Source organism: Streptomyces sp. NPDC002588 (genome assembly GCF_040295925.1).
Lineage (GTDB): Bacteria > Actinomycetota > Actinomycetes > Streptomycetales > Streptomycetaceae > Streptomyces.
Window position 1 is genome coordinate 1 of record NZ_JBEOWF010000046.1, and the last position, 56,559, is coordinate 56,559.

The following is a 56,559-nucleotide window of genomic DNA, read 5'->3' on the forward strand; positions in this document are numbered from 1 at the left end:
GCGCCCTGCTCACCGCGATCCCCACGCTGATCGTGTACTTCGCGCTCCAGCGGCAGTTCGTCAGCGGCCTGACCCTGGGCGCCAACAAGGGCTGACCCGCCCGGACTTGCCCCTCCCCTACATCTTCCGGAGCACCACCAGTGACTACCGCCCGCCGTCTTCGCATTCCCGGTATCGCCTATGGAGGTGACTACAACCCCGAGCAGTGGCCCGAGGAGGTCTGGGCCGAGGACATGCGCCTGATGCGCGAGGCAGGCGTGACCATGGTCAGCGTAGGCATCTTCTCCTGGGCGCTGCTCGAACCGTCCGAGGGCGCCTATGCCTTCTCGCGCATGGACAGGATTCTCGACCTGCTGCACGAGAACGGCATCGCCGCCGACCTCGCCACGCCCACGGCAGCACCCCCGGCCTGGTTCTTCCGCGCCCACCCGGAGGCCCTTCCCGTCGACCGCGACGGCCGTACCCTCTCCTACGGCAGCCGCCAGACGTTCTGCCCGTCCAGCCCCGCCTACCGCCGAGCGGCGCTGCGGATCGCCGAAGCCCTCGCCGAGCGCTACGCCGCCCACCCGGCCGTCGCCATGTGGCACGTGCACAACGAGTACGGCTGCCACAACGACGCCTGCTACTGCGACACCAGCGCCGCCGCCTTCCGCACCTGGCTGCGCGCCCGCTACGACAACGATCTGGACGCCCTCAACCACGCCTGGGGCACCACCTTCTGGAGCCAGTGGTACTACTCGTGGGAGCAGATCCTGCCGCCCCGCGCCACCGCGGCTCCTGCGAACCCCACCCACCAGCTCGACTGGCGCCGATTCTGCTCCGACGAACTGCTCTCCCTGTGCACCGCCGAACGCGAGATGCTGCTCAGGGCCGCCCCGGACACCCCCGCGACCACCAACTTCCTCGTCCTGCGCACCATCGACGCCCTCGACTACTGGCGCTGGGCACCGGAGTTGGACATCCTCTCCAACGACCACTACCTGATGTCCGACGACCCGGAAGCCGAGATCGACATCGCGCTCAACGGCGACCTCATGCGGTCGCTCGCGGGCGGCCCGTGGTTCCTCATGGAGCACTCGACCGGTGCCGTCAACTGGCAGCCCGTCAACCGCGCCAAGCAGCCGGGAGAAATGCGGCGCAACGCCCTGGCCCACGTGGCCCGTGGCGCCGACGGCATCGCGTTCTTCCAGTGGCGTGCGGCCAAGGCCGGCGCCGAGCAGTGGCACTCGGCGATGCTCCCGCACGCGGGCACCGACAGCCAGATCTGGCGGGACGTCGTCCGACTCGGCGCGGACCTCAGAGCGTTGGCCGAGGTGCGGAGCTCCACCGTCGCGGCGCAGGTGGCGATCGTATGGGACTGGGACGCCCGGTGGGCACTGGAACTGCCTTCCCAGCCCAGCGGCGAACTGCGCTACCAAGACCTGGTGCGCGACTGGTACACCCCCCTGTGGCGGGCGGGGGTCTCCGTCGACTTCGTACGCCCCGACGACCCTGAGCTCGACCGCTATGAACTCGTGCTGGCGCCGTCGCTGTACCTGGTGACGGAGGCAGCCGCGACAAACCTCGCCCGGTACGCCGAACGCGGGGGCACCCTGGCCGTCGGCTTCCACAGCGGCATGGTCGACCAGAACTGTCATGTGTACCTGGGCGGTTACCCTGGCGCGTTCCGCGAGCAACTCGGCGTGGTCACCGACGAGCTCTTCCCCCTGCTGCCGGGAGAGACGGTCGGCCTGACCGGCGACGTGCCTCCCGCCGCCACCGCCGACCTGTGGTCGGAACGCATACGGCTCACCGGCGCGCAGGCCGTCGCCTCCTACGCCGACGGCCCCCTGGCCGGCCACCCCGCCGTCACCCGCCGCCGGTACGGCAACGGCACCACCTGGTATCTGGGCACCCACCCCGACAAGAACACTCTCGCCGCCCTGCTCCACCGCATCCGCCAGGAGGCCGGCGTCACACCGGAGCACCAGGCCCCCGCCGGCATCGAGGTCGTCCGGCGCCGCGGCGCCGAAGCCGACTACCTGTTCCTCATCGACCACACCGGCAAGGGCGCCGAAGCGCCCGCCGAAGGCGTCGAACTCCTCACCGCCACACCGATCAGCGGCACCGTCACCGTCCCACCGGGGGGCGTCGCCGTCGTCCGCGAATCCCGCTGATCAGCGCAGCGGCATAGCGACTTGCCCAAGTCAAGCAACCCTCTATAAGATTGAGTAAGTCAAGCAATCGCCTTCTCCGTGCAGCCCGTCCGAGGCCCTGCCATGACCGACGCAACGGAGACGCCGCCGGCCTGAGCGGCACACCGCGCGGGGAAACGGCGCGGTGCCCTGCCGGGCGCGGGCATCAGGAAACCGTGCCGACGACCAAGTCCCGCACTCCATCCGGGCTTTGGGGTGGGGCGGGAGCCGGGACGCATCAGTGATGGGCATTGGTTGCGGAACGAACACGTCCCCTCGCAAAGAGGGGCACGTTCCACAGTCGGGGCGTCTGCCTCTTTTCCCTACGGAAAGGCTATCGATGCGCAACCTACTCCGCGCAGGGCTGATAACAGTCGTAGCCCTCAGCTCGTCGCTCGTCGCGGGGTCCGCCCAAGCCACTCCCCCCGGCCCGGGAGTCAAGGGCACAGTGATCTCGCAGACCACGATCGGCGACAAGGACTACATCCTCCGGGAGATCACGATCCCGCCGGGCCAGAGCACGGGATGGCACTACCACGACGGAACCTTGTACGGCTTTGTCAAGCAGGGCACCCTGAGCCACTTCGATTCAACCTGCGAATCCGACGGCGTCTACACGGCCGGCAGCACCATCACGGAGATGAGTGGTTCCGATCACGTGCATATCGGCCGCAACCTCGGGACGACTCCACTGGTCCTGGACGTCCTCTACGCGTTGCCGCACGGCGCGCCGTTTTCCGAGGACGCCCCCAATCCAGGCTGCGACTTCCAGTAGTTCAGTCCGGTCAGTCCTGACCTGAACCAATTTCGGGACGAGAAGGCCGACACCGAGCGGCACTGGTGTCGGCCTTTTCGAGAGAGGACGTACACGTTTCGGCTCGTTGCACGCTCGATGGTGACGGAGCGAGAACCAGTTACACACTCCACGAACGGCTCGGTCTCGAAAGCGGGAAGCACGTGAACTTTCTCGGGTTCCGTACTTGGGGCGCACGAGGGGCCAGGGCGATTGCAAAGTCCCGGGGATCTTGTGAGTGCGCAGATCACAGCAGCGTGACGATGGTGGATGGATGCGCGACCACACGCAACGTCCGACCTCACCGGTGAGCGCGCGATGCTGCTCGCGGGCGTCCATGGCATTGTCGAGATGCGCCCCTCGGTCGACATCTTCGTCGCACAGCCGTACGGCCCGACCGCGTGTCCCTCCCGAAGCCGTCACCGAGCGGCCCCGGGAGGCCGAACTCCTCGGCCTCTTCGTGGCCACGTCCGGCTGCACCCGCCGACAGCAGGCAGGCGTGGCGCGCGCCCGCGTTCACGCACTGTCGGGCGCGGGCAGGGCCGCCACCTTCCGGGTCGACCGGAGCCACAGCAGACCGGGCCACAGCCCGGCCACCGCCGATGCGGCTCCCATGAAGGACAGGGCGAAGACCGGGCTCTGCCACTGTGCGAGCAGTCCGGCGCCTCCGGTGCCGACGCCCTGGGCGGTGAGGTTCATGGCCGACGCCACGCCCATGCCCTGGGCACGACGGTCGTCCGGCAGCAGTTCGACCAGCGTGGAGACGGAGACCACCACCTGGATGCACCACAGCGCGTTGCTGACGGCGAAGGACACCATGGCCAGGTAGATCCCGCCGCCCTGGATCGCGACGACGACAAGCGGAAGGCCGGTGGTGAAGCACACCAGTGGTAGGTGGTCCGCGTAGCGGTGGGCCGGCACGAACCGGTGGAACGCCCACAGGCCGGCCACCGCGCCCACACCCGTGCTGGCCAGCAGGACGCCCACCCAGACCGATCCGAGGCCGAGGGCGCTGGCGTAGGGCGCGGCCACCGCCTCGGGGGTGATGTAGAAGAACCCGAGTGCTGTGCTCAGGAAGATCGCCCGTCGGCGAGGCTCGGCCCACAGGACGGTCAGACCGGCTGCGACGGATCCTGTTCCCTCCGGTGTCCCGGCAGCCGGGCGCGACTTGACGAAGCACCAGTAGAGCCCGAACGACGCGACGAAGGTGGTGGCGTCAAAAGCGAGACACGCCCGCGGTGTGAAAACCGAGGACACCACACCGCCGAAGGCGAAGCCGAAGATCTGAGCCGCCTGCATGGTGATCTGCCGGACAGACATGCCGATCGGATACTGCTCGGCGCTGAGAATCTCGCGCAGCAGGGCAAGATGGGCCGCTCTGTACGGTCCACCCAGAAACGACATGACCGACACGAGCAGGCAAAGAACACCGAGCGGAACATCTGGAATCACCATGGCCCCGGCGGCGATGGCCCGACAGATGTCCACCGTCATCAGGACACTGCGGCGGGGCCGCCGGTCCGCCAGGTGGGAAAGCGTAAGCGCCCCGACAACGCTCGGCACGTAGGTCAGCGCATAGGTGAGGCCGGTCAGGGCCGCAGAGTCCGTGCGGTCGAACACCAGGATTGCCAGCGCGACCCGGGCCAACTGGTCCCCGAAGAACGAAACCATTTCGGCCAGCCAGGTGGCACGGAACTCAGTCGAAGAGAAAAGGGACCGTGGGGTGGGTTTGCCATGCACGGCGGTACCCTCGATTCTTCAATTTGCGCCCTCAGGAGGCCTGACGGGAGGAATGCCGGAATGCACTGGTGCGTCCATCGGCCGGTCGATGGACGGGACAATGACGATGCGCAGCCAGGAAGGCGGACCGGCGCATGCCCTCGCCGATGGGTACGGGCATGCGCCGGCCTTTCTTCCTTGCTGGTTCTTCTACCAATAGGGCTTCAGCATGGCTGTTCTCCCTTCCTGACGTTCACATTGATCATTACATCAAATGAGGGCAGGAAAGTATTGAACAACCGCGCCATGCCGTGGCATACGCGCGCCACCGGTGGCGCCGCGCAGGCCAGGCCGTGTCCAGGTTGGCACGGTCGTACCATCGACGGGCATGGATGTTCTAGCACCCCAAGGTGGAAGTAGTGGATAATGCAGCATGCAACCGGTAGGGCAAATTCTCTCCTGCAAAAAAAGAGATGAGGATCCTGAACAAGATGCGAGCAGCTGTAGTGATTCCGGCAATAGCTTTGGCTCTGGCAAGTGCAGGGGTAATGGGGCCGACGGCCAGTGCCGCCACATCCTGCCCGTCAGATGAGGTTTGCCTCTACAAGGACATCAACTTCTCGGGGCCGATGTACGTGGTTCCCAAGATCACGTTGAGTAACGGCGTCAAGACGTCGTGCGTAAATGACCTGGCGGGCAAGAAGTTCTCGGACGGAACTCCGGCGGACAACCAGGCTTCCTCGGTCAAGAACAACACGGACAGCGCGTTGATTCTGAACCAGCATGCCGAAACCGCCGGAATCTATTCGGTTGTCAGCGGCGGCGGGTCGGTCGCCGACCTGCGGGTGGCACCGGCTCCGGCCACGAGCGGAACCGTCGATCTCAACGACAGGGTTTCTCGCGCCTGCTGACAGCGAAACCCGCCGCCTACGGCGACCTCCTCGACGAGGGTTGCGCCGGACCCTCGTCGAGCAGATCAGGAGTCGCCAATTCTTCTGTTCCTCTGATATGCCCCGGGGGTTGACCCGTAGTAGGCCTTAAAATGCCGAATAAAGTGACTCGAATCCGAAAAATGCCAGCGCGCAGCCAACGCGGAAATATCTTTTAGCGTTTCGGTTCCCACTAGTTCGTCGTGAGCTTGTTGGAGACGCCTCCTACGCGCGAATGTCATCATCGACTCACCTGACACCGAAAATGATCGGTGCAGTGTCCGGAGTGAGACACCAATACGCTGAGCGACCATCCGAGGTGACAGATCACGGCTGTCCAGATGGCGCTCGATGACATTTCTCGCAGCCGCAACAGTCATGCTCGCGTGAGTGTCCGACTCCATGCCCCAACAATCGGACATGATTCCCGAGATGAGCGCGGCGAAAGCATCCCGAAGGGTGATTCGTATGGATTTCGAGACGCCTAGGTGATCGACATTCTCGTCAATCATCTCAATGCATTTCAGGAGAAACGTAACTTCCGGCATACCGACATCTGCCACGTACGCGCGATCAAGCACTCCTACCGAACTGACGCGAGGGACCACCAGGTGTCTGGGAACGGATATGACGTGCGCCGAAAAGGAGGCGGAGCAAGAAAACTCCCATGACAGTTTGGTGTCGCGAATGAACATCTGGCCCGGCTTGACAGTATATTCTCCCCCTTCGCCGACAAATGAGATCCAGCCCGCCTTGACCACATCGGCCACGATCGGATCATCGGCCGTACTGCCGCAGGACACCCCATTCATCGCGCCGCAGTAAATCCGGGCATACAGCAGACCATCGATTACGTGACCTTGAGCGTCGAAACGGAACCCGTCAGGATTGGCAGATCTCGGAACAGAAACTCCCGTCAGGTGCGATAAGGGTGCCAACTCATCGCCACTCAGAGTCTGAGCACCCCTCTCGATTTCCTGAGCAGTGAGTGTTACGAAGTTTCTGAACTTGACATCGCCGGCCGGCCGATCGTCGCCGCCGGACGGGGGGAAGCCCGGCAGGCGCCCTGGGGCCTGCGAACTCCCGCCGGGAGACAGGTGGGAACGCGTCATCGTATTTCCCCTGCTGATGTTCACACGGTGGTTGGAGGCCTGGTGCTCACGGGTGCGAGGATGCGCCGCACCGTACGGAAACGGCGTGGACGCTGCCTGATCGAGGGAACCGGCCGCGTGACCATGGAACCGGGCGCGTGTGCACGGCCCGTTGACGTCCACTGCACGACCCGTTGACGTCCGCCTCGAGGCGCAGCTTGCGATACGAGCCGGAGGACACGGGCCGCGGGTCCGTGGGGCAGGGCGATTGCATGGTTCGTTGATCGTGCGTTGGCGCAGGTCAGTTGAGTCCGAGGACGGCGAGTGGCCGCTCGTAGGGGCGGAGGGCTGTCGTGCGGAGTCCGGCGGCGATGTTGGTGTGGCCGGCGGCGCGGAGCTGGTTGATGGCGAAGCTGCGGAGGATGGCCATGTTCTCCGGGCCGTGTCCGGTACGGATCTTGGAGGCGTCCTCGCGGAAGGCTGTGTCCCGGACGAAGTGGAGCCTGTTTTCGATCACCCAGTGCGCCCTCAAGATCGTTGCGATCCGTTCCGGGGATGCCTGGCGGCTGGTCAGGTCGGTGATGGCGTAGACGGTCTCGCGGCTCTGCCTGCCGGTCTTGGTGTCGGTGCGGTGGCGTACGACCTTGGCGACCTGGGTGGCGCTTTCCGCGCCGGCACCGCGGATCGGCCAGCGTGACCAGCCGCTCGGCCAGCGCACCCGTCACGCGGTGCTGACGGGTGGGCGACTTGACCAGGCAGACGGTGGCAGACTGACGGCACATCGAAGCTCCGTTGGGCGCACGCGACTTGGGAAGGTCACCTCCGCAACGGAGCTTCCTTGCGTGTGGTCGCGCCTCCATCCACCATCGTCACGCTGCTGTGACCTGCGCACTCACAAGATCCCCGGGACTTTGCAATCGCCCTGCACGAGGGGCGGAGTCAGCGCAGCAGGCGGTCGGCGGTGAGTACGCGGGGTGTTTCGGCCAGCAGGGTGCGCAGCCGGTGCGCGGGCAGCGGGGCGCCCGGATCCTTGGGCGGCACGGCCTGCACCGGGCCGCCGGAGCGGATCTCCTCGCCCAGCTCGGCCAAAAAGGTTTTGGCCGCGTCGGGGTCGGCGAAGTAGGCCGCCGTGTACGGGGCGGTCTCCGGCTCGAAGCGCCAGCTCTCGGCCAGAGAGCCGGCGTCGACGGTGTCGAAGCCCAGCCGGTCGATCAGGGCGGCGGCGCTCACCTTCGCCTCCGGGTCGTCGCCGGCGATCGGCAGGGCGGTGCGATCGGCGGCTCCCGCAGGACGGGCGAGCGCCGGGATGTGCTGATCGCCGATGTTGTTGAACGCCTTGACGAGCTTCGCGCCGACCAGATGCTCCTGGACGAGTTCGCTCGTGGTGGCCCTGCCCGAGTCGAGCACTTCGCACTTCCCGTCGCGGAACGGGTAGTAGTTGATCGTGTCGAGCACGACCTTGCCCGCCAGCGCGTCCACCAGTAGCAGTCGGTAGGCGCCGAGCGGGATGCTCACCACCACCCAGTCCCCCGCCCGCGCCGCCTCCTCGGGCGTCGCGGCCCGGGCGCGCTCACCGAGTTCCGCGACCTTCTCGGCCAGGCTCTGGGGGCCACGGGAATTGGACAGGACGACGTCGAGACCAGAGCACGAGTCTTGAACGACGAGTCGGCCGCCGGGGAATTCCTCCACTGCGGACCAACAACCCGATGCGGGTGCCAGGTCCTGGGCGACGCCGGTTCCGGTGATGACCCGGCATCCTCGGCGGCCAGGACACGCCCGAGGTCGGCCCGCTGGACACGGCGATCAACCGGCCGTCCGCCAAGAAGGGCATCCTGTTGACCGTCGCGGCGGGCAGTTCCGGTCCGGATTCGGCCGGTTCGCCGGGCAGCGCCGACACGGCAATCACTGTCGGCGCGGTCGACGACAAGGACGTGGCAGCCGAATCTCTCCCACACCTGCCCGCGCGATGGCGACGGCGCCATCAAGCCGGACGTGACCGTGCCCTGCGTGGGCATCACGAGCGTCTCCGCCGGGGCGGCCTCATCGAACAGAAGGCCGGCGAGAAAACCGGCCGAGTACCTCACCGTCTCGGGCACGTCGATGGCGGCGCATCTCGCGGGCGCGGCGGTCCTCAAGCAGAAGCACCCTGGCTGGACATACGCCGGGCGGCGGCATCACGGCGGGCCGCTTCTGTTCTCGTGAGGTCGGTGCAACCCAGGCCGTGTTCCCCCGCCCACCCGTCTCGGCCCCATCGCCAGGGTGCCTCTGCCTTCCCGAAGCCGACGGCATGTCAAGCCCCTCTGGTGATCGAGGAGGAGGCCGTTCAGGCCGAAGGAGGGGCCAGGGGGCGCAGCCCCTCTCAGGGACCCGCGCCCGCCTTCGTCGCGTCCCGACCCCAGCTGGCCAGCAGCCGCAGGCCTTCCGCCGAAGGTGACCCCGGTTCCGCGTGGAAGACGATCAGCATCTGATCGCTGTCGTCCGGGAGTCTCAACGACTCGAAGTTCAGGGTGAGTTCACCCACCAGCGGATGCCGGAACCGCTTCTCCCCGTGGTTCTTCTCCTTGACGTCGTGGGTCGCCCACAGCCGCCGGAACTCCTCGCTCTTCACCGACAGCTCACCCACCAGCGCGGACAGCTTCGGGTCCTCCGGATAGCAGCCGGCGTCCATCCGCAGATGGCAGACGATATCGATCGCCCGCTGCTCCCAGTCCATGATCAGGTCGTGCAACTCGGGCCGCAGGAACACCAGCCGCGCCCAGTTACGCTCCTGCGGCGGCAACTCGGCCCAGTCCCCGAAGAGGGAAGCGGTCATCGTGTTCCACGCCAGGATGTCCGTACGCCGCCCCACGACGTACGCCGGTACGTCGTCCAGCGTGTCGAGGAGCTTCAGCAGCTTCCCGCGCACCACCTGCGCCCGCACCGACGGCTTCTTCTTGTGCTGCTTCGGCTTGGCGAGGTGCGTGAGGTGAGCGTGCTCCGCGTCCGTCAGCCGCAGAGCGCGGGCGATGGCGTCGAGGATCTCCGCTGAGACATTCCGCCCGTTGCCCTGTTCCAACCTCGTGTAGTAGTTGACGGACACCCCTGCCAACTGGGCCAGCTCCTCACGGCGCAGCCCGGGCACCCGGCGCTGCCGCCCGAAGTCCGGCAGCCCCACGTCCTCCGGCTTGAGCCGGGCCCGCCGGGTGCGCAGGAACTCGCTGAGCTCGGCACGCCGGTCCAGGGCCCCGCCGGTGTCACCGGGGGCATCCACCGGTGACACCGATGCGGAACGTTCGTCCATACGGTCCATTATTCCCGGCCGCACAGACACCAGCCTGCCCCCGCCAGTGGTAGGCTCGGCGAGCGTACCCACAAGCGTGGTCTGGGTGACAGCGCAAAGGCTCGGCAGTCTGATCGACGCGTCCGGTCAGAAGGCGGCCGGGCGCGCATCCCCCTGAGGAGAACTCCCGGCATGACCACCACTGTCGCCGCATACGCCGCCCCCTCCGCCAAGGCTCCGCTGGAGCGGACCACGATCGAGCGTCGTGAGGTCGGCGAGTTCGACGTCCTGATCGACATCAAGTTCAGCGGTATCTGCCACTCGGACATCCACCAGGCCCGCGATGGCTGGAGCGAGGGCATCTTCCCGATGGTCCCCGGCCACGAGATCACCGGTGTCGTCGAGGCGGTCGGCTCCGGCGTCACCAAGTTCGCGGTCGGCGACCGCGTGGGCGTCGGCTGTCTGATCGACTCGTGCCGCGAGTGCGAGAACTGCGAAGCCGGCCTGGAGCAGTACTGCCACAAGGGCCCCATCGGCACCTACAACGCCCTCGACAAGAACGGTGAGCCGGCCTACGGCGGCTACTCCGAGAAGATCGTCGTCGACGAGAACTACACGTTCCGCATCCCTGACGGCCTCGCCCTCGACGTGGCCGCGCCGCTCCTCTGCGCCGGCATCACCACGTACTCCCCGCTCAAGCACTGGAACGCCGGTCCCGGCAAGAAGGTCGCCGTCGTCGGCTTGGGTGGCCTCGGCCACATGGCCGTCAAGATCGCGCACGCGCTCGGCGCCGAGGTGACCGTACTGTCGCAGTCGCTGCGCAAGAAGGAGGACGGGCTGAAGCTGGGCGCCTCGCACTACTACGCGACCAGCGACGAGGCCACCTTCACCGAATTGCGCGGCGCCTTCGACATCATCCTGTCCACGGTCTCCGCCCCGCTGAACCTGGACGTCTACCTCTCCCTCCTCAAGACGAACGGCGCGTTCCTGAACGTGGGCGGCCCCGAGGAGCCCGTCACGCTGAACCTGTTCTCGGTGATGGCCGGCCGCAAGACCCTCGCCGGCTCCGGCATCGGCGGCATCCCGGAGACCCAGGAGATGCTCGACTTCTGCGCCAAGCACGGCCTGGGCTCGGAGATCGAGCTGATCAGCGCTTCGGAGATCAACGACGCGTACGAGCGGGTCCTGGCGAGCGACGTCCGCTACCGCTTCGTGATCGACACTGCGACGATCTGACCCTGTCGCGAGCGGTGAGGGCCCCGGCGGGTGGTGAACGCCGGGGCCCTCACCACGAGTGTGGAGTTCTTCGCAAGGCTGGCGCCTCATGCCGAGAACAGCTCACTGCAGGAGGGCTGCGACGGACGCGGGGAGAAGATCCCGCAGATCGGTGATCTGAACGTGGGCGGCATGGGTCGCGGTGAACTGGGCGACGGACATGTTCGCCGTGCCGAAGACGGTGGTGAAGGTCCGCAGTGCCCCTGGGGTGCGGTCCAGGGCCCAGGCCGCGGTTGAGGTGCTGGTGGTCAGGAAGCGGCGGGGCTCGGGGCCGATCACGAACAGCTCTGCCCGGCGGCCGGAGGTGTCGGCGGCGAGCATCACGAGGTCCTTGAAGGTCTGGCGCTTGCGCATGGCGTCCGCGCCGCGCCAACGAGCGAGCTTGAACTCCGCGATGCGCTGGTCTGTCTCCAGGTCGTACGGGCGGCTCGGGTCGTTGCCGGCGCCGAGGGAGGGGCGGACGGTGATGCGTTCTTCATCCCCGAGGATGTGGGGCAGTACGAGGAGGATGCCGCAGGCGTGGATCAAGTCGTTGATCCGGCCCAGGCTCTCGCGGACCGTGAGCGCTGAGGCAAGCAGTTCCGGCACGACGTGGCCATTCTCCGCGATCCGCATGACATTCGTCCCGTCGGCGCCCTCCAATCGGTGCTCCAGCGAGGCCAGGGCCTGGGTGAGCGGCTGGCGGCTCAGGAAGTCGGCGAGGACCCCCACGGCGGTACTCAGCCGCTCTGCTTCTTCACGGTCCTGGTGGGCTGAGGAAGTGTCCATGGCGGACAGTCTGACTTTTCTTCCCGTCTGCGGTGGGCGTTGGGACGGCTCCCGCCGAGAGCCTGTGGCGGTGCACCACGGCCTCCCGATGCAGGCCGCCGGGCAGTTGCTCGGCGCCCAGGGCCTGCCGCTGCTCAGGGCTTGTCCCCGCCGGCAGTCGGCTCGACGCCACTCGTCTGTTCAGTGCCTTCGTCGGTGCCGTGCGACTGGTCGGCCGCTCGGTCGGCTTGTGTGGGAAGGCCTGTTCGCGCGACGCGGTCGATAATGATCTTTCGGTAGGTGTCGGCCAGCCGCACCAGGGGGTGCGGCATGACCTCGTCCGCAGGTGGATCGCTGCCCGCAGCCCCTGTCACACAGGTCGTTTACGAAATATCTGTGATCGGAACTGCGGCACTTCTTCCGGTGTGGTCAGTGCCCTTCGGGATGGGCCAAAAAGTGGTGGCCAAATATGGCTCGGGCGCTCTTGGACGCCTCCGCTTTCGCGCCAACTCCCCGCCACGTTCCAGGGCCGCTTTCACGGCGTCGACGCAGGTGAACAGTCGGCAGCCGGCGGCGAATCGGCGAGATGCTCTGGCGTGCATGCCAACGGATGACGACCGCATGGCATTGAGAACCTCCAGGCCAGAGGCGTGATGCTCGCTCACCTCATCCGTCGATGAGGACGATTCGATCGACCCTGACTGGATTGTGATCGATGCAGGCCGGCCCTCGTGATGATCCATCAGTTTTTGTCAGTGCCCGCTGATACACCCATATCCACAGGGGCAACGTCATCAAGTTGCCAGGTCACAGGAGGGGGAAAGGGCATGCCGCCGGAGGGATTTCACGAGGTTCGTCGCCACATCCGCAGGAATCCTCGGCCACGCGGCAAGCCAGGTACTTCTGGGCCGTGTAGTCGGCGCCTCGGAGTCGACGGCGTCCGGCCCGTGGGCGTGACGAGCGCGCGCCGCGGCCGCGGGCATGGCCACTTGTGCCATGCCGGAGCCGGGGCCGCCAGGATGGGCGGGACCGCCGACGGCGCGACGCCGGCTCCTCCACCCTGCACGCCTACAGCGAGGCGCAGGCGATCGTGTGGACGGGTTGAGGCGGGACCCTCGGGGCTACGGGATCGAGACCCGGTACACGCCGCTGGAGATGTCGGCTGCCGTGGGCGTGACGGTCACGCCGCCGAGTGACTGGGTCCGCCGAGGCGTCGCCGGGTCGTCCCAGTCGCACTTGTTGCCTTCCCAGGCGGAGATGCCGTAGGTGGTGCCCGCGGTGACCTGGTAGTCGGTGGTGATGACGGGGCGGGGCCAGGTGCCGGAGACGTCGTATTCGCTCACGCACGTGACGGAGGTGCCGTCGTCGATCCGAAGGCTGCCGAAGGACACGATGGAGGTGCCTTCCCCTCGGACCTGTGCCGGTACCTCGACGGTGAGTGAGGCCGTGGAGGCGGCGGACGCCGTGGGTGCCGCGGCGAGAGCGGTGGCACCGGTGACGGCGAACAGGGCGGTCAGGCCGACGGATCGGGCCCTGCGGCGCGTGCTGCCGTGGGGGTGCTTGAGTCGCATGTTTTCCTCCAAGTGGTGAGATAAAGTTGAAACCTCAATAACTTGTGTGACCAGTGTTGCCCGAGGGGGCGCCGGCACAGGAGAGCGGTTTTGGCCACCTTGGTCTGCCGCCGTGTCCGGGACCGGGCGCCGGATCGCTCGCTGCATCACCGTCTTCGGGCGTGCCGTACGGCATCTACTCGGCGAAGACGTACTGCTCGACGATCAGCCCCTTCTCCCGTCTCGTGAAGGTGACCGTCCGGCTGCCGAGGGCGGAGCCGTGGATGGCGCAGGTCCAGCCCGGGTACACACCGGCGGCGCGCTTGAGGTCTTCGTTGTCGGGATTGGTGAGTGTGAGCGTGGGGCGTGCGGTGGGCCGGGGCGCTTCCTCGGCGGGCAGTTCCCGCATGAAGAGGATTTCGCGGATGATCTGGCCGCCCCGCCACTGGGCGACGGTCGCCATCCGGACTCCCATGGTGGGGATGCCGCCGATGGTGGCCGTCCAGTCGCCTCGCGCCACATTGGGCTGGTGGGTGACGACTAGGGCGTTGGGGGCTTCTACTTGGAACTGGTGCATGGCCTCGATGTGCGGCTCGACGCCTTCTGTGACGACCCCGCCCCACTCCACGACGACATCGGCGGCATGGTAGTGCCGCTGCATGTCCATGTCCTTGTTGTTCCAGGCGACGAAGTCCGCGATGTGGAAGTCCTTCGTGTTCTCTATCTCCTGCTGGAACCTGCTCCCGTGCCGCAAGGAGGAGGACGAGGCCACCGCCGGTGTGGCGAATGCCGGGATCGCCACCGCCGGGGCACCGACCGCTGCGGCTCCGAGCAACCCTCTGCGGGTGAGATGTGCCATGTTTGCCTCCTGTGATTCAAAGGGACGAGGAGCCAGTTGGGCCCTCGTACGTGTTCGGGGATGCGGCCCGTAGTGCCGGGCGCTGCGAGATGGCCGTTGACGCGGGCAGGGGCGCCATCGGCGGTGTCGACGCCCGCCCACCGCACCGGTCAGGGCAGGATGACCGTCTTGCCGCGGGCGTGGCCGGAGCGGGCGCGGGTCACGGCGGCCGGGGCGTCGTCGAGGGGGATCTCGGCATCGATCGTGATGCGGAGCCTGCCCGCGGCGGTGAGCGCGGCGAGAGCTTCCAGCTCTTCCCGGCTGGGATCGTTGGCGAGATTGACACCGTGGATCTCGCGAGCGGCCAGGCCCTCGGGATCGGTGGCGTAGTTGGTGCTGATGAACGTGCCGCCGGGCCTGAGCAGACCTGCCAGGGTGTCGATGTCACCGCCGGGATGCGTGATCAGGTCGAGGACGGCGTCGATGCCGTCGGGGTGGGCGGCCAGGACCTGCTCAGCGGTGGGTGCGGAGGTGAAGTCGATGGTCCGGTCGGCGCCGAGATCGCGGAGGTGGTCGGCGATGTCGGATGTGGCGGTGGCCAGTACCCGGGCTCCCTGGAGGGCAGCGAACTGGATGGCGGACTGGCCCACGCCTCCGGAGGCGCCGTTGATGAGGATGACGTGCCCGGTGTCGAGCCGGGCGGCCTCGATGGCCTGGTAGGCGGTGGCGCCGGCGGTGGGCAGCGCCGCCGCGACGGAGAACGGCAGACCGTCGGGCATGCGGGCGACCTTGCCGTCCTCGACCGTCAGGACGTACTCGGCGTACGAGCCTCGCCCGTGCCGGACGTCCATGAACTGGCCGTACACGGTGTCGCCAGGCCGGAAGCGGGTCACGCCGGGGCCGACATCCGCGACCACGCCGGCGCCGTCCGAGCCCATGACGAGGGGGAATTCGTGCTCTGCCACGCCCTTCAGGGCCCCCTCGGCGACCTTCCAGTCGAAGGGGTTGAGCCCGGCGGCGTGCAGGCGGACCAGCAGTTCACCCGGGCCCGGCTGCGGTACGGGAATGTCGGTGAGCAGCGGTTCGGCTCCGAACTCGGTGATGATGACGGCCTTCACGGCGATGTCTCTCTTCTCTGCTGTCATCTGTGCTTGCTCGGGCGGGAGTTGACGGGCCTCAGCCGATCCGCACGGACCGTTTCGCCATGCCGAACCAGAAGCCGTCGATCACGGTGCGCTGGTCGCCGAGTTCTTCATGGCCCGCGCCGAGGGTGACGAACAAGGGGGCGAAGTGCTCGGTACGGGGGTGAGCGAACCGTGCCGCTGGCGCCTTGTGCCGAAGGTCCACGAGGGCGTCCAGATCCCCGGTTTCCAGGGCGCGTCGGCCCCAGTCGGCCTCCTCCCGATGCGCGGAGACCATCAGGATCGCCTTGGGCCGGGGCATGTCCGCGGACAAGGCCGCCAGTTGGTCGTGCCAGCTCGGGTCGTCGGCCAGAAGCGGCGCCCCGTGCGAGAGAGGGACGGCGGGCATGGCGGGGCTATCAGTCATGGCGGGACGCTTCCCATGTGACTTTCAACTCGTTGCGGCGGCCGAAACGCTCGAGATGGCTGGCCACGACGTCCTGGATGGCGGCGAGCGCGGGAACGTCGGGTGCGCTGACCTGGATCAACAGGTGGTCGTCTGCGGGCTGGAGCGCAACGATGGTTTCCTGGAAGGTGAGGCGGTGCCCGCCGTCGGGTGCCTCCTCAACCGGAATCTTCCGGCCGAAGTGCGAAGCGAGCTGCTTGGCGTAGCGCGGTGCCGCGTCGGTGGCGACGCGGGCGTGGGAGATGGGCATGGCAGGGCTCCGGGGTGGATGTTTCGCCTTGTGATCTGTGCCGTCTGCGGCGGCGGGTCAGCCAACCAGCTCGGCGAGACCGGCTGTTTCGGGCAGCTCGATGGTGTGGTGGGTGTGCCGGATCTTGGCGTTCAGGTAGTGGACATTGCTGTCGGTGGCGAAGACACCGGTGGGCCGGGTGACGCGAACGCTGACGCCCAGCTCCCTCAACTGCCGGGCCTTGTCGGGGTTGTTGGTCAGCAGGTCCAGCTCGGCGATGTCGAGGGCGGTGAGCATCTGGGCGGCTGCGGTGTAGTCGCGGCCGTCCTCGGGCAGGCCGAGCGCGGTGTTGGCCTCGTACGTGTCCAGGCCCGCGTTCTGCAGGGCGTAGGCGTCCAGCTTGTTGTACAGGCCGATGCCGCGGCCCTCCTGGCGGAGGTAGAGCAGGACGCCGCCGGTCTCGGCGATGTGCTCCACGGCTTCACGCAGTTGAGGGCCGCAGTCGCAGCGCGTCGAGCCGAACACGTCACCGGTCAGGCACTCGGAGTGCAGCCGCACAAGCGGTGCCGGCGCCGCCGCCGGGTCGCCGAGGACGAGCGCCACGTGCTCCTTGCCATCGACCAGACCACGGAACGTGACGGCCTCGACGGCGACCTCATAGCCATCGGCGAAACGCAGCGGGATGGTCACGCGGGTGCGCACCGAAGCACCGGCGAGAGGGGCCTGGCCTGAGGAATGGGCGACATCCATGACTGCTCCTGCGACGACCGAACGAACCCGCGAGGTTCAAATTTGAAATGAGATGCTTCGACCATAGCGCCAGTTTCAAATTTGAACAACCCAGGAACGGGTGGCCATGTTCGAATTTGAACGTCCGATGTACTGTGGAGGCATGGCCCAACCACGGTGGTTGAACGAGGAAGAGTCGCGAGCCTGGTACGCCTTCGTCGGCGCCGGGGCGCTCATCAACCGACGCCTGGACCAGCAGCTCAAGGAGGATGCGGGGATCACGCACCTCCAGTACGAGATCCTTGTCCGCCTCAACGCGGCACCGGACCGCGAGATGCGCATGAGCGGTCTCGCCGACGCGCTGTACAACTCCAAGAGCGGTCTGACCTACCAGATCACCCAGATGGAGAAGACCGGACTGGTGCGCCGCCGCTGCTGCCCCAACGACGTACGAGCGGTCTACGCAGTCATCACCGACGCCGGCCGGCGCATGCTGGAGCGAGCAGCGCCGGGCCATGTCGCGCTCGTCCGAAAGTTGCTCGTCGACGTACTCACCCCGCAGCAGCTCACGACCATCGCCGACGGCCTGGGCGAGGTCAACCGCCGGGTCCAGGACCAGGAACCTGCCTCCCCCACGCGGTAGGCTCGCCCCCCGTCACCAGGTGGCGCCCACCCGTCCACCGCGGCCTGAACGACCCGGCGAACCCGAGCGCTCACAGCACTAAGGGCTGTCCCGTAATCCCCGGCGGGCGCGCGACGACAGCTACGGCACCTCGCCGCGTTGTCGAAACATCCGCATACATCCTGAATGCGGACGTCCCTCCGCCTTGCGATGCACCGCATCTGACGCCGCGCGCTGATCCACCGGGGATTACGGGACAGCCCTTAGCCAGCCGAACCAACCAAGGTCTCGAAGCCTGAGCCATCGCAGTAAGACACTGCACGACCCTCAGCCCCGATGTCGCCGCCGACCGCGTTGACTGTGTCATCGAGGATGTGGGTGCCACTATGTTCCAGGCCTGCCCGGTCAAGCCTTTTCGAGGCCTCGATGACCGCATGCCCTGCCGATTCGGTGTTATCGAACCCGGGCGACTGGACACTCTGTCCGTCACCGGCATCGGCGTCTGCATCGCCGGTTGTCGTGGCGTGCGCCGCGTCCTGCCAGGACCCCAGCTTGGTGCAGTAATCCCGTTGCCACTCCTTGGCCTGCGCTGGATCGTCCGACGAACAACCGCTCATCAGGACAGCGGCAACGGCAACGGCCGCTGCTCGCTTGACTGCTCGTGTAATCCCACTGCTGTGCTGCAAGGACATGCCCTCCCCGAAGCTGCCGCCACAGAGTATGGATCACGAAGGTGTCACCTTGCGCCGATCTCCACGCATCATCAGCACCGGATCGGCGAGGAGTTGAGTACACGGCCAACCCGGCGAACCTATGCGGTCACAGCACTAGTTGCCGAATGCAACGGCGACAACGCTCCCACTAACGGCACGTACATCCTGTACATTTTTTACAGATGAGCCAGCCGCCGAAGGAGGGGTCGCCCATGACCCGACCGTCCGCCCGTCATGTCCTGCCCGAGTTCACCGAGCGCACGAGCTTCGGGACGCGGACGATGGATCCCTACTCGAAGCTCCTGGAGGAACGGATCGTCTTCCTGGGCACGCCGATCGACGACACCTCGGCGAACGACGTGATGGCCCAGTTCATGTACCTGGAGCACAAGGACCCCGACCGGGACATCGCGCTCTACATCAACTCCCCGGGCGGCTCGTTCAGCGCGATGACCGCGCTCTACGACACGATCCGGTACATCACCTGCGACGTGGAGACGACCTGCCTGGGCCAGGCCGGCTCGTCCGCGGCGGTACTGCTGGCGGCGGGCACCCCGGGCAAGCGGTTCGCGCTGCCGGGCGCCCGGATGGTGATCCAGCAGCCGGCGCTGCCCGAACCGGTCCAGGGACAGGCCAGCGACCTGGCCATCCAGGCCGGGGAGCTCGCCCGCACCCGCGACCTGCTGGAGGAGATGCTCGTACGGCACACGGGCCGCACCCCCGGGCAGGTGACCGCGGACATCGAACGGGACCTGATCCTGACGGCATCCCGGGCCGTGGAGTACGGCCTGATCGACGGGGTCGTCCCCAGCCGCCGGGACCTGTCCGGCGGACCGGGCGGGCGGTGAGCCGCGGATGCTGCCTCCCGAACTGCCGCCGCTGCCCGCGCTGACCCGCGCCGAGGGCGAGCTGATCGACCGTTACCTGGACGTGGTCGACCTGCTCGGCCGGATCAACCCCGCGCACCACGGGGACACCTACCGCGGACTGCGGGCCGCCCAGGCGCTGGTGTCCCGGGCGGCGGAGCTGCGTGACGCGCTGGCACTGATGCACCAGCGGCGCGAGACCGAGCTGCACGCGCCGACGCTCACGCGGGCGCTGCGCGTCCTCGACGGGGAGCGCCGCACGGCGCGCGTCACGGTTCCTCCGCTCTCCGACAGTTGACCCACCGTCGTCCGGTCCGGAGGGTCCGCGTCGGGAACGCGACGTCCGGACCGGACCTGAAACGGACCAAACGGGTTACCCCCGTTCGGTGTACCGACGGCTCCTGTCGCGAGCGCGCGCATGTTGCCAAAGTACCCTGTTTCCGGCCCCGGACAACGGGTAGCGACGCAGGTCCAGGGGCTTTGGCACCCTTGACACCTGATCGTCCATCAGGCTGTCCACCCGAACGGGCGAGTGGTGAGTAACCCCACAAACCGCCGGTTCCATTGGGAATTTCGGTCACGAGTGAGTCAAGATCCGTGTCTGACGACAAGCCCCCGCCACAAGCGGCGGGGCGGTCCGGGCGGACGCCGAGTCCTGCCGCCGCCCGGATGACCGGTCGACAGAAGTGCATCGGCAGGAGTGGAGGACCCAAGTACGACGGGTCGCCGGAACGGTCACGCCATGACCGGGCCGAGCAGCCCTTGGGGTGAAGCCGCACACGCGGCCGGGCAACTTCGCCAGCCCGAATCCGACAGGTCATCCTTCACAGGCGGCTGACGAAGGGTTGCGCATGACTGCGCTCAATCGTGTTCCGTCGCTCATGGTCCGGGCCGGTACGGCCTCCGCCTTCGCGATCGCCGCCGTGGGCGGCTCGGTGGTGATTCCCGGCGTCGCCTCCGACGCGGCTGCCGCCACTCCGGCGACGAAGGCACTTCAGGTCGCGGCGTCCAAGAAGGGCTCCCCGTACAAGTACGGGGCGACCGGGCCGAAGAGGTTCGACTGCTCCGGGCTCACGCTGTACTCGTACAAGAAGGCGGGCAAGAAGCTGCCTCGTACGGCGGCTCAGCAGTACAACAAGACGAAGCACATCTCGGCCTCCAGCCGTAAGGCCGGCGACCTGGTGTTCTTCCACTCTGGGTCGAGCGTGTACCACGTCGGGATCTACGCCGGGAAGGGCAAGATCTGGCACTCGCCGAAGACCGGCAGCGTGGTGAAGCTGGAGAAGATCTGGACCAAGAGCGTCTGGTACGGCCGGGTCCGCTGACCCGGACACGGGTCTTCCCGGGGCGGTGGCGGCTTCCTGACACGTCGTCACCGCCCCGGGAGCTCCTCCGCCGGCGGACTCGGCACGGCTCCCGCCACCGCCTCCGTCGCGGCGGTCCACGGCAGCTGCACCGTGACCGTCTTGCCACCCTCACTGGTGGCCCGCACTCCGAGCTTTCCGCCGCACTCGGCGGTCAGCCAGCGAATGATCACCATCCCTCGGCCGTTGTCCTGCTGGACGGCGGCCGGCAGTCGTTTCGGGAAGCGCGGATGGCTGTCGGTGACGCCGATGCGCAGCTGTTCGTCCCGGTCGAGCACGAGGTCCACCGTGAAGGTGGGTGACTGCCCACGCGTGTGCTGTACGGCGTTGGTCGCGAGTTCGGAGACGATCAGCCGGATGGTGTCCGCCGCTTCCGTGTCCGCGCCGAGCCCCCATTCGCCGAGGGTGGCGGCCACGAACCCGCGGGCCGCGCGGACCGAGGCGGGATCGCTCGGCAGAGTGATGGATGCTTCCAGATGGTCTGCCATGGCGAGGCCGTCCCTTTCTCACGGGACCGGCGTCCGACACGGTGCGGATGGTTCGAGTACGGTCCCGGACTGGTGCTTCTTCGCCAGACTGCCATTACCGCGCCGGTCACGGGTGGCGATCCACCAAGATATGCATATATCTGTCGCCCGATGCGGTGAACTCTGTCACGACAGAGCGTATTTGGACGGCCCATAGGGAGTTGGGAGCAGCCTGTGCAGCACGGTCCCGCGGTGCGCCGACGGAAGCTGGGCGCCGAACTGCGCAGTCTGCGCGCCCGGGCGGGGCTCACCAGTGGTGAGGCGGCCCGGCTCGTGGGCTGGCACCAGTCCAAGGTGAGCCGCATCGAGACCGGAACCAGTGGTACGAAACCGGCCGACGTCCGGTTACTCCTGGACGCCTATGGGGTCGACGACCCGCACCTGCGGGAGCTGATGATGGCACTGGCGGGCGCCGACGACGGCGGCGGACGGGACCACTGGTGGCACGCCTACCGCGGGGTCCTGCCGGCCGCCTACCGGGACTTCATCAGCCTGGAGTCGCAGGCCGACGCGATGCGCACGCTGGAGACGACCGTGGTCCCGGGGCTGCTCCAGACACCCGAGTACGCGCGCGCGGTGACCCGGGCGGCGGTGGAGGGGGCGGACGAGGACCAGCTCGACACCCTGGTGGAGGTGCGGATCGCCCGCCAGGACGTGCTGCGCGGCACGCCCCCGCTGCGCCTGAGCGCCGTACTGGACGAGGCGGTGCTGCGGCGGGAGGTGGGCGGCCCTGAGGTGATGGCAGGTCAGCTCGCCCGGCTGATGGCGGCGGCACGGCTGCCCCAAATACGGCTCCAGGTACTGCCGTTCTCGGCCGGCGCCCATATCGGCGTCACCGGACCTTTCGTTATCTTCTCATTTTCGAGCGCTTCCGATCTGGATGTGGTTGTTCTCGACCACTTGACGAGTAGCCTCTATCTCGAACGGAAAGAAGAACTCGAGGCCTACACCGAAGCCTTCAACGCCCTTCGGGCACATGCCCTTTCACCCGAGGAAACACTGGATTACATCGCCGCAGCAGCTGACGGCGCGTAGGGAGGCACCATGTCCGCACTGCCTCGGAACGTACCCTGCAGCACCGATCCCCACGATCTCCCCGGTGTGTGCTGGCTGCGCAGCAGCTACAGCACGGGAGCGAACAACTGCGTGGAGACGACCCGGCCGGCCTCCGGGCCATGGGCCGGGCTGCTCGCCGTACGCGACTCCAAGGACCCGGCCGGGCCCGCCCTGCTCTTCTCCCCCGAGAGCTGGTCGGGTTTCACCGCCGCGTTCCGCTGATCACCCTCGTCCGCCAGGGGCGACCCACGGCCGTGTCACGCCGACTCATGGTCGTGTCTCCCCGATCACCCGTACAGCGCGTTCCAGTTCGACCCCGGAGAGGTCGGCGCGGGCGGTCAGCCTGAGGCGGGAGATGCCGTCGGGCACGGAGGGAGGACGGAAACAGCCGACGACCAGACCCGCCGACCGGCAGTCCGCCGCCCACCGCACGGCCTCCTCCGGAGAAGGCGCACGCACGGAGACGACCGCGGCGTCCGGACGCACCGCTTCCAGACCCGCGGCCGTCAGCCGGGAGTACAGCTCCTGTGCCACCGCACGCGCGCGTGCCGCCCGCTGCGGCTCCCGGCGCAGCAGCCGGAGGGCCGCCAGCGCCGCCCCCGTCGCCGCCGGGGCCAGGCCCGTGTCGAAGATGAACGTACGGGCCGCGTTGACCAGATGGCCGATCACGCGCGCGGGCCCCAGCACCGCCCCGCCCTGACTGCCCAGCGACTTCGACAGCGTCACCGTGACGACCACCTCCTCGGCGCCCGCGAGCCCCGCCGCGTGCGGCGCGCCCCGCCCGCCGCTCCCGAGCACCCCGAGCCCGTGCGCGTCGTCCACGACCAGCCCCGCGCCGCGCTCCCGGCACACGGCCGCGAGGGCGGCCAGGGGGGCGGCGTCGCCGTCGACCGAGAAGACCGTGTCGGAGACGGCCACCGCCGGTCCGTCGTGCGTGCCGAGCGCCTTGCGCACCGCGTCCGGGTCGGCGTGGGCCACGACCTGCGTGGTGCCCCGGGCCAGCCGGCAGCCGTCGATGAGCGAGGCGTGGTTGCCCGCGTCGGAGACGATCAGCGAACCGTGCGGGGCCAGCGCGGTGACCGCGGCGAGGTTGGCGGCGTACCCGGAGGAGAAGACGAGGGCGGCCTCGAATCCGCAGAAGTCGGCCAGCTCCCGTTCCAGCACCGCGTGCAGTTCGGTGGTGCCGGTCACCAGCCGGGAGCCGGTCGCGCCGCCGCCCCAGGTCCGGGCGGCCGCCGCGGCGCCCTCCGCGACCTCCGGGTGCCGGGAGAGTCCGAGGTAGTCGTTGCTCGCGAGATCCAGCAGCGGGGAATCGGCCGGACGGGGGCGCAACGTCCGTACGAGTCCGGCCCGGCGGCGCGCCTCCGCCTGTTCGTCGATCCAGCCGAACGCCATGGGTCCTCCGGGGCTCGTGCCACTGCTTTTGTAGGTAGCGGACAGACCCTAGCGGCCCGTACCGCCACCCACGGTGTGGCAATACCCACACGTCGAACCGGGTGTGTTGTGTGATCCCTACCTTGGCCCGGAGCCGGTCCGTAGGACAGGATCGGCTCTCATGGACCTGCTGAACACGCTGGTGGACAAGGGGCTTCGGCGCGAGCTGCCGACCCGCGAGGAGGCGCTGGCCGTCCTCGCCACTTCCGACGACGACCTGCTGGACGTGGTGGCCGCGGCCGGGAAGGTGCGCCGGCACTGGTTCGGCCGACGGGTGAAGCTGAACTATCTGATCAACCTGAAGTCCGGGCTGTGCCCGGAGGACTGCTCCTACTGCTCCCAGCGGCTCGGCTCCACGGCCGGGATCCTGAAGTACACCTGGATCAAGCCCGACGAGGCGTCCAAGGTGGCGGCGGCCGGACTCGCGGGCGGGGCCAAGCGGGTCTGTCTGGTGGCGTCCGGGCGCGGCCCGACGGACCGGGACGTGGACCGGGTCTCGGACACGATCAAGGCGATCAAGGAGCAGAACGAGGGCGTCGAGGTGTGCGCCTGCCTCGGTCTGCTCTCCGACGGCCAGGCCGAGCGGCTGCGGGCGGCGGGCGCGGACGCCTACAACCACAACCTCAACACGTCCGAGGCGACGTACGAGGACATCACGACCACACACACGTACGCCGACCGGGTGGACACCGTGCAGAAGGCGCACGGGGCCGGTCTGTCCGCGTGCTCGGGCCTGATCGCGGGCATGGGCGAGAGCGACGAGGACCTCGTCGACGTGGTCTTCTCGCTGCGCGCCCTGGACCCGGACTCGGTGCCGGTCAACTTCCTCATCCCGATGGACGGCACCCCGCTCGCCAAGGAGTGGAACCTGACCCCGCAGCGCTGTCTGCGCATCCTGGCGATGGTCCGGTTCGTCTGCCCGGACATCGAGGTCCGCATCGCGGGCGGCCGCGAGGTCCATCTGCGCACGCTCCAGCCGCTGGCCCTGAACCTGGCCAACTCGATCTTCCTGGGCGACTATCTCACCAGCGAGGGCCAGGCCGGCCAGGCCGACCTGGACATGATCGCGGACGCGGGCTTCGAGGTGGAGGGCGCGGACGAGGTGACCCTGCCGGAGCACCGGGTGACGGCGGGCGGCGGCTGCGGGTCGCACGCGGAGGCGGGCTGCGGGTCCGGCTGCGGATCCCACGAGGGGGCTTCGGTCTGCGGGTCCGTTCCCGCGCCGGCCACGGAACCTGCCGCCCCGACGACCGGTGAGCCCCGTACCGACCTGGTCGCCGTACGCCGTCGCGGTGCCGGAACGGACCTCGCGCCCAATGCCTGACCTGCCCGTCTCCGAGCTGCTGGAGCTCGACCGGCGGCACGTCTGGCATCCGTACGGGCCGATGCCCGGCCAGGTGGACCCGCTCGTCGTGGAGTCGGCGAGCGGGGTGCGGCTACGGCTGGCCGACGGCTCGGGCGAGCTGGTCGACGGCATGTCGTCCTGGTGGTCGGCGATCCACGGCTACAACCACCCGGTGCTGAACGAGGCCGCGCGCGAGCAGCTCGGCCGGATGAGTCACGTGATGTTCGGCGGGCTGACCCACGAGCCCGCCGTACGCCTGGCGAAGCTCCTTGTCGACATGTCTCCTGATGGACTGGAACATGTCTTCCTCGCCGACTCCGGCTCGGTGTCGGTCGAGGTCGCGGTGAAGATGTGTCTGCAGTACTGGCGTTCGCTGGGCCGCCCGGCGAAGCAGCGGCTGCTGACCTGGCGCGGCGGCTACCACGGCGACACCTGGCAGCCGATGTCCGTGTGCGACCCCGAGGGCGGGATGCACGAGCTGTGGACCGGGGTGCTGCCCCGCCAGGTGTTCGTCGACCCGCCCCCGGCCGGCTACGAGGAGTCGTACGCCGGACTGCTGCGTGCGGCGGTCGAACGGCACGCGCACGAACTGGCCGCGGTGATCGTGGAGCCGGTGGTGCAGGGCGCGGGCGGGATGCGGTTCCACTCCCCCGCGTATCTGCGGGTCCTGCGCGAGGCGTGCGACGCGCACGACGTGCTGCTGGTGTTCGACGAGATCGCGACCGGTTTCGGGCGCACGGGCGCCCTGTTCGCCGCGGAGCACGCGGCGGTGACGCCGGATGTGATGTGCGTGGGCAAGGCGCTGACCGGCGGATACCTGACGATGGCGGCGGCCCTGTGCACGTCCCGGGTGGCCGAGGGGATCTCGCGGGGCGAGGTACCGGTGCTGGCCCACGGCCCGACGTTCATGGGCAACCCGCTGGCCGCGGCCGTGGCCTGCGCCTCGATCGAGCTGCTGCTCGGTCAGGACTGGCTCGCGGAGGTCAAGCGGATCGAGGCGGGCCTGCGGGACGGGCTGGCGGCGGCCCGGGAGATCCCCGGGGTGCGTGACGTCCGCGTCCTGGGCGCCATCGGGGTCGTACAGCTCGACCACGCCGTGAACATGAGGGCCGCCACGGCGGCGGCCGTACGCGAGGGCGTCTGGCTGCGGCCGTTCCGCGACCTCGTGTACACGATGCCGCCGTACGTCACCGGCGACGCGGACCTGGCACGGATCGCGCGCGCGGTGTGCGCGGCGGCGCGGGAGGGATGAGCATGCCGATCCTGGTGATCACGGGGACGGGCACGGAGATCGGCAAGACCGTGACCACGGCGGCCGTCGCCGCCTGCGCGCTGGCGGCGGGCCGTACGGTGGCCGTGCTGAAGGCCGCGCAGACCGGCGTGCGACCGGGTGAGCCCGGGGACGCCGAGGAGGTCGCACGGCTCGCGGGCACGGTCACGACGGCCGAATGCGCCCGCTACCCCGACCCGCTGGCGCCCGCGACGGCGGCCCGGCGGGCGGGTCTGGCACCGGTCCGGCCGTACGACGTCGTGGAGGCGGCCCGGAAGCTGGCCGCCGAACACGACCTGGTGCTCGTCGAGGGGGCGGGCGGGCTGCTCGTGCGCTTCGACGAGGCGGGCGGGACCCTGGCCGACGCGGCCCAGGCGCTGCGGGCACCGGTGCTGGTGGTGGCCTCGGCGGGCCTCGGCACGCTGAACACCACGGAACTGACGGCCCGTGAACTGCGCTCACGGGGCGTGGAGTTGCTGGGGGTGGTGATCGGGGGCTGGCCCGACTCCCCCGATCTGGCGATGCGGTGCAACGTCACCGACCTGCCGGACGTCGCCGGGGCGCCGCTGCTGGGTGCGCTGCCGATGGGCGCGGGCCGCCTCGAACCGGCCGACTTCCGTACGGCGGCGCGGGGTTGGCTGGCGCCACGACTGGAGGGGACCTGGGAGGCGGCGATGTTCCGGTGGCGCATGGCCGCCTAGAGCGCAACGCATCTACTCCGCCTCGGCCAGGAGGCGTACCAGTTCGATGCGGGAGCGGATGCCCAAGCGGGTGAAGACGCCGCGCAGATGGTGGTCGATGGTGCGCGGGCTGAGGGCGAGGCGGGAGGCGATCTCGCGGTTGGTGGCGCCCTCGGCGGCCATGCGGGCGATGAGCAATTGCTGAGCCGTCAGCCGGCCGGCCGGGGGCTCATTGCCCCGGCTCGGGGTGGCGGGTGCGCCGAGCGCACGGAGTTCGGCGTGGGCCGCCTCGGCGCAGTGCGGGGCGCCGAAGGACTCGAACGCCTCCCGGGCGCTGTGCAGCCGGTCGCGGGCCTCCGCCCGGCGGCGCAGTCGGCGCAGGGCACTGCCGAACAGCAGCTCAGTTCGGGCGCGTTCGAAGGCGCGGGTGCCGTCGGCGTGCAGGTCGAGGGCCGCGCGGTAGTGGTCGAGCGCGTCGGCGCCGGGGGTGAGCAGGGCCCGGCAGCGGGCGCTGAGGGCGAGGTCGTCGGGACTGCGGACGGCCTGGGCCCAGCGGTCGTAGTCGGCGTGGGCGGCCCGGGCGATCCGGGTGTCGCCGGCGCGTACGGCGGCCTCGACGTAGTGCGGGGTGGCCAGGTGGCGGACGGCCCGGTGGCCGTGGCCCGGGCCGAAGGCGGCGAGGGCGCGCAGCCGGGCCGCGGCGGCACCGTAGCGTCCGGTGCCGAGGTCGAGGAAGGCGAGTGCCCACTGGGCGAGCGCGGCGGGCAGGCCGAGGCCGTGGGCGAGGGCGTACGACCGGGCCGCCGCGGCGCGTTCCCGGCAGAGGTCGCCGTCGCCGGTGAGGGCGGCGAACATCGCGAGTGCGGCCTGCAGGTGGCAGGCGCCGTTGTCCTGTCCGGTGGCGTACGCCTGCCGCAGGGCGTCCAGCGCGGCGGTCTCGGCGGCGCGCGGGCGGCCGGTCCAGAAGTCGGCGTAGGCGCGGAACTCCAGGGCCTGGGAGACGGTGGCGGTGAGGCCGCGGGCCCGGGCGGCGGCCGCGGCACGGAGGGTGGCGGTGGCGGCCCGGGTGTGGTCGCCGAGCATCAGGGCGGCGACACCGGCGTGCAGGAGGAGGGTGGGGTCGCCGCCGGGACCGCACCGCCCGGCGGTGGCCTCCAGCAGATCACGGGCGTCGCGGTAGCGCCCGTCGACGGCGGCGGCGAGCCCGCCGAGCACCCCCGGCGGTGCGATGCCCAGCTGCCGCGCGACCACCACAGCCTCGCGGCATCGACGCAGGTCACCTGTATAGACGGCGGCTTCGGTGGCGCGGACGACGAGGTGTGCGGGCTCGGCGGAGACGGCTGCGCCCGCCAGCAGGGCGTCGAACGACTCCCCCGCGTGGCCCGCGCGCAGGGCGAGCACGCCGTTCAGGGCGTCGGTGTCGCTGCGGGCGGCGAGGGCGCGGGAACGGTCGGACTCGCCGGAGTGCCAGGCGTCGGCCGCGGCGCGGGCGAGGAGTCGGGAGCGTTCGCGTGAGTCGGGGCAGAGGGCGGCGGCGCGCTCGGTGAGCGCGGCGGCCAGGGCGGGGTCACCGGCGGCACGGGCCCGGGCGGCGGCCGCGGTCAGCTCCGCCGTGAGCCGTCCGCTGGGCCCCAGCGCGGCGGCGCCCCGGTGCCAGGACCGCCGGGGCAGTTCGGCGTCGTCGTGCAGGACGCGGGCCAGCAGCCGGTGGACGTCCCGCCGATCGGCCGCGGAGGCCGTCTCGTAGGCGGCGATCCGGGTCCAGGCGTCGCGGAAGCCGACCCCGCCCGCCGTGGAGTGGGCGAGCCCGGCGGCCTCGGCGGCCTCCAGCGGCCGGGTGTCGAGCCGGGCGGCGGCGACGGCTCGCAGGAAGGCGTGGCTGGCCACCGGGTACTGGTCGGCGGCGGCGAGCAGGAGCAGCAGCCGGGTGTCGTCGGGGAGGGAGCGGATCTCGCCGCGGTGCGCGCGCAGGACCTCCGGGGCGAGCTCCGAGGGGTCCGTCGGCAGCGGGTCGAGGCCGGCCGCCTGCCGGTCGGTGAGCCGCGCCACGAGTTCGGCGGCGGCGCGCTGGTCGCCGTGCACGAGACGCGCGGCGCGCACGCGGACGCCCTCGGGGAGCTCCTCGGGGAACGACGGGGCCGGGAGCGGCCACGCCTCCGCCGACGGCCGTGGCGAAGTGCGGTCGAGACGCGGGGGGTTCACCGGGGTCACCACACAACCGACGTTACTGGCGGGTTACTTGACAGTAAAGACCGGCGATTTCACCGATGCGGCGCGCGTAGACCCGATCGGACACTCCTGACAACCCCACCCGTTTCAGGAGGCATCATGCAGCGCCACAAGCGTCGCATCGCCGCGGTCCTTTCGGCCGTGGTCTCTTCGCTCCTTCTGTCACTGTCGTTCTCCGCCCCCACAGCCCACGCGGCCACCCACGACCCGGTCGTCTTCGTGCACGGTCTCAGCAGCGACTCCGGCAGCTGGGACGACTGGGTCGCCGACTTCAAGGCCGACGGCTACACGGCCGCCGAGCTGGACGCCGCGTCGTACAGCTGGACGCAGTCGAACGCCACGACCGCCTCGCAGCTGGCCACCGAGATCAAGAGCGTGCTCGCGAGAACCGGCGCGAGCAAGGTCGACGTGGTCGTCCACTCCATGGGCGCGCTGAGCGCCCGCTACTACCTGAAGAACCTCGGCGGGACCGCCTACGTGGACGACTTCGTGTCCGTCGCGGGCGTCAACCACGGTACGTCGGTGGCCTCGTGGTGCAGCTGGCTCTACACCTCCTGCGCCGAGATGGTCACCGGCAGTTCGTTCCTCACCGCGCTCAACTCCGGTGACGAGACCCCCGGCAGCGTGACCTACGCGGCCTACTGGTCGAACTGCGACGCCGCCATCGATCCGGACTCCTCGGCGCTGCTGAGCGGGGCGACCAACGTCGGTGTCGGCTGCATCTCGCACAACGACATGAACAACGACCACGGTGTGTACGAGCAGGTGCGCGACTTCATCCAGTAGGACCCGCGAGGACGGCGGGGGGTGCGACGGGTCCGCACGGGGGAGAATCCCGGTAGGCCCGTCCAGCCCGGGAGGTCCTCATGCCGATACGGTCCACCGGCTCCGGTTCCGGCAGGGTGTCCGGTGATCCCGTCCACCACCCGCTGTTCGCCCGCTGCTACGCCCGGCTCGGTACGGCCGCGGAGTCCCGCGCGGGCCTGGCCACCGTGCGTGACCAGCTGCTCGCGGGGCTCTCCGGCCGGATCATCGAGATCGGCGCGGGCCCCGGACTGAACTTCGCGCACTACCCGGATGCCGTCTCGGAGGTGGTCGCGATCGAACCGGAGCGCCACTTCCGGAAGCTGGCGCTGGAGGCGGCCCTGCGCACCGAGGTGCCCGTCGACGTCGTGCCGGCCGTGGCGGAGGCGCTGCCGGTGAAGAGCGAGGCCTTCGACGGGGCGGTCGTGTCCCTGGTGCTGTGCAGCGTACGGGGCGTGCCCCGGGCGCTCGGCGAGCTGCGGCGGGTGCTGCGGCCCGGCGGCGAGCTGCGCTTCTTCGAGCACGGTCCGGGCGGCGGCCCGGCGATGCGGTTCACCCAGCGCGCGCTGGACCGGACGGTGTGGCCGGCCCTGGCGGGCGGTTGTCACCTCACCCGGGATCCGCTCGCCGCCCTGCGCGACGCCGGGTTCGAGCTGGGCCCGTACCGAAGGCTGTCGGTGCCGGAGAGGGGGCCGAGGTTTCCCGCCTCCTACTGCGTGCTCGGTACGGCCCGCCGCCCGGCGCGGGATTCATAGGCTCCACTGGCGCAGTTCCCGGGCGATGTCGAACACCGACGCCTCGCCGTTCTTGACCAGCCGGGCCAGGTCGCGCACCTGTTCGGGCGAGGTGGTCACCTTCAGGCCGCTGGCGACGAGGTAGGCGTAGGCGACCGCGCAGGCGAAGAGGGCGTTGGAGCGCTCCAGCGCGGGGACGTGGATGAGGAGTTGGAGCAGGGCGGCGGCCCGGGCCTGCGGGTCGTCGTAGACGGGGACGTCGAATATCTCGGCCTCGTGGCGTGCCACGGCCGCGACGAGCGCTCCCCAGTCGGCGACCTGCGGGTCCCCGGGGGTCTTCTGTTCGGCGAGCATGAGGAGCCAGGCGAGATCGATCCGGAGATTGTTCAAGGGATCAGCGGCGACCTTCGCGGTCCGCGCCGAACTCCTCGGCGAACACGTTCTCGTACTGCTTCATGAAGTCGGCGGCGGCCTCCACGAAGGTGTGGCCCACCTCGCCGGCGTCCTGTCTGACCAGCTCCTCGATGTAGCGGTTGACGCTCATGCCGCGGGCCGTGGCCCGCTCGCGGGCGGCCTGGGCCGTGCCCTCGTCGACGCGTACGTTCAGCTGGGTCTTCGCCATACCTAGACGCTAGCGCCGGGATGCTAGCAGCGGCAAGGGCGCGCCGGTATCGAAAAGTGATACCGACTGTGGGCCGGCTCACATTAGTCTCGGCACGTCCACGCGAGCGAGGAGGCAGTCTTGTCCACAGCAGCCTTGTCCACACCCGATGGGACCGCTGCCCGCGCACAAGGTCTGACCAAGGCCTACGGCTCGGGCGAGACCACCGTGCTCGCCCTGGACTCGGTGGACGTGACCATCGCGCGCGGCCGCTTCACGGCCGTCATGGGCCCCTCGGGGTCCGGGAAGTCCACGCTGATGCACTGTCTGGCCGGACTCGACACCGTCTCGGCGGGTCAGGTGTGGCTCGGCGACACGGAGATCACGGGGCTGAAGGAGCGGGAGCTGACCCGCCTCAGGCGGGACCGGATCGGGTTCATGTTCCAGTCGTTCAACCTGATCCCGACGCTCAACGCCGTCGAGAACATCACGCTGCCCATGGACATCGCGGGCCGGAAACCGGATGAGAAGTGGCTGGACCAGGTCATCGACACCCTCGGTCTGCGGGAGCGGCTCAAGCACCGGCCGTCGCAGCTCTCCGGCGGTCAGCAGCAGCGGGTGGCCTGCGCCCGGGCGCTCGTCGCCCGGCCCGAGCTGATCTTCGCGGACGAGCCGACCGGCAACCTGGACTCGCGGGCCGGCCTCGAGGTCCTCGCGTTCCTGCGCCAGGCCGTGGACGACCTCGGCCAGACGGTCGTCATGGTCACCCACGACCCGGGCGCCGCGGCCCACTCCGACCTGGTGCTCTTCCTCGCGGACGGACGGATAGTGGATCAGATGGAGCGGCCTACGGCGGACGCGGTACTGGAGCGGATGAAGCAGTTCGACGTCACCCGCGCCCCCGTCGACGGCGCGGCCCCCGAGGAGGACTGACCCGGTGCTGAAGGCGACGCTCAGAAGTTTCCTCGCACACAAGGGACGGCTGCTGCTGTCGGCCCTCGCGGTCGTGCTGTCCGTCGCGTTCGTCGCGGGCAGTCTGATCTTCTCGGACACGGTGACCCGCACCTTCGACCGGCTCTTCGCGTCCACCTCGGCGGACGTCACGGTCGAGCCCCGGGACGACCTCGGCTCAGGCGTGCCGAGCGGCGCGGTCCAGACGGTCCCCGCCGCCCTCGCCGGCCGCGTCACCGACGTCGACGGCGTCGCCTCCGCCCACGCGGACGTCAGCGTCCAGAACATCACGGTCGTCGACAGCGACAACAAGTCCGTCGGCCCGACCACCGGCGCCCCCACCATCGCCACCGACTGGTACCTCACCGACCGCAGCCCGGTGAAGCTGACCTCGGGCCACGCCCCGCGCGGCGCCGGCGAGGCCATGCTCGACGCCGACACCGCCGACAAGAAGCATGTGAAGATCGGCGACACCCTCACCGTGATGGCCCAGCCGGGCTCCTTCAAGGTGGAGATCGTCGGCATCGCCACCTTCACCACCACCAACCCCGGCGCCGCCCTGGTCTTCCTCGACCCGAAGGTCGCCGCGACCGAACTGCTGGGCTCCGCCGGCAAGGCCACGAGCATCTCCGTCGACGCGACGCCGGGGGTCTCCGACGCCGTCCTCAAGCAGCGCGTCACCGCCGCGCTCGGCTCCGGGCCGTACGACGTGAAGACCGCCGACGAGCAGGCGAAGTCGTCGGCTGAGTCCCTGGGCGGATTCCTCGACGTGATCAAGTACGTGATGCTCGGCTTCGCCGGCATCGCCGTCCTGGTCGGCGTCTTCCTGATCGTCAACACGTTCTCCATGCTGATCGCCCAGCGCACCCGCGAACTGGGCCTGCTGCGCGCGCTCGGCGCCGACCGCCGTCAGGTGCGGCGCTCCGTGCTCACCGAGGCGGTGCTGCTCGGACTCGTCGGCTCCACGCTGGGCCTGGCGGCGGGCATCGGTCTCGCGGCCGGGCTGATCAAGCTGATGAGCGCGTTCGGCATGAACCTCAAGACCACCGAGATGGCCGTCGGCTGGGCGACGCCCGTGGCGGCGTACGCCGTCGGCGTCGGCGTGACCTTCGTCGCCGCCTACCTGCCGGCGCGGCGCGCGGCGACCGTGTCCCCGATGGCCGCCCTGTCCGACGCGGACATCGCCGGGGTGGGGCGCCCGCTGAGGGTACGCGCGGTGGTGGGTTCGGTCGTCGGCGTGCTCGGCGCGGCCGCGCTCGTGGGCTGCGTGACCGCCACGAAGACGGCGTCCGCGGCCTCCCTGCTGGGCCTGGGTGTCGTCCTGACGCTGATCGCCACCGTGATCGCGGGCCCGCTGCTGGTGCGCCCGGTGATCCGGGTGCTCGGCGGCGCCTTCCCGGCCCTGTTCGGCTCGATCGGCCGGATGAGCCAGCGCAACGCGCTGCGCAACCCCCGCCGTACCGGCGCCACCGCCGCCGCGCTCATGGTGGGCCTCGCGCTGGTGGGCGGCATGTCGGTGGCGAGCGCCTCGATGTCGAAGTCGTTCGACGAGCAGATCGACAAGACGCTCGGCGCCGACTTCGTGATCCAGAACCCCAACTTCACCCCGTTCTCCAAGGAGGTCACCGACGCGGTCCGCGGCACCGACGGCGTCGGTCTCGTCGTACGGCAGCGGTTCGCGCCGGTCGCCGTACGGCTGCCGGACGGCAAGCGGATCGAGACGACCGCCTCCGGATACGACGACCAGGTGGACCGGGTCGCCCATGTGACGTACGCCGAGGGCGACTCGGCGGCGGCGCTCGCGGCCGGCGCGATCGGCATGGACGTGGACTTCGCGAAGGACCACGGGGTGCGGCTCGGCAGCGTGATCCCGGTCGAGTTCCCCGGCGACCGTACGACCTCGCTGAAGGTGGGCGCCCTCAGCGACCAGGACGGCTCCGGCGGGTTCGGCATGCAGGGCGGGCTGTTCCTCGGGATCGCCACCGTCGAGAAGTACGTGCCCGGCGGCCAGGACTCCGCGCTCTACGTCAACGCCGCGGCCGGCACGACCGCCGACCTGCTGCGGCCCCGTCTGGAGAAGTCCCTCGACCCGTATCCGCAGGTGCAGGTGCGCGACCAGGCCGACTACAAGAAGCTGGTCCACGATCAGATCGCCGTCCTGCTGTACCTGGTGTACGCGCTGCTCGGGCTCGCGATCGTCATCGCCGTGCTCGGCGTGGTCAACACACTGGCGCTGTCGGTGGTGGAGCGGACCCGGGAGATCGGGCTGCTGCGGGCGATCGGTCTCGCCCGGCGGCAGCTGCGGCGGATGATCCGGCTGGAGTCGGTGGTGATCGCGGTGTTCGGGGCGGTCCTGGGGCTGGCGCTGGGGCTGGTGTGGGGCGTGTGCATCCAGCAGGTGCTGGCCCTGCAGGGCATGAAGGCACTGGCCGTCCCGTGGACCACGATCGTCGCGGTGGTCGTCGGCTCGGCGGTCGTCGGCGTGGTGGCGGCGCTGCTGCCGGCCCTGCGGGCGTCCCGGATGAACGTGCTGGCGGCCATCGCGCACGAGTGAGCCCTTCCCGGACACCCGGGAAGGGCACGGCGGGCGGTGTCCGGATCGTGGAATTCCGTGCCCGGGCAGGTCCGCCATGGTGGGATCGCCGCATGTCTGATCTGCGCATACGGGCCGCGACCGCCGAAGACCTGGACACCGTGCTGTCCTTCTGGAAGACCGCCGCCGAGGGGACGAGCATCAGTGACGACCGCACCGGCGTGGAACGGCTGGTCGCCCGTGACCCCGAGGCCCTGATCCTCGCGGAGCACCCGGGCGGGGAGCTGGTGGGCACGGTGATCGCCGGGTTCGATGGGTGGCGGTGTCATCTGTACCGGCTGGCCGTACATCCGCGGTGCCGGCGCCAGGGCATCGGGTCGGCACTGCTGGCGGCTGCCGAGGAGCGGTTCGTCCGGCTGGGCGGGCGGCGCGGGGACGCGATGGTCCTCACCCGGAACGAGACGGCGCATCATGCGTGGCGCGCCGCGGGGTATGAGCCGGAGGAGCGGTGGCGGCGCTGGGTGAAGCCGCTCGTCGGCTGAACCAGGACTCGCCACCGGACAGCTTTGCCGATCCTTTACCATTGGGGGACCGCGCGGCACCCCGTGCGGTCCCCACCCCCTCGAAAGGTGTGAGCGTCCGCCCATGGGCGAGCCTCCCAGTACCCGTGCGCGACATCGCGCGATCCTGCCTGCCCTGCCGGATCATGGGACGGAGGTGACCCGATGACGGAAGTGCTCCTGCTGCTGGTGGCGGTCCTGCTGTCGGTCGCGTGCGGCGCGTTCGTGGCCGCCGAGTTCTCGCTGACCACCGTCGAGCGCAGCGAGCTGGAGCGCGCGGTGGAGCGCGGCGAGCGTGGTGCCTCCGGCGCGCTGAAGGCCGTACGGAACCTCACCTTCCAGCTCTCCGGCGCCCAGCTCGGCATCACCGTGACCAATCTGGTGGTCGGCATGCTCGCCGAACCGTCGATCGCCAAGCTGATCGCGGGGCCGCTGGAGGCGATCGGTCTGTCGAGCACGACGTCGAGCTCGGTCGCGCTGGTGTTGGGTACGGCGCTGTCGACGGTCTTCCTGATGGTCGTGGGCGAGCTGGTGCCGAAGAACTGGGCGATCTCCTCGCCGCTGCGGGTGGCCAAGAGCGTGGGCAACGCGCAGCGCTGGTTCAGCGCCCTCTTCCGGCCGTTCATCAGCCATCTCAACAACACCGCGAACCGGATCGTGCGCCGGTTCGGCGTGGAGCCCACCGAGGAACTGGCCGCCGCGCGCGGCCCGCAGGAGCTGGCGGCCCTGGCCCGGCACTCCGCGCGGGAGGGGGCCCTGGAGGCGGACACCGCCGAGCTGTTCGTGCGCACCCTCAACCTGGCCGACCTGACCGCGGAGAACGTGATGACCCCGAGGGTCCAGGTCATCGCCCTCGACGCGCAGGCGACCTGCGAGGACGTGGCCAACGCGACCCGGGCGACCGGTCTGTCCCGCTTCCCCGTGCACCGCGGCACCCTGGACGCGGTCGTCGGCACCGCGCACATCAAGGACGCGCTGGCCGTCCCCGCCGAGCGCCGCGCGCGTGTGCCCGTCTCGGAGATCATGCGCGAGCCGCTGCTGGTCCCCGAGTCGCTGACCGTGGACCGGCTGCTCGACCGGCTGGGCGGCAAGCGGACGATGGCCGTGGTCATCGACGAGTACGGCGGCACGGCGGGCGTCGCCACCCTGGAGGACATCGTCGAAGAGGTCGTCGGCGAGGTCCGCGACGAGCACGACCCGCACGAGACGCCAGACCTGGCCCCCGCGGGCACGGACGACGACGGGCGCGCCCTGTACTCCGCCGACGGCGCCGCCCGGATGGACCAGCTCGCGCGCGTGGGCCTGCAGGCACCCGAGGGGCCGTACGAGACGCTCGCCGGGCTCGTCGCCACCGAGCTGGGCCGCATACCGGCCGTCGGGGACCGCGTCGAGGTGGCCGGCTGGCGCATGGACGTGGTCGACGCGTCCGGCCGGCGCGCCGCGCGCGTCCTGCTGCACGCGCCGCTCGACGACAACAAGGTGGAAGGGGCGGACCGATGACCGCCGTGCAGCTGCTCATCGCGCTGGCGACCCTCGTCGTCAACGCCTTCTTCGTCGGCGCGGAGTTCGCCCTGATCTCCGTGCGCCGCTCCCAGATCGAGCCGTACGCCGAGCAGGGCGACCGGCGGGGCAGGAGCGTGCTGTGGGGGCTGCAGCACGTGTCCGCGCTGATGGCGGCCGCGCAGCTCGGCATCACACTGTGCACGCTGGTCCTCGGTGTGGTCGCCGAGCCGGCGATCGCGCACCTGCTGGAGCCGGTGTTCCACGCGATCGGTGTGCCCGAGGGCGCGGGCCACGCCGTGTCCTTCGTGATCGCGCTGGCGGTGGCCACCTATCTGCACATGCTCCTGGGCGAGATGGTGCCGAAGAACATCGCGCTCGCCGAGCCGGTGCGCAGCGCCCTGATGCTCGGCCCGCCGCTGGTCGCGCTGGCGCGGGCGCTGCGCCCGGTGATCTTCGCGATCAACGCCTTCGCCAACGCCCTGCTGAAGCTGATGCGGATCGAGACGAAGGACGAGGTCGCCGCGGCCTTCTCGGACGCCCAGCTGGCCCAGATCGTCAGGGACGCCGGTGAGGCGGGCCTCATCGACGACCGCGCCCAGGAGCGGCTGCACGACGCCCTGGAGCTGGGCCGCCGCCCGGTGCGGGACGTCGTCCTGCCGCTGGAACGGGTCGTCTACGCACGGGTGGGCGTCACGCCGGAGGGGCTCGAGCAGTTGGCCGCCGAATCCGGGTTCTCGCGCTTCCCCGTGGTGGACGAGGGGCGGCGGATCGTCGGCTACCTGCATGTGAAGGACGCGCTGGACGCCTCGCCGCGGGACGTGCCGTTCCAGCCGCGGGACATGCGGGCCATCGCGCGCGTGCGGGAGGCGACGCCTCTGGACGACGTCCTGACCGCGATGCGGGGCAGCCGCACCCATGTGGCGGCCGTGCTCGGCTCCGACGGGCGGCTGTCCGGGCTGGTGACGATGGAGGACGTGCTGCGGGAGCTGTTCGGCCAGCCCGCGTGAGACCACGGGGAACGGGCCCCGCACGGGCCAGGGGTGACCGACCGCCGGGTATGGGGCTCGGGCTACCATCTATGCCGCCATGCGAACGAATTCCACTCACACCAGTCTGGTCGCCGTCGGCGACTCCTTCACCGAGGGCATGTCGGACCTGCTCCCCGACGGCTCCTACCGGGGCTGGGCCGATGTGCTGGCCGGCCGGATGGCCGCCCGCGCGCCCGGCTTCCGCTACGCCAACCTGGCGGTGCGCGGCAAGCTGATCGGCCAGATCGTCGAGGAGCAGGTGGCCGCGGCGGCCGCGATGGGCGCCGATGTGATCACCCTGGTCGGCGGTCTGAACGACACCCTGCGCCCCAAGTGCGACATGGACCGGGTCAAGGGCCTGCTGACGGAGGCGGTGCAGCAGCTCGCCCCGTCCTGCAAGCAGCTGGTGCTGATGCGCAGCCCGGGGCGACAGGGGCCCGTCCTGGAGCGGTTCCGGCCGCGCATGGAGGAGCTGTTCGTGTGCGTCGAGGAGCTGGCCGAGCGGCACGGCGCGGTCGTCGTCGACCTGTACGGCGCCCCGTCGCTCGGCGACCCGCGCCTGTGGGACGTCGACCGGCTGCACCTCACCGCCGAGGGGCACCGCCGGGTCGCGGAAGCCGTCTGGCAGGCCCTCGGCTACGACCCCGAGGACACCGACTGGCACACGCCGATGCCGGCGACCCCGCCGCCCGGCTGGGCCGCCCGCCGCGTCGCCGACGCCCGCTTCGCCCGGCAGCACCTGCTCCCCTGGATCGGCCGCCGCCTCACCGGCCGCTCCTCGGGCGACGGCAGGACAGGCGCCCAGTTCAGCGCTGAGCTGGGCAAAGCCTTCTGGGTCAGCCCGGCGGACCACACAAACCCCGGCCCTGTGACGGGCTGGCAACGGGTAGGGCCCTGACCCGGAGCAGCCCGGCCCGGCTGCCACGTGCCGATGAGAAGCGGGTTGTCGTTGCGGGACGTCATGGAACTGCGGTGGGAACCGCAGGCCGACCGCCTCTGGGTGGTCTGCGACGACACCTGCGGCGGCCGGCACCGCACCATGCAGATCAATTCGTCCGGCGTCTTCGCCACCACCGCGATCCACAACCGCCCAACCGGCATGGACAACCTCAACAACGAGGGCTTCACGGTCTCCGCCGCCGACGCGTGCAGCAGCGGCACCAAGCCCGTGTAGTGGTCCGACGACAGCAACACCAGCGGCCACGCGCTGCGCCGGGGCACCACCACCTGCTGAGGCCCGCGCATTCCAGCGCGCCCGGCCGCGCTGTATCGTACGCGCGGCACCACACGCACCACCGGAACACGCGTCAACTCCCGTACCGGCACGTTGAGTTCGTCGACGTGCCGGTTCCGTTCGCCGCTCCCGGAGGACCCGTGGCATCAAGCCGCTCCCACCGTTCTCGTGTGCCGCTCACCCGACGCAGATCCCTGGCCCTGGCGGCCGTACTCGCCGCCCTCTGGAGTGTCACCCTCACCTGGCCCGCCCCCGCCCACGCGGCCGCCGCCGACCGAGCCGCCCTCGCCCAGTGGTGGGCCCCGGTCGACTTCCAGGACGTCGACTCCACCGGCGAGACCGCGCTCGGCGGCAAGTCCGACTACCTGACCTCGTACGACTACGACGGCGACCTCAACGGCCGCAACAACTGGGAGAACACCAGCCAGTTCCCGCTCGCCGCGCGCGTCTACTACTCGGTCGTGCAGACCAAGTCCTTCTCCTACCTGCTGTACATGTACTCCCACCCGCGTGACTGGTCGGACGGAGTCCTCGACAACTCCCAGGAGGACCTGACCGAGCATGAGAACGACGCCGAGGGCGTACTGGTCGTGGTCGCCGACGACGGCTCCGCGCACGGCACTCTGAAGGCCGCGATCACCGTCGCGCACAGCAACTTCTACTCCTGGCTGCCCTCGGGCAGCGACTTCACGAGCGGCCAGGAGAGCGTCGACGGCGTGCTGAAACTGCAGGGCGACCCGCACGACGACGGCCACGGCCGCCCGTTCACCACCCAGCAGCCCAACACCCACGCCGCATGGGCCGAGGGCTACCTCTCCAAGGAACGCGACCAGTACGCGAACGGCGACGGCATCGTCTACTACCCCGGGTCCACCGCCGAGGTCCCGGACGGCTCCAACGACCGTGACGTGCAGTACACGCTGACCGACATCTTCGCCTCGAACGGCATGTGGGAGAACCGCAACCTCACCACGCTGTTCGCGACGCCGAACAACTTCGCCGGCGACGACGGCTCCAACCCGTACGGCGCCGAGTGCGGCGAGGGCGGAGTCCTCGGCCCCGCCAACGGCTCGTGCGACACCGACGCGGCCAATCCGCCCTGGGCCTGGGACGACGCCGACGACCTGCCCGGCCGGGGCTACCTCGCCACCAACCCCGCCGAACTCGTCTGGGACTACTTCAACTGGACCGGCAGGCCCTCCTCGCCCGACCTCGCCTATACCTGGAACCAGTACAACGGCATCACCTCGTGACTCCCTGCCCTGCGGGGGGGGCGGACGGGCCCCGGGAGGAGGAGCGGCGAGCCCCCAGCGCTGCCGATCGGATAGTTGTCCGCCCCAACCGGCCGCAGTCCCGGCGCTGCACAGGAGTTCCGTTCATGGATGATGACGACATGAACCATGGCGACCAGCGCTTCCACGTCATCGTGTTGTCGAACTTCGCGAAGGGCTTCGACAAGTACGCGTTCGCTTACGGTAAGGCGGGTATTCCGGAGAGCACCTATCCCGACCGGTTCCACCTGCTGACCCGTGCGGAGTTGGGCATCGGCGTCGGCAAGGCACGACGCCTGCTGGACCGTCTGGCCATTCCGGGTGACCGGCTGTTGGTGCTGGAAACCATGGTGGACCCCGACAAGCTGGTGCCCAACCTGTCGACCGGCCTCGGCAGGGAACTGCACGAGGCTCGCATCCGGTTGTCAGCAGTCCACGAACTCGACCAGGCAGGCGACGAGTTCACTCTGCGTCCGACGACCGTCGAGGATGCGATGGCGGCCTCCCTGCACCTGCACGGATCGGCACAGCGTCCCTACGCCGACACGCGACCGCGCTCGGTGTCGCTTCTGCCGGTCGCCTCCGCCTGCCAGGCCCGGTGTTCGTTCTGCTTCTCCTCGGCTTCGATCTCCAGCGACCAGGCGCCGGCACGGGTCCCGTGGGACGCGGTCGCCCAGTGGCTGGAGCGCGCCCGCGCGGCGGGTGCCGAGCGTGCGGTGATCACCGGCGGCGGGGAGCCCACGCTCATACCGTTCGAACAGCAGCTGCGACTGGTGTCCGCCTGCTCGGCTGCCTTCCCCAAGGTCGTCCTGATCACCAACGCGCACACCCTGGCGAAAGGCCGGCACGCCGACCGGGCCGGCCGCCTCGCAGCCCTGAGCGCCGCAGGCCTGAGCGTGCTGGCGGTCTCCCGGCACCATCAGGACGACGCCGTCAGCGAGCGGCTGATGATGCTGCGCACCCCGGTGAGCTCTGTGATCGACACCTGGCGTGTGGAACGTGACCGCTGGCCGGGGCTGCGGATGAGGCTGATCTGCGTGCTCCAGCACGGCGGCGTCACCGACGCGGCCGAGGTCGCCGACTACCTTTCGTGGGCCGCGGCTCTCGGTGTCGAGGAAGTCTGCTTCAAAGAGCTCTACGTATCCACCAGCACCGAGTCGCTCTACTTCGACCGCGCCGCCAACGTGTGGAGCCGAGAGCACCAGGTGTCGCTGTCCATCGTCACCCGGTTCGCCGAACAGCACGGCTTCGAACTGGCGAGCCGCCTGCCCTGGGGCGCGCCGGTCTACCACGGCGGCTGGGACGGACGGCCGATGCGGATCGCCGCCTACACCGAACCCAGCCTGCTCTGGGAACGCACCAGCGGGATCGCCCGCAGCTGGAACGTCATGGCCGACGGACGCTGCTACGCCTCCCTGGAAGACCGGGCCAGCGAGATCGTGCCGGAAGGCGCAGCGGCATGAGGTTCGAGGCGTTCCAGGAATTCCGGCAGCGGCAACTCGGTGCTTCCTCGGCGCTTCTGGACGCCGCCGAGACCAACGTGTACCGGGCGCTCGCTCCGATGCGACCGGAACCGCCGACCGACATGAGCACGGTGCACCGGTGCGATCTCGCCCGTGCCTGGCTGCGGCGCTTCGAGCTGCCGGAAGAGTGGTCCGGCCACGCCATGGTCTGTCGCGGGGTCCGGCACGGGCTCGGTGTGGTGTTCCACCGGCTGCGCGCCGTGCGGGCGCGGTTGTGGCTGCCCGGCGACGTGTACCCGGTGTACTTCGAGTTGGCCCGCGCCGCGGGCCTGGAGCCCACGTCCTATCCGACGCTACCGGCGCCGGCCCTGCCGACCTCACCGGCGGACGACCGGCCCGAATACCTGCTGCTCGCCAACCCCAGCAAGCCGCTCGGCCGATACCTCTCCGATGCCGAGTGCGGCGCGGTGATGTCGTGGCTGGGGGAATCGCCACGCCGCCGCCTGCTGATCGACAGCGTCTACGACCTGGGAGCCCCGTTCGCTGCCGGCACACGGCGATTGCTGGACACCGGTTGTGCGATCCTGTTGCATTCGGTCACCAAGGGATGGCTGTGGCCACGCACGTTCGGCGTGGTCCTGCTGGGTCCGGCGCAAGCCGACCTGGCCGAAGCGTTCCGGGCGGATCCGCCGACGCCGGCACAACTGAGGCTCGCCGACCGCCTGCTGACCGAGCACAGCGATGTACCCCGGCAGGTCGTCGACGAACTGGCCGCACGGGCTGAGCGGCTGTTCGAACGGTTGCCGGACGAAGTGCTCGGGGCGATGCCCACGGCGAGCCGGACATGTCCCGGCAACTACTTCTTCCCGGTCGAAATCCCAGCGGAGACACTCCAGCGCGATTGCGGTGTGCTCGCCGTGCCGGTCAGCGTGTTCGGGGAGAACAGTTGGTCCGGCTCGATCCTGACCAGCCTTGCTGACGCTTTCGGCCCGACGCCGACGGCGGCGCGATGACGCCACTTGAGGACCTGGCCGTATACGACGACGCGGACTTCTGCGATCAGGAGTCTACGAGGTTGCCCGCAACCGGCCCCTGACCCGTGGTCAGAAACTGTCCGACAAGGCACTGGACGAGGTACGGGCCCGGTCAGCACGGCTTCGCCCATCTCAACGGTTTTCACGGTGCACTGTGCTCACTGAAGGTTCCCGAGTAACGGTTTTCACCTGTGCATAGTGGTGGTCTTCAGGTAGTTGTTAGCATCCCGGGCGTCCCGCGGCGCTCTCTCGCACCGCTTCCACCGCACGCGTGGAGGGAAACCCATGAGAACAAGACTGCGCTTAGGCGTGGCGCTGGCGGCCGTCGTCGCGACGGTGCTCGCCACGATGCCCGCCACGACGTCCGCCTATGCCGGAGAGCCGGTGCTGGTGACCCGGCCCGTCGAGGAACTGTTCGGCCAGCATGCCGGATACGGTTTCACCGGCGTCGGCGTCAACACCGCGACGGGCAACTTCACCACCGCCGCGACCGACCTCTCCCTCTCCTCCGGCCTGCTCGGCTGGAGCCGCTGGTACAACTCACTCAACTCGAGCGTCGGCCCGTTCGGCAGGGGCTGGACCACCAGCTACAGCCAGCGCGTCGAGGCCGGCCCGGACGGCGACGTCGCCTTCACCGACGACGACGGTCGTGAGTTCACGTTCGCAGCGGACGGCTCGGGCGGCTTCCGCCGCCCGCAGGACATCGACGCCGACCTGAGCACCGGGCCCGGCGACGGCTGGACCCTGCGCTACCCGAGCGGCCAGGCGCTGGCCTTCGCCCAGAACGGGCGGCTGAGCAGCATCTCCGCCGAGGGGGAGCAGGTGACGCTGGCCTACACCGATGACCGGCTCCACACGGCCACGGACTCCACCGGCGGGACGCTGACCTTCGGGTACGACGCCGACGGCCGGCTCACCACTGTCGAGGCCGGCGATGGGCGCACCGTCACCTACAGCTACTCCGAGCGGGGCGGGCTCTCCGCGGTCAAGGTGCCCGGCGAGGCAAGCGTCCGCTACACCACCACCGACGCCGGCCTGCTCACCGTGGTGACCGACCCGGACGGCCTGGCCTCGGTCACCAACACCTACGACGGCGACAACCGGGTGTCGCACCAGGGCTACGGCACGGGCGGCGCGCTCGACATCGTCTACGACGAGGGCACCGGGGTCACGACCGCGACCACCAACGGCTCCACGGCGCCGGTGCTCTACCGGCACGACACGGCCGGCCGGCTGATCAGCGCGACCGACCCGAACGGCAACTCGATCAGCCAGGTCTTCGACGCCGCCGGCCGGCTCGTGGAGTTCGGCACCCGCGGCGGGGTGAAGACCACCCTGGAGTACGACGCGCGCGGCAACGTCACGCGGCAGGCCCAGGGCAGCGTCGCCACGGCGTACGGCTATGACAACAGTGACCGGCTGACCACCGTGACCGACGCCGCAGGTGGTGTGACCACCTACGAATACGCGGGCGACAGCCGGGTGCCGAGCCGGGTCACCGCACCGGACGGCGCGGTGACCCGGTCCACTGTCGACGCCGGCCTGGTCACGGAGGTGATCGACGCGACCGGCGGCAAGACCACATACGAGTACGACACGGCGCGCCGCCTGACCGCCAGCACCGACCCGGCCGGCCGGGTCGTCAGGATCGGATACGACGCGGTCGGGCACCCCACCGAGGTGACCGGCCCGTCCGGCACTGTCCACAAGTACGGCTACGACGGTGCCGGCCGCGTCACCTCGAAGACGGACCCGGGCGGCGCCGTCACGAAGTACGAGTACACCGCGAGCGGCCGCCTGCTGCGCACCACCGACCCGACCGGCGCCGTGACGAAGAACGACTACGACGCGTACGGCAATTTGACCGCCACCACGGACGCGCTCGACCGTAAGATCACCTACGATTACGACCGCGACGGGCAGCTCACCTCGGTCACCGACCCGCTCGGCGCGTCCAGCACGCTCAGCTACGACCCGCTGGGCCGCGTCAGCACGGTCACCGACCCGTCCGGCTCGGTCGTGCGGTACGGCTACGACGCCGACGGTCGGCAGACCACGCTCACCGACCCGGCCGGCACCCAGGTCACCGGCTACGACGAGCGGGGCAACGCGACCACGCTGACCGACGCGTCCGGCAACATCACCACGTACGAGTACGACGCACTGGACCGGCAGACGGTGGTCGAGGACGCGGCCGGCAACCGGACCGTCACCACGTACGACAAGGCGGGCCGTGTCGTCGCGGTCACCGACGCGCTGGGCGCGGTGACCAGATACGAGTACGACGCCCGGGGCCGTCTTGCCGCCGAGACCGACCCGCTGGGCAACACCACCCGTTACGCCTACGACGCCGTCGACAACCTGGTCAAGAAGACCCTGCCCAGCGGCGGCGTCTACGTCTACACCTACGACACCGACGGCCACAAGACCTCCGAGCTCAGCCCGGCCGGCCTGCTCGACAAGTACGCGTACGACACGGCCGGCAACATGGTCGAGGCCACCGACCCGCGCGGCGGCGTCACCCGCTACGAGTACGACGCGGCCGGCCGCAAGACCAGGCAGACGAGCGCGTCCGGCGCGGTGCGCACCTGGAGCTACGACAAGGCCGGCCAGCTGAGCGCCGCGGTCGACCCGAACGGCGGCACCACGAAGTACACCTACGACCAGGGCGGCCACCTCGGCACCCTGACCGATGCCAACGGTGCGGTCACCACGTACGCCTACGACCGCGGTGGCCGACAGACCCAGGTCTCCGACCCGCTGGGCCGGGTCACCAGGCAGGCGTACGACCAGGCCGGCAACCTCACCTCGGTCACCGACCCGGCCGGCCGGACGGTCGCCATGGAGTACGACCAGCGGAACCTGCTGACCAAGCGGACCGCCGACGACGGCACGACGGTCACCTTCGGCTACGACAAGCTCGGCCGGCGCAGCAGCATGACCGACGGCACCGGGACGACCGAGTACGCGTACGACAAGGTCGGCCGGCTGCTGACCACGAAAGGCCCGGACGGTGCGGTCGTCACCTCCACATACGACCTTGCCGGGCGGCGGGTCGCACTGGCGTACCCGGACGGTTTGACGATCGACTACCGGTACGACGTGGACGGCCGGCTGATCGGGCTGACGGATCCGAAGGCCGGTGAGGTGACCTACAAGCTCGACGCCGACGGCCGCACCCTGGCCGAGAACCTGCCGGACAAGTGGAAGCGGACATACCGGTACGACGGTGGCCTGCTCGCCGCCTACACCGAGAAACGCAAGGGGCAGGAGGTGTTCGACGCCACGGTCGAGCGCGACGCGGACGGCCGGATCGTCAAGTACACCGACCCGGCGGCGGGCCGCAAGTCGCACTACGCCTATGACCCCGCCGGTCAGGTCGTCAAGGCGACCGGCGAGAAGGGCGGCACGATCACCCTGGCCTACGACGCCATCGGCAACCGGACCGGCCTCACCCAGGGCGGCAAGGAGACCGTCTACACGTACGACGCGGCCGGCCAGCTGATCACCGCCGACCGGGGCCCGAAGGACCTGACCGGCGACGATGACAAGAAGGTGACCTACTCGTACGACGCCGCCGGCCGCCTCGTCAAGCGCGTCGGCAAGCACGAGGAACTCGCCCTCACGTACGACGGTTTCGGCCGTGTCGTCGAGGCCGCCCGATCGAGCGACGGCAGGACCGACGTCACCGCGGCCACCTACGACGGCAACGGCCTGCTGTCCAAGCTGCTCGACACCACCGACAAGGGCCTGACGGGCGAGCACGAGAAGGCCGTCACCTACCGGTGGAGCGGCGGCGACGGCTCGACACCGCAGATCCTCACCCAGGGCGGGCAGGACACCGCGAACTTCGTGTACGGCGTCGGCCGCGTCTTCGCCGACACCAGGAAGGACTCCGCGACGTTCTCCACCGACGTGTACGGCTCGGCGATCCGGACCGAGGACACCAAGGCCTGGACGCAGTCGAACAGCTACAGCGTCTTCGGCGAGCCGGAGTCCGCGGAGAACTCCCCGGCGTTCGGCTACCGCGGCGAACTGTCCCTCGACGGTGAGTTGACCTACCTGCGCGCCCGCGTCTACGACAACGACGTGTCCCGGTTCACCAGCCGCGACCCGCTCACCACGATGGTCGGGCAGACCGACACGCTCAGCCCGTACGCGTACGCCGAGAACAGCCCGCTCAACTACGTCGACCCGAGCGGCGAGGTCTCCATCGGCGACCTGGTCGGCGGGATCGTCACCTCTCTGCTGAAACTGTTCCAGGAGAACTGCCCGCCACCGAACGGCTCGATCGAAGCACACAACAAGTGTTTCCAGGGACACATGCTCAGCACCCGCGGCAACATCCCGCAGGACTGCCTGGACGCCCGCTTCTACTGCCTCAACGCCCTGTGGAACAAGGAGCCGCGCGCCGAGCGGGAGAAGGCCGCGCAGGCCTTTGCCCTCAACGAGCTGAACAAGCGCCGCGAGGGCTGGTGGTCACGGTTCGTCGACGACCAGCTCGGCGGCGGCACGTCGGTCAGCGACGCCGTCGACTGGGAGGTCAAGCCGCCGCGGCTGAACGACGACTATCCACCGTCGCGGTGGTTCGGCAGCTGGGCCGACCCGCTCAAGGTCGACATGGTGACCGACGAGCTGAACATCTTCGAGGTCAAGGACTACAAGGACCGCGGCCAGGTGGAGGCGCAACTCGGCGGCTACCTGTTCGCGGCGGCGAACTACGGCGTCAATTTCGTACGCGGCACCGAGTTGCAGGACTGGGCCAACTCGTTCCTGGTCCTGGACAGCTGGGACGACTACCTCCTCGGTGGCGACGAGGTGGTCGTCTGGGGTGAGCCGGAACTGGCCGGCCACGTATATTTCGCCAAGGAGGACAAGGCACCGACGGCGGCCAGGGCGAAGGCCGAACGCAAGCGCTCCGAGTACGACGACGCGCACAACCGGTGCCTCATCTGCATCCCCGTCCCGCCGATCATCCGGGTTCCGGTGCCGGTTTGATCCCGTCGCGTATCGACTACGGGAGGTAGAGCAGTGGCGGCCGTCGTGTCACCCGAGATCGGCAAGACCCTGCGCACCGATCAGAGTCTGCTGATCGAGGTACGTTCCGCTCTCGGGGCGGCGACGGCCGTCCGCGACGGCCTGCTCGGCCTCACCGCACGCGATGCCGCCGGTGAGGTCGAGCGGGTCGCGTACGTCTCCCCGGTGGTCCCGCTGCCCGATCGCCAGCTGGTTCTGGTCGACTTCGGCGCGCTGCCCGCGGAAACGGTCCTGGCCGTGCCGCAGCTGCTCACCGAGTGGCTGGGCGACGCCGACGTGACCGTCGACGTGGCCCAGCCCGGCCGGCTCGACGACCTGGAGGGGTTCGGCACGGCGGCCTGGGCGTACGTCCGGGCCGCGCCGGGCTGGGCGCCTGCGACCCCGCTGCTCACCTGGCTGGCCGGGCGGCGGCTCAGCCTTTTCGTGTACGGCGTGGAAAGCCCTGTCCCCGCCGGGAAAGCCGCCGAGGCGGTCGCCGACCTGCCGGCCGGGGCCGTGGCCACGCTGGCCGACCTGGACACCGACCTGGTCGCCGGCAGCATCGGCGGCCCGGCGTCGACTCTGGTCACCGCCGGGCACGACTGGTCGCCGGCCGAGGTGGCCGAGCGGATGCGGGCCTTGCGTGACCTGCTGCGCGACTGGGCGGCCGGCCTCGACTGGGCGGGCGTGTCCGCGGAGCGCAGCACCCGCCGGATCACCGTGGCCACGCCCGACCTCGGCACGCCCCCGGTGACCTGGTGGCAGTACCTCTCCGCAGCCCAGCTCCAGCGCAGGGGCGTGGCGCCGGACGGCACGGTGCCGCTGCCCGGCGGCGGTGTGGAACTCACCGTGGGAGAGCCCGAGCAGTGGCTGCCCGGCCACCCGGACGGCGCCGCAGTCCGCGACGAGGCACGCCGCCGCCTCACCGGCTGACCACGAATGATGATCCGGATCACACGAAGGAGGCGAAAGCGCGATCGCAGGGCGTCTGCACTGCGATCCATGCACGCTTGATGCCGCTTCACCGCATGGCATCAGGCGCTTCGACGGAGAACGTTCAAAGCTGTGGGGCGATGCCGACGGGGTAGCGGGCGGGTACGTTCTGCATGGGTCCGGCTCCTTGATCGGAAGGTTCTGGTTCAAGGACCCGACCGGTGGTGAAGCCACCGGTCGGGGCCCGCCGTCTCACACATGTCTCACGGACTATGCGCGAGTCAGCGGACTCGGAGCCCCTGAACTGGACTTTCTCACCCTGTGTAGATGGTGACGCGCCACCCTGGACGGTGGGTAAACTCCGTCCACGTGACTTCCGCTCCCGCCAAGCCCCGCATCCCGAACGTCCTCGCCGGACGGTACGCCTCCGCCGAGCTCGCCACGCTCTGGTCGCCCGAGTACAAGGTGAAGCTGGAGCGTCAGCTCTGGCTCGCCGTCCTGCGGGCGCAGAAGGACCTCGGGATCGAGGTGCCGGACGCGGCGATCGCCGACTACCAGCGTGTCCTGGACACCGTCGACCTGGCCTCGATCGCCGAGCGCGAGAAGGTCACGCGGCACGACGTGAAGGCACGGATCGAGGAGTTCAACGACCTCGCCGGCCACGAACAGGTCCACAAGGGCATGACGTCCCGCGACCTGACGGAGAACGTCGAGCAGCTGCAGATCCAGCGCTCGCTGGAGCTGGTCCGCGACCGCACGGTGGCCGTGCTGGCGCGCCTGGGCAAGCTGGCCGGCGAGTACGGCGAGCTGGTCATGGCCGGCCGTTCGCACAACGTGGCCGCGCAGGCCACCACCCTCGGCAAGCGTTTCGCGACCGCCGCCGACGAACTGCTGGTGGCGTACGGCCGGGTCGAGGAGCTGCTGGGGCGCTACCCGCTGCGCGGCATCAAGGGCCCGGTCGGCACCGCCCAGGACATGCTGGACCTGCTCGGCGGCGACGCCGCGAAGCTCGCCGAGCTCGAGCGGCGGGTCGCCGACCACCTGGGCTTCGCGGAGGCGTTCACCTCGGTCGGCCAGGTCTATCCGCGCTCGCTGGACTACGAGGTGGTCACCGCCCTGGTGCAGCTCGCGGCGGCTCCCTCCTCGCTGGCGAAGACGATCCGGCTGATGGCCGGGCACGAGCTGGTGACCGAGGGCTTCAAGCCCGGCCAGGTCGGTTCGTCCGCGATGCCGCACAAGATGAACACGCGGTCCTGCGAGCGCGTCAACGGTCTGATGGTCATCCTCCGCGGCTACGCGTCGATGACCGGCGAGCTGGCGGGCGACCAGTGGAACGAGGGCGACGTGTCCTGCTCGGTGGTGCGCCGGGTGGCCCTCCCCGACGCGTTCTTCGCGCTGGACGGTCTGCTGGAGACCTTCCTGACAGTCCTCGACGAGTTCGGGGCCTTCCCCGCGGTCGTCGCCCGTGAGCTGGACCGCTACCTGCCGTTCCTCGCCACCACCAAGGTGCTGATGGGCGCGGTGCGCGCCGGTGTGGGCCGGGAGGTCGCGCACGAGGCGATCAAGGAGAACGCCGTCGCCTCGGCGCTGGCGATGCGGGAGCAGGGCGCCGAGCGCAACGAGTTGCTGGACAAGCTGGCGGCCGACGAGCGCATTCCGCTCGACCGCGCCCGGCTGGACGCCCTGATGGCCGACAAGCTGTCCTTCACCGGCGCGGCGGCCGCTCAGGTGGCGACGGTCGTCGGCCGGATCGAGGAGATCGTCAAGCAGCGCCCGGAGGCCGCCGGCTACACCCCCGGAGCGATCCTCTGACCCGTGTCGGGCGCTTCACCCAGGCGGAGCTGGAGGCAGCCCGCGACCGTCTCGTACCGGACGTGGTCGCGGGTGGCCTCAGGGTGCTGTTCTGCGGCATCAACCCGGGGCTGATGACGGCCGCGACCGGCCACCACTTCGCCCGCCCGGGCAACCGCTTCTGGCCCGTCCTGCACCTCTCCGGTTTCACTCCGCGGCTGATGAAGCCGGCCGAGCAGCGGGAACTGCTGACGTACCGGCTCGGCATCACGAACGTGGTGGCGCGGGCGACCGCGCGGGCCGACGAGCTGAGCGCCGAGGAGTACCTCGAGGGCGGGCGGCTGCTGGTGGAGAAGGTGACGGCGCTGAAACCGCGCTGGCTCGCGGTGGTCGGCGTGACCGCCTACCGGGCCGCCTTCGACGACCGGAAGGCCGCGGTGGGCCCGCAGGAGCGGGCCTTCGGGGACACCCGGGTGTGGGTGCTGCCCAACCCCAGCGGACTGAACGCGCATTGGACGGCGGCGACGATGGCGGAGGAGTTCGGGCGGCTGCGGGTGGCAGCCGAGGGCTGAGCCGCGGCGCCAGGTCCCACCCGCGCTCAGGCGTCCCGGCGGCGCAGTCGCCAGGCGCCCGCCGTGATCGCCGCGGCCGTCCACAGCGCGGTCACCGCGAGCCCCGTCCACGGACCCGGGGTGCCGTCCCATCTGCTGTGCAGCACCACCTGGCCGGCCCGGTCGGGCAGAAGGTCTGCTGCGTTGCCGGACAGGTCTCCGACGACGAACGACACGATCAGGAGGAAGGGGACGAGGATGCCCAGCGCCGCCACCCCGCTGCGCAGAACGGTCGTGAGTCCGGCGGCGAGCAGAGCCATGAGCGTCAGGTAGAGCGCGCAGCCCAGCATTCCGCGCAGGCACTCGGCGGTGCTCAGCTCCGGAAGGCGCGCGCTGCCCACTGCCGCCGTGGCCAGGCCGGTGGCGAGGCCGACGGCGAGCACCGGCAGGGCGATCGCCGTCAGTTTGGCGGCGAACCAGCGGCCCCGGCGGGGCACCGCGGCCAGGGACAGCCGCAGGGCACCACCCTGGAACTCGATGGAGACGGCGGTCGTACCGAAGGCGATGGCGGCGATCTGCCCGAAGGTCACGCCGAAGAACGCGGAGAAGAGGGGGTCGGAGTCGGCGCCCTCGGTGTCGAACCCGGCCAGTGCGGAGAACGCGACGGTGGCGAGCAGGATCGCGCACAGGGCGCCGGCCTGCGACCGCAGCGTACGGATCTTGATCCACTCGGCGTGCAGAACGGGCACGGTCAGGCCTCCTGGGGTCGTCGCGCCGCGAACTCGGCGTCGGCCGCGGTCAGTTCGAGGTAGGCCTGCTCCAGCGTGCCAAGCTCCGTGGTCAGTTCCAGCAGGGGGACTCCGGCCTCGGAGAGGAGGGGGCCGATGTCGGCGGCGCGTGCGTGGGCCACGGTCCAGTGCCCGTCGCGCTCTTCCACGGCCTCGTGGCCGTGCCGGGCGAGGGCGCTCTTCAGGGCGGCGGGGTCGGTCGTGCCGATGCGGACGCGGGGCCGTACACGCGTGTCGATGAAGTCCCGTGTCGGGGTGTCGGCGAGCAGCCGGCCCCGGCCGAGGACGACGAGGTGGTCGGCGAAGGACGCGGTCTCGTTCATGAGGTGGCTGGAGACCAGCACGGTGCGGCTCTCACCGGCGAGCCTGCGCAGCAGCCCGCGGATCCAGACGATGCCCTCGGGGTCGAGGCCGTTGGACGGCTCGTCGAGGAGCACCACCTCGGGCTCGCCGAGCAGGGCGGCGGCGATGCCGAGGCGCTGCCGCATGCCGAGCGAGTACGTCTTCACGCGGCGGCGGGCGGCCGGGGCGAGCCCGGTCTCCTCCAGCACCTCGTCGGCCCGGCGGGCCGGGATGCGGTTGCTCGCGGCGAGGGCGAGGAGGTGGTCGCGGCCGGTCCGGGAGCCGTGCGCGGCCTGCGCGTCGAGGAGGGCGCCGACCCGGCGGAGGGGGTCGGGAAGGGTGACGTAGGGGCGGCCGCCGAGGGTGGCGGTGCCGGAGGTCGGCCGGTCCAGGCCGAGGACGAGGCGCAGAGTCGTGGACTTGCCCGCGCCGTTGGGGCCGAGGAAGCCGGTGACGCGGCCGGGCAGGACACGGAAGGTCAGGCGGTCCACGGCCCGCCGGGGGCCGTACTCCTTGGTGAGCTCGTGGACGTCGATGCTGGTCATGGCCACGACTCTCGCCGCCGGACGGGGCGTCGGGCCTCCCCCGGCGGGGGAGAGTGTCTCCCCCGCCCGGGGGAGGACCGTTGTCAGTGGGGGCTGGCAGGCTTGTCCGCATGGGCCGCCTGCTGCGCCCGCTGCTGCGGGGGACGACGTACACACGACTGCTGCACCTGTGGGTGCCGATGCTGGTCGTGAGCGTGTGGATGTTCATCGACCCATCGCGGCCATGGGTGCCCGCGCTGCTGCTGGTACCGGTCGGGCTGATCCCCGCGGTGCGGACGGGCGAGGGGGTGCAGGCCCGGCTGCTGCTCCTGCCCGGCGTGGCCGACCCCGGCTTCTCGGTGGCCCCCTCGGCGACCTGGCGCGACCGGGTGCGCACGGTGGTGTGGCTGGAGGCGCGGATGGTCCTGGGCGCGGCGGCGGTGTTCGCGTGCGTGTGGCTGCCCGCCGGGGTCTACGAACTCGCGCACGGCCGGGCGCCGGCGGGCATACCTCTCCTGCCCGACGCGACACCGGGCTGGTGGCCGGCTCTGCTCGTCCCCCTCCCCGTTCTCGCGCTGTACGGCGTCGTCGTCGGCCTGGGCGAGCTGGTCACCGTCGTCGCGCGCGGGCTGCTCGGCCCGTCGGCGGCGGAGCGGCTGGCCGCCCTGGAGGAGCGGACGGAGCAGCTTCTGGAGCGCAACCGGATCGCCCGGGAACTGCACGACTCCATCGGGCACGCGCTGACGGTGGCGGTGGTGCAGGCGGGAGCGGCTCGGGCGGCGGGCGATCCGGAGTTCACCGACCGGGCGCTCGACGCCATCGAGGAGACCGGCCGGGCCGCCCTGGAGGACCTGGAGCGGGTCCTCGGGGTGCTGCGCGAGGCGGAGCGGCCGTTGCGCGGCCGGCCGACGCTCGCCGAGGCCGGCCGGCTGCTGGAGTCGGCGCGAGCCTCCGGCGCCAAGGTCGACGCCGAGGTGACGGGCCCGCTGGAGACCGTGCCGGGGCCGGTGTCCCGCGAGGGTTACCGCATCCTCCAGGAGGCGCTGACCAATGTGCTGCGGCACGCGGGAGCCGTTCCCGTGCGGGTCAGGGTCGGGGTGGTCGGCGACCTGCTGCGGCTGGAGGTGCGCAATCCGCTGGCGGCCGGGATACCCGGCCCCGGGCGGGGCAGCGGGCTGCGCGGGATCCGCGAGCGCGCCGCCCTGCTCGGGGGACACGCCTCGACGGGACCGGACGCCGGCGACTGGCGGGTGCGGGCCGAGCTCCCGCTGAGTTGACAGCCCTTAGGCTGGCGGGATGCCGGTGACCGTACTGCTCGTCGACGACGAGCCGCTGGTCCGCGCGGGGCTGCGGGCCGTGCTGGAGGCGCAGGACGACATCGAGGTCGTCGGGGAGGCGGCGGACGGGGCGGCGGTGATCCCGCTGGTGCGGCGGTTGCGGCCCGACGTGGTCGCCATGGACGTCCGTATGCCGCTGATGGACGGCATCGAGGCCACGCGCGCGGTGCTGCGCACCGTGGACGGGCCGCCGAAGATCCTGGTGGTGACGACCTTCGAGAACGACGAGTACGTGTACGAGGCGCTGCGCGCGGGTGCGGACGGGTTCCTGCTGAAGCGGGCCCGGCCCGCCGAGATCGTGCACGCGGTACGGCTGGTCGCGGAGGGCGAGTCGCTGCTGTTCCCGGCGTCGGTGCGGCGGCTGGCCGCCGAGTACGGCGACGGGGGCGGTAACCGGGCGGCCCGGGAGACTCTGGACAGGGCCCGGCTGACCGAGCGGGAGGCCGAGGTGCTGCGGCTCATGACGCGCGGGCTGACCAACGCGGAGATCGCCGCCGGGCTCGTGGTGGGCACGGAGACCGTGAAGTCGCATGTGAGCTCGGTCCTGGCGAAGCTCGGGGCGAGGGACCGCACCCAGGCGGTGATCACGGCGTACGAGTCGGGGTTCGTGGCACCGGGCTGACAGTGCGTGACGAACCGGTACGGATTCCGCACTCGCCCGGGTTCCCCCTGCCGAGTACGATCCGCCCAACACGCGCACGAGCTGGGAGGACGGACGGTGGGGCGGCTGACCGGCGGGGATCCCTCGCTGCTGCGAAGGATCAACTCCGCGGTGGTGCTGCACGCGCTGCGTGCCGCGGACTGCGCGACGCTCACGGAGATCACGCGGGTCACGGGGCTGTCCCGGCCGACGGTCGAGGGGGTCGTCGAGGACCTCATCGGGGCGGGTCTCGTCGTCGAGAAGGCGGCCGACGAGAGTGTCGCCCGGCGCCAGGGGCGGCCCGCGCGGCGGTTCCGGTTCCGGGCGGAGGCCGGCCATCTGCTGGGCCTGGAGATCGGACCGCACCGGGTGGCGGCCCTGCTCGCCGACCTCGACGGGCGGATACTCGGCTCGCAGGCCAAGGACGTCGACGAGACCGCCTCGGCGGACGAGCGGCTGGAGCGGCTGCGCACCGCGGTCGCCGAGCTGCTGCGCCGGGCGGGCGTGGCGCGGGGCTCGTTGCGGGCCGTGGGGGTCGCCACTCCCGGGATCGTCGAGGCGGACGGGACCATACGGCTGGGGACGGCGCTCCCGGAGTGGACCGGGCTGCGGCTGGGTGAGCGGCTGAGCCGTTCCTTCAAGTGCCCGGTGCTGGTGGAGAACGACGCCAACGCGGCGGCCGTGGCCGAGCACTGGAAGGGGTCGGCGACCGAGTCCGACGACGTCGTGTTCGTGCTGGCCGGGCTGAGTCCGGGGGCCGGCTCGCTGATCGGGGGGCGGCTGCACCGGGGGTACGGCGGGGCGGCCGGGGAGATCGGCGCGCTGCATCTGCTGGGGCGCGAGGTGACGCCGGAGACGCTGCTGTCGACGACGGACGAGCCGCTGCACCCGCTGGACGAGCAGGCGGTGGCGAAGGTGTTCGCGCGGGCGCGCGGGGGTGATCAGCGGGCGCGGGCCGCCGTGGACCGCTTCCTGCAGCGGCTGGTGCACGACGTGGCCGCGCTGGTGCTGGCGCTCGACCCGGAACTGGTGGTGGTCGGCGGCTGGGCGACCGGTATCGACGGTGTACTGGAGCCGCTGCGGGAGGAGTTGGCCCGCTACTGTCTGCGGCCGCCGAAGGTCGCGGTGTCGCTGCTGGGTGAGGCGGCCGTGGCGACCGGGGCGCTGAGGCTGGCCCTGGACCATGTGGAGGAGCAGCTGTTCGCGGTGGACGGGACGGTGACGGCCCGTCGGTGACGGGGAGGTGCCCGGGGCCCGGAGGAGACGCGCCGCGCCCCGGAGGGAGTTCCGGGGCGCGGGGAGTCAGCTGATTCTCACGACGCCTGCCGCTCCGGGCCGTGGTGTATTTCGACCCCGCCCTCGGCTCCGAACGTCAGGCGGCACGTGTCAGCGCGATATGTGGCCACCGAGAGCGCCGCCGTGCGGCCCCCGGCGAAGAAGCGGGTGGTGACGACGAGGACCGGGGCGCCGGGCAGCCGGTCGAGTTCCCTGGCGTCGTCCGCGCGGGCCGAGCCCAGTTCCACGGCGCGGTCCTGGCCCTGGAGCTCCAGGCGCTGCAGCTCGCGCAGCACCGCACGCGCGTGTGCGGCCTCGGACGGGCTGTCGATCGCGGTCAGGTCGGGCACCGAGGACCGCGGGACGTAGAGCAGTTCGGCGGCCACCGGCTGGCCGTGCGAGACCCGGGAGCGGCGCACCACGTGCACGGACTCCTCCCGCGGGGTCTCCAGGGCGGTGGCGACGACCGCGGGCGGGGGCTCGAGCACGCTGTCGACGCAGCTCCAGGTGTCGTCCCCGCCACCGGGCCAGGCCTGCCGTTCGCTGCCGACGGCGACGCCCATACGGGGCGGCGCGACGGTCGTGCCGACACCGCGGCGGCGCTGCAGCCGGCCTTCCAG

53 protein-coding genes, 3 pseudogenes and 1 riboswitch (1 of these 57 only partly in view) are annotated in these 56,559 nt (G+C 70.3%); of the genes and pseudogenes, 34 read left to right on the plus strand and 22 right to left on the minus strand.

The features are described from left to right. The 3 genes and pseudogenes from ABT057_RS38640 to ABT057_RS38650 form a co-directional block, all read left to right on the plus strand. Window positions 1-95: pseudogene (locus tag ABT057_RS38640) on the plus strand (carbohydrate ABC transporter permease); the annotation flags it as partial. A gap of 45 nt (window positions 96-140) precedes the next feature. Continuing rightward, a complete protein-coding gene (locus ABT057_RS38645) occupies window positions 141-2,156 on the plus strand; it encodes a beta-galactosidase (protein WP_352348597.1) in 2,016 nt (671 codons plus the stop codon). Window positions 2,157-2,514: 358 nt separating this feature from the next. Next, window positions 2,515-2,949: a cupin domain-containing protein gene (locus ABT057_RS38650; RefSeq protein ID WP_352348598.1), complete on the plus strand. Its 435-nt coding sequence runs from the start codon at window positions 2,515-2,517 to the stop codon at window positions 2,947-2,949. A 534-nt stretch (window positions 2,950-3,483) separates the two neighbouring features. On the opposite strand, the gene ABT057_RS38655 is transcribed toward ABT057_RS38650, so the two are convergent. Next, complete coding sequence (locus tag ABT057_RS38655) at window positions 3,484-4,707, minus strand: MFS transporter (protein WP_352348599.1); 1,224 nt, start codon at window positions 4,705-4,707, stop codon at window positions 3,484-3,486. Window positions 4,708-5,159: 452 nt separating this feature from the next. On the opposite strand from ABT057_RS38655, the gene ABT057_RS38660 reads away from it, so the two are divergent. Beyond that, window positions 5,160-5,597, plus strand: coding sequence for a peptidase inhibitor family I36 protein (locus tag ABT057_RS38660; protein WP_352348600.1), 438 nt, complete (start codon window positions 5,160-5,162; stop codon window positions 5,595-5,597). A gap of 65 nt (window positions 5,598-5,662) precedes the next feature. Here the strand turns inward: ABT057_RS38660 and ABT057_RS38665 are convergent, their stop codons facing one another. The 3 genes from ABT057_RS38665 to ABT057_RS38675 form a co-directional block, all read right to left on the minus strand. After that, window positions 5,663-6,727: a helix-turn-helix transcriptional regulator gene (locus tag ABT057_RS38665; protein WP_352348601.1), complete on the minus strand. Its 1,065-nt coding sequence runs from the start codon at window positions 6,725-6,727 to the stop codon at window positions 5,663-5,665. 280 nt (window positions 6,728-7,007) lie between these two features. After that, on the minus strand, window positions 7,008-7,424 hold the full coding sequence (locus ABT057_RS38670; RefSeq protein WP_352348602.1) for an ISAs1 family transposase: 417 nt from the start codon (window positions 7,422-7,424) through the stop codon (window positions 7,008-7,010). A gap of 221 nt (window positions 7,425-7,645) precedes the next feature. After that, complete coding sequence (locus ABT057_RS38675; protein WP_352348603.1) at window positions 7,646-8,395, minus strand: NADPH-dependent F420 reductase; 750 nt, start codon at window positions 8,393-8,395, stop codon at window positions 7,646-7,648. Between the two features lie 216 nt (window positions 8,396-8,611). On the opposite strand from ABT057_RS38675, the gene ABT057_RS38680 reads away from it, so the two are divergent. After that, window positions 8,612-8,908 (plus strand): S8 family serine peptidase, encoded by a 297-nt coding sequence (locus ABT057_RS38680; protein WP_352348661.1) that lies wholly within the window; start codon window positions 8,612-8,614, stop codon window positions 8,906-8,908. A gap of 157 nt (window positions 8,909-9,065) precedes the next feature. Here the strand turns inward: ABT057_RS38680 and ABT057_RS38685 are convergent, their stop codons facing one another. Continuing rightward, on the minus strand, window positions 9,066-9,986 hold the full coding sequence (locus ABT057_RS38685) for an MmyB family transcriptional regulator (RefSeq protein ID WP_352348604.1): 921 nt from the start codon (window positions 9,984-9,986) through the stop codon (window positions 9,066-9,068). A gap of 171 nt (window positions 9,987-10,157) precedes the next feature. On the opposite strand from ABT057_RS38685, the gene ABT057_RS38690 reads away from it, so the two are divergent. After that, a complete protein-coding gene (locus ABT057_RS38690; protein WP_352348605.1) occupies window positions 10,158-11,201 on the plus strand; it encodes an NAD(P)-dependent alcohol dehydrogenase in 1,044 nt (347 codons plus the stop codon). A gap of 102 nt (window positions 11,202-11,303) precedes the next feature. Here the strand turns inward: ABT057_RS38690 and ABT057_RS38695 are convergent, their stop codons facing one another. The 8 genes and pseudogenes from ABT057_RS38695 to ABT057_RS38730 form a co-directional block, all read right to left on the minus strand. Next, entirely contained in the window at window positions 11,304-12,008 is a 705-nt protein-coding gene (locus ABT057_RS38695; RefSeq protein WP_352348606.1) for a PE-PGRS family protein, read from the minus strand. Between the two features lie 134 nt (window positions 12,009-12,142). Next, a complete protein-coding gene (locus ABT057_RS38700; RefSeq protein ID WP_352348607.1) occupies window positions 12,143-12,319 on the minus strand; it encodes a hypothetical protein in 177 nt (58 codons plus the stop codon). Between the two features lie 789 nt (window positions 12,320-13,108). Continuing rightward, window positions 13,109-13,558, minus strand: coding sequence for a hypothetical protein (locus ABT057_RS38705; protein WP_352348608.1), 450 nt, complete (start codon window positions 13,556-13,558; stop codon window positions 13,109-13,111). 175 nt (window positions 13,559-13,733) lie between these two features. Further along, the gene (locus tag ABT057_RS38710) at window positions 13,734-14,396 is read right to left on the minus strand and encodes a hypothetical protein (protein WP_352348609.1); all 663 of its coding nucleotides are present in this window, start codon (window positions 14,394-14,396) and stop codon (window positions 13,734-13,736) included. A 149-nt stretch (window positions 14,397-14,545) separates the two neighbouring features. Beyond that, window positions 14,546-15,520: an NADP-dependent oxidoreductase gene (locus tag ABT057_RS38715; protein WP_352348610.1), complete on the minus strand. Its 975-nt coding sequence runs from the start codon at window positions 15,518-15,520 to the stop codon at window positions 14,546-14,548. Between the two features lie 31 nt (window positions 15,521-15,551). After that, a pseudogene (locus tag ABT057_RS49300) lies at window positions 15,552-15,767 on the minus strand (dioxygenase); the annotation flags it as partial. A gap of 148 nt (window positions 15,768-15,915) precedes the next feature. Then, window positions 15,916-16,212, minus strand: coding sequence for a DUF2218 domain-containing protein (locus ABT057_RS38725; protein ID WP_352348612.1), 297 nt, complete (start codon window positions 16,210-16,212; stop codon window positions 15,916-15,918). 57 nt (window positions 16,213-16,269) lie between these two features. Beyond that, a complete protein-coding gene (locus tag ABT057_RS38730; protein WP_352348613.1) occupies window positions 16,270-16,941 on the minus strand; it encodes a GTP cyclohydrolase II in 672 nt (223 codons plus the stop codon). Window positions 16,942-17,083: 142 nt separating this feature from the next. Between ABT057_RS38730 and ABT057_RS38735 the strand changes: the two genes are divergently transcribed. Next, window positions 17,084-17,563, plus strand: a complete 480-nt coding sequence (locus ABT057_RS38735) for a MarR family winged helix-turn-helix transcriptional regulator (protein ID WP_352348614.1) — start codon at window positions 17,084-17,086, stop codon at window positions 17,561-17,563. A 242-nt stretch (window positions 17,564-17,805) separates the two neighbouring features. On the opposite strand, the gene ABT057_RS38740 is transcribed toward ABT057_RS38735, so the two are convergent. After that, the gene (locus ABT057_RS38740) at window positions 17,806-18,234 is read right to left on the minus strand and encodes a hypothetical protein (RefSeq protein ID WP_352348615.1); all 429 of its coding nucleotides are present in this window, start codon (window positions 18,232-18,234) and stop codon (window positions 17,806-17,808) included. Between the two features lie 233 nt (window positions 18,235-18,467). Between ABT057_RS38740 and ABT057_RS38745 the strand changes: the two genes are divergently transcribed. From ABT057_RS38745 to ABT057_RS38755, 3 genes are all read left to right on the plus strand, one after another. After that, the gene (locus ABT057_RS38745) at window positions 18,468-19,103 is read left to right on the plus strand and encodes an ATP-dependent Clp protease proteolytic subunit (RefSeq protein WP_352348616.1); all 636 of its coding nucleotides are present in this window, start codon (window positions 18,468-18,470) and stop codon (window positions 19,101-19,103) included. 7 nt (window positions 19,104-19,110) lie between these two features. Continuing rightward, on the plus strand, window positions 19,111-19,419 hold the full coding sequence (locus ABT057_RS38750) for a hypothetical protein (RefSeq protein WP_352348617.1): 309 nt from the start codon (window positions 19,111-19,113) through the stop codon (window positions 19,417-19,419). 379 nt (window positions 19,420-19,798) lie between these two features. Then, window positions 19,799-19,969: riboswitch (cyclic di-AMP (ydaO/yuaA leader) on the plus strand. A gap of 3 nt (window positions 19,970-19,972) precedes the next feature. Continuing rightward, complete coding sequence (locus ABT057_RS38755) at window positions 19,973-20,446, plus strand: C40 family peptidase (protein WP_352348618.1); 474 nt, start codon at window positions 19,973-19,975, stop codon at window positions 20,444-20,446. Window positions 20,447-20,493: 47 nt separating this feature from the next. Here the strand turns inward: ABT057_RS38755 and ABT057_RS38760 are convergent, their stop codons facing one another. Continuing rightward, on the minus strand, window positions 20,494-20,973 hold the full coding sequence (locus tag ABT057_RS38760) for an ATP-binding protein (protein ID WP_352348619.1): 480 nt from the start codon (window positions 20,971-20,973) through the stop codon (window positions 20,494-20,496). Between the two features lie 213 nt (window positions 20,974-21,186). On the opposite strand from ABT057_RS38760, the gene ABT057_RS38765 reads away from it, so the two are divergent. Together ABT057_RS38765 and ABT057_RS38770 are read left to right on the plus strand one after the other, a co-directional pair. Then, window positions 21,187-22,047, plus strand: coding sequence for a helix-turn-helix domain-containing protein (locus ABT057_RS38765; RefSeq protein ID WP_352348620.1), 861 nt, complete (start codon window positions 21,187-21,189; stop codon window positions 22,045-22,047). A gap of 9 nt (window positions 22,048-22,056) precedes the next feature. Further along, window positions 22,057-22,290 carry a DUF397 domain-containing protein gene (locus ABT057_RS38770; RefSeq protein WP_352348621.1) on the plus strand — a complete coding sequence of 78 codons (234 nt, stop codon included), beginning with the start codon at window positions 22,057-22,059 and terminating at the stop codon, window positions 22,288-22,290. A 45-nt stretch (window positions 22,291-22,335) separates the two neighbouring features. Here the strand turns inward: ABT057_RS38770 and ABT057_RS38775 are convergent, their stop codons facing one another. Beyond that, complete coding sequence (locus ABT057_RS38775; protein ID WP_352348622.1) at window positions 22,336-23,463, minus strand: 8-amino-7-oxononanoate synthase; 1,128 nt, start codon at window positions 23,461-23,463, stop codon at window positions 22,336-22,338. 160 nt (window positions 23,464-23,623) lie between these two features. On the opposite strand from ABT057_RS38775, the gene bioB reads away from it, so the two are divergent. Genes bioB through bioD form a run of 3 tightly spaced genes read left to right on the plus strand, consistent with a single transcriptional unit; the run spans window position 23,624 to window position 26,818 of the window. Beyond that, the gene (gene bioB / locus ABT057_RS38780) at window positions 23,624-24,826 is read left to right on the plus strand and encodes a biotin synthase BioB (RefSeq protein ID WP_352348623.1); all 1,203 of its coding nucleotides are present in this window, start codon (window positions 23,624-23,626) and stop codon (window positions 24,824-24,826) included. Then, complete coding sequence (locus ABT057_RS38785; protein ID WP_352348624.1) at window positions 24,819-26,099, plus strand: adenosylmethionine--8-amino-7-oxononanoate transaminase; 1,281 nt, start codon at window positions 24,819-24,821, stop codon at window positions 26,097-26,099. Before bioB ends, ABT057_RS38785 begins: the two co-directional genes overlap by 8 nt. A 2-nt stretch (window positions 26,100-26,101) precedes the next feature. Beyond that, window positions 26,102-26,818, plus strand: a complete 717-nt coding sequence (gene bioD / locus ABT057_RS38790) for a dethiobiotin synthase (RefSeq protein ID WP_352348662.1) — start codon at window positions 26,102-26,104, stop codon at window positions 26,816-26,818. Window positions 26,819-26,830: 12 nt separating this feature from the next. Here bioD and ABT057_RS38795 read toward each other — a convergent pair whose 3' ends face one another. Then, the gene (locus ABT057_RS38795; RefSeq protein WP_502974036.1) at window positions 26,831-29,008 is read right to left on the minus strand and encodes a helix-turn-helix transcriptional regulator; all 2,178 of its coding nucleotides are present in this window, start codon (window positions 29,006-29,008) and stop codon (window positions 26,831-26,833) included. A gap of 117 nt (window positions 29,009-29,125) precedes the next feature. Between ABT057_RS38795 and ABT057_RS38800 the strand changes: the two genes are divergently transcribed. Together ABT057_RS38800 and ABT057_RS38805 are read left to right on the plus strand one after the other, a co-directional pair. Beyond that, window positions 29,126-29,812 (plus strand): esterase/lipase family protein, encoded by a 687-nt coding sequence (locus ABT057_RS38800; RefSeq protein ID WP_352348625.1) that lies wholly within the window; start codon window positions 29,126-29,128, stop codon window positions 29,810-29,812. A gap of 80 nt (window positions 29,813-29,892) precedes the next feature. Then, complete coding sequence (locus ABT057_RS38805; RefSeq protein ID WP_352348626.1) at window positions 29,893-30,585, plus strand: class I SAM-dependent methyltransferase; 693 nt, start codon at window positions 29,893-29,895, stop codon at window positions 30,583-30,585. Here ABT057_RS38805 and ABT057_RS38810 read toward each other — a convergent pair. Next, window positions 30,580-30,954, minus strand: coding sequence for a fic family toxin-antitoxin system, toxin component (locus ABT057_RS38810; protein WP_352348627.1), 375 nt, complete (start codon window positions 30,952-30,954; stop codon window positions 30,580-30,582). The genes ABT057_RS38805 and ABT057_RS38810 overlap by 6 nt on opposite strands. 4 nt (window positions 30,955-30,958) lie before the next feature. Beyond that, window positions 30,959-31,186 (minus strand): antitoxin, encoded by a 228-nt coding sequence (locus ABT057_RS38815; RefSeq protein WP_352348628.1) that lies wholly within the window; start codon window positions 31,184-31,186, stop codon window positions 30,959-30,961. A 120-nt stretch (window positions 31,187-31,306) separates the two neighbouring features. Between ABT057_RS38815 and ABT057_RS38820 the strand changes: the two genes are divergently transcribed. The 14 genes and pseudogenes from ABT057_RS38820 (at window position 31,307) to mug (ending at window position 51,054) form a co-directional block, all read left to right on the plus strand. Continuing rightward, the gene (locus tag ABT057_RS38820; RefSeq protein ID WP_352348629.1) at window positions 31,307-32,098 is read left to right on the plus strand and encodes an ABC transporter ATP-binding protein; all 792 of its coding nucleotides are present in this window, start codon (window positions 31,307-31,309) and stop codon (window positions 32,096-32,098) included. Between the two features lie 4 nt (window positions 32,099-32,102). Then, window positions 32,103-34,670 (plus strand): ABC transporter permease, encoded by a 2,568-nt coding sequence (locus ABT057_RS38825; protein ID WP_352348630.1) that lies wholly within the window; start codon window positions 32,103-32,105, stop codon window positions 34,668-34,670. A 92-nt stretch (window positions 34,671-34,762) separates the two neighbouring features. Beyond that, window positions 34,763-35,191, plus strand: coding sequence for a GNAT family N-acetyltransferase (locus ABT057_RS38830; protein ID WP_352348631.1), 429 nt, complete (start codon window positions 34,763-34,765; stop codon window positions 35,189-35,191). 183 nt (window positions 35,192-35,374) lie between these two features. Further along, entirely contained in the window at window positions 35,375-36,709 is a 1,335-nt protein-coding gene (locus tag ABT057_RS38835) for a hemolysin family protein (RefSeq protein WP_352348632.1), read from the plus strand. After that, entirely contained in the window at window positions 36,706-37,719 is a 1,014-nt protein-coding gene (locus ABT057_RS38840) for a hemolysin family protein (RefSeq protein WP_352348633.1), read from the plus strand. The genes ABT057_RS38835 and ABT057_RS38840 overlap by 4 nt, the downstream gene beginning before the upstream one ends. Window positions 37,720-37,798: 79 nt before the next feature. Next, the gene (locus tag ABT057_RS38845; RefSeq protein WP_352348634.1) at window positions 37,799-38,638 is read left to right on the plus strand and encodes an SGNH/GDSL hydrolase family protein; all 840 of its coding nucleotides are present in this window, start codon (window positions 37,799-37,801) and stop codon (window positions 38,636-38,638) included. Between the two features lie 39 nt (window positions 38,639-38,677). Next, window positions 38,678-38,914 (plus strand): annotated as a pseudogene (locus tag ABT057_RS38850) (lamin tail domain-containing protein); the annotation flags it as partial. Between the two features lie 230 nt (window positions 38,915-39,144). Next, entirely contained in the window at window positions 39,145-40,227 is a 1,083-nt protein-coding gene (locus ABT057_RS38855) for a hypothetical protein (RefSeq protein WP_352348635.1), read from the plus strand. A gap of 125 nt (window positions 40,228-40,352) precedes the next feature. After that, window positions 40,353-41,708 (plus strand): radical SAM protein, encoded by a 1,356-nt coding sequence (locus ABT057_RS38860; RefSeq protein ID WP_352348636.1) that lies wholly within the window; start codon window positions 40,353-40,355, stop codon window positions 41,706-41,708. Further along, complete coding sequence (locus tag ABT057_RS38865) at window positions 41,705-42,721, plus strand: aminotransferase class I/II-fold pyridoxal phosphate-dependent enzyme (protein WP_352348637.1); 1,017 nt, start codon at window positions 41,705-41,707, stop codon at window positions 42,719-42,721. Before ABT057_RS38860 ends, ABT057_RS38865 begins: the two co-directional genes overlap by 4 nt. Window positions 42,722-43,027: 306 nt before the next feature. Further along, window positions 43,028-47,740 (plus strand): DUF6531 domain-containing protein, encoded by a 4,713-nt coding sequence (locus ABT057_RS38870; RefSeq protein WP_352348638.1) that lies wholly within the window; start codon window positions 43,028-43,030, stop codon window positions 47,738-47,740. Window positions 47,741-47,773: 33 nt separating this feature from the next. Further along, window positions 47,774-48,691: a hypothetical protein gene (locus tag ABT057_RS38875; RefSeq protein WP_352348639.1), complete on the plus strand. Its 918-nt coding sequence runs from the start codon at window positions 47,774-47,776 to the stop codon at window positions 48,689-48,691. A gap of 369 nt (window positions 48,692-49,060) precedes the next feature. Beyond that, window positions 49,061-50,503 carry an adenylosuccinate lyase gene (gene purB, locus ABT057_RS38880; protein WP_352348640.1) on the plus strand — a complete coding sequence of 481 codons (1,443 nt, stop codon included), beginning with the start codon at window positions 49,061-49,063 and terminating at the stop codon, window positions 50,501-50,503. Between the two features lie 62 nt (window positions 50,504-50,565). After that, a complete protein-coding gene (gene mug, locus ABT057_RS38885) occupies window positions 50,566-51,054 on the plus strand; it encodes a G/U mismatch-specific DNA glycosylase (RefSeq protein WP_352348641.1) in 489 nt (162 codons plus the stop codon). Between the two features lie 26 nt (window positions 51,055-51,080). On the opposite strand, the gene ABT057_RS38890 is transcribed toward mug, so the two are convergent. Then, window positions 51,081-51,788, minus strand: a complete 708-nt coding sequence (locus tag ABT057_RS38890; RefSeq protein WP_352348664.1) for an ABC-2 transporter permease family protein — start codon at window positions 51,786-51,788, stop codon at window positions 51,081-51,083. Beyond that, window positions 51,785-52,708 (minus strand): ATP-binding cassette domain-containing protein, encoded by a 924-nt coding sequence (locus ABT057_RS38895; RefSeq protein WP_352348642.1) that lies wholly within the window; start codon window positions 52,706-52,708, stop codon window positions 51,785-51,787. Before ABT057_RS38895 ends, ABT057_RS38890 begins: the two co-directional genes overlap by 4 nt. Window positions 52,709-52,818: 110 nt before the next feature. Between ABT057_RS38895 and ABT057_RS38900 the strand changes: the two genes are divergently transcribed. From ABT057_RS38900 to ABT057_RS38910, 3 genes are all read left to right on the plus strand, one after another. Beyond that, complete coding sequence (locus ABT057_RS38900) at window positions 52,819-53,964, plus strand: sensor histidine kinase (protein WP_352348643.1); 1,146 nt, start codon at window positions 52,819-52,821, stop codon at window positions 53,962-53,964. 19 nt (window positions 53,965-53,983) lie between these two features. After that, the gene (locus ABT057_RS38905) at window positions 53,984-54,646 is read left to right on the plus strand and encodes a response regulator transcription factor (RefSeq protein ID WP_352348644.1); all 663 of its coding nucleotides are present in this window, start codon (window positions 53,984-53,986) and stop codon (window positions 54,644-54,646) included. Window positions 54,647-54,742: 96 nt separating this feature from the next. After that, complete coding sequence (locus tag ABT057_RS38910) at window positions 54,743-55,900, plus strand: ROK family transcriptional regulator (RefSeq protein ID WP_352348645.1); 1,158 nt, start codon at window positions 54,743-54,745, stop codon at window positions 55,898-55,900. Between the two features lie 77 nt (window positions 55,901-55,977). Here ABT057_RS38910 and ABT057_RS38915 read toward each other — a convergent pair whose 3' ends face one another. Continuing rightward, on the minus strand, window positions 55,978-56,559 hold the 3' portion of the coding sequence (locus ABT057_RS38915; RefSeq protein ID WP_352348646.1) for a GntR family transcriptional regulator. It continues 180 nt past the right edge of the window; the window shows 582 of its 762 coding nt (coding positions 181-762); its start codon lies beyond the right edge, outside the window; its stop codon occupies window positions 55,978-55,980.

Excerpts from the sequence above, each read along its gene's own strand:
- ABT057_RS38905 (WP_352348644.1), top strand. The coding sequence starts at position 53,984 with ATGCCGGTGACCGTACTGCTCGTCGACGACGAGCCGCTGGTCCGCGCG.
- ABT057_RS38800 (WP_352348625.1), top strand. The coding sequence starts at position 29,126 with ATGCAGCGCCACAAGCGTCGCATCGCCGCGGTCCTTTCGGCCGTGGTC.
- ABT057_RS38725 (WP_352348612.1), bottom strand. The coding sequence starts at position 16,212 with ATGCCCATCTCCCACGCCCGCGTCGCCACCGACGCGGCACCGCGCTAC.
- ABT057_RS38770 (WP_352348621.1), top strand. The coding sequence starts at position 22,057 with ATGTCCGCACTGCCTCGGAACGTACCCTGCAGCACCGATCCCCACGAT.
- ABT057_RS38835 (WP_352348632.1), top strand. The coding sequence starts at position 35,375 with ATGACGGAAGTGCTCCTGCTGCTGGTGGCGGTCCTGCTGTCGGTCGCG.
- ABT057_RS38695 (WP_352348606.1), bottom strand. The coding sequence starts at position 12,008 with ATGGACACTTCCTCAGCCCACCAGGACCGTGAAGAAGCAGAGCGGCTG.
- ABT057_RS38690 (WP_352348605.1), top strand. The coding sequence starts at position 10,158 with ATGACCACCACTGTCGCCGCATACGCCGCCCCCTCCGCCAAGGCTCCG.
- ABT057_RS38735 (WP_352348614.1), top strand. The coding sequence starts at position 17,084 with ATGGCCCAACCACGGTGGTTGAACGAGGAAGAGTCGCGAGCCTGGTAC.
- ABT057_RS38775 (WP_352348622.1), bottom strand. The coding sequence starts at position 23,463 with ATGGCGTTCGGCTGGATCGACGAACAGGCGGAGGCGCGCCGCCGGGCC.
- ABT057_RS38865 (WP_352348637.1), top strand. The coding sequence starts at position 41,705 with ATGAGGTTCGAGGCGTTCCAGGAATTCCGGCAGCGGCAACTCGGTGCT.
- ABT057_RS38700 (WP_352348607.1), bottom strand. The coding sequence starts at position 12,319 with ATGCCGCACCCCCTGGTGCGGCTGGCCGACACCTACCGAAAGATCATT.
- ABT057_RS38900 (WP_352348643.1), top strand. The coding sequence starts at position 52,819 with ATGGGCCGCCTGCTGCGCCCGCTGCTGCGGGGGACGACGTACACACGA.
- ABT057_RS38870 (WP_352348638.1), top strand. The coding sequence starts at position 43,028 with ATGAGAACAAGACTGCGCTTAGGCGTGGCGCTGGCGGCCGTCGTCGCG.
- ABT057_RS38845 (WP_352348634.1), top strand. The coding sequence starts at position 37,799 with ATGCGAACGAATTCCACTCACACCAGTCTGGTCGCCGTCGGCGACTCC.
- ABT057_RS38895 (WP_352348642.1), bottom strand. The coding sequence starts at position 52,708 with ATGACCAGCATCGACGTCCACGAGCTCACCAAGGAGTACGGCCCCCGG.
- ABT057_RS38760 (WP_352348619.1), bottom strand. The coding sequence starts at position 20,973 with ATGGCAGACCATCTGGAAGCATCCATCACTCTGCCGAGCGATCCCGCC.
- ABT057_RS38660 (WP_352348600.1), top strand. The coding sequence starts at position 5,160 with ATGAGGATCCTGAACAAGATGCGAGCAGCTGTAGTGATTCCGGCAATA.
- ABT057_RS38750 (WP_352348617.1), top strand. The coding sequence starts at position 19,111 with ATGCTGCCTCCCGAACTGCCGCCGCTGCCCGCGCTGACCCGCGCCGAG.
- ABT057_RS38710 (WP_352348609.1), bottom strand. The coding sequence starts at position 14,396 with ATGGCACATCTCACCCGCAGAGGGTTGCTCGGAGCCGCAGCGGTCGGT.
- ABT057_RS38715 (WP_352348610.1), bottom strand. The coding sequence starts at position 15,520 with ATGACAGCAGAGAAGAGAGACATCGCCGTGAAGGCCGTCATCATCACC.
- bioD (WP_352348662.1), top strand. The coding sequence starts at position 26,102 with ATGCCGATCCTGGTGATCACGGGGACGGGCACGGAGATCGGCAAGACC.
- ABT057_RS38740 (WP_352348615.1), bottom strand. The coding sequence starts at position 18,234 with ATGTCCTTGCAGCACAGCAGTGGGATTACACGAGCAGTCAAGCGAGCA.
- ABT057_RS38685 (WP_352348604.1), bottom strand. The coding sequence starts at position 9,986 with ATGGACGAACGTTCCGCATCGGTGTCACCGGTGGATGCCCCCGGTGAC.
- ABT057_RS38830 (WP_352348631.1), top strand. The coding sequence starts at position 34,763 with ATGTCTGATCTGCGCATACGGGCCGCGACCGCCGAAGACCTGGACACC.
- bioB (WP_352348623.1), top strand. The coding sequence starts at position 23,624 with ATGGACCTGCTGAACACGCTGGTGGACAAGGGGCTTCGGCGCGAGCTG.
- ABT057_RS38650 (WP_352348598.1), top strand. The coding sequence starts at position 2,515 with ATGCGCAACCTACTCCGCGCAGGGCTGATAACAGTCGTAGCCCTCAGC.
- ABT057_RS38860 (WP_352348636.1), top strand. The coding sequence starts at position 40,353 with ATGGATGATGACGACATGAACCATGGCGACCAGCGCTTCCACGTCATC.
- ABT057_RS38755 (WP_352348618.1), top strand. The coding sequence starts at position 19,973 with ATGACTGCGCTCAATCGTGTTCCGTCGCTCATGGTCCGGGCCGGTACG.
- ABT057_RS38665 (WP_352348601.1), bottom strand. The coding sequence starts at position 6,727 with ATGACGCGTTCCCACCTGTCTCCCGGCGGGAGTTCGCAGGCCCCAGGG.
- ABT057_RS38785 (WP_352348624.1), top strand. The coding sequence starts at position 24,819 with ATGCCTGACCTGCCCGTCTCCGAGCTGCTGGAGCTCGACCGGCGGCAC.
- ABT057_RS38840 (WP_352348633.1), top strand. The coding sequence starts at position 36,706 with ATGACCGCCGTGCAGCTGCTCATCGCGCTGGCGACCCTCGTCGTCAAC.
- ABT057_RS38805 (WP_352348626.1), top strand. The coding sequence starts at position 29,893 with ATGCCGATACGGTCCACCGGCTCCGGTTCCGGCAGGGTGTCCGGTGAT.
- ABT057_RS38705 (WP_352348608.1), bottom strand. The coding sequence starts at position 13,558 with ATGCGACTCAAGCACCCCCACGGCAGCACGCGCCGCAGGGCCCGATCC.
- ABT057_RS38745 (WP_352348616.1), top strand. The coding sequence starts at position 18,468 with ATGACCCGACCGTCCGCCCGTCATGTCCTGCCCGAGTTCACCGAGCGC.
- ABT057_RS38815 (WP_352348628.1), bottom strand. The coding sequence starts at position 31,186 with ATGGCGAAGACCCAGCTGAACGTACGCGTCGACGAGGGCACGGCCCAG.
- ABT057_RS38730 (WP_352348613.1), bottom strand. The coding sequence starts at position 16,941 with ATGGATGTCGCCCATTCCTCAGGCCAGGCCCCTCTCGCCGGTGCTTCG.